This window comes from Oscillibacter sp. GMB15532 (assembly GCF_041020825.1).
Taxonomy (GTDB): domain Bacteria; phylum Bacillota; class Clostridia; order Oscillospirales; family Oscillospiraceae; genus Oscillibacter.
The window spans coordinates 57,672-114,664 of the sequence record NZ_JBEVTO010000009.1 but is presented as its reverse complement, the minus strand read 5'-3'; the positions used below and the strand labels follow the sequence as shown (position 1 = coordinate 114,664).

The 56,993-nt window shown below is 54.3% G+C and carries 53 protein-coding genes (2 of these 53 cut by a window edge); 9 read left to right on the top strand and 44 right to left on the bottom strand.

The genetic code is table 11. The features are described 5' to 3' along the window. The 20 genes from ABVS15_RS11840 to ABVS15_RS11745 form a co-directional block, all read right to left on the bottom strand. Positions 1–344, bottom strand: partial view of a SufD family Fe-S cluster assembly protein gene (locus ABVS15_RS11840; protein WP_369283885.1) — the 5' end (the start) only. Its footprint begins 733 nt before the window's first position; only the first 344 of its 1,077 coding nucleotides appear in the window; the start codon lies at positions 342–344; its stop codon lies off the left edge, out of view. Between the two features lie 16 nt (positions 345–360). Beyond that, the gene (sufB, locus tag ABVS15_RS11835; protein ID WP_369283884.1) at positions 361–1,779 is read right to left on the bottom strand and encodes a Fe-S cluster assembly protein SufB; all 1,419 of its coding nucleotides are present in this window, start codon (positions 1,777–1,779) and stop codon (positions 361–363) included. Then, entirely contained in the window at positions 1,766–2,530 is a 765-nt protein-coding gene (gene sufC, locus ABVS15_RS11830; RefSeq protein ID WP_369283883.1) for a Fe-S cluster assembly ATPase SufC, read from the bottom strand. Before sufC ends, sufB begins: the two co-directional genes overlap by 14 nt. Positions 2,531–2,946: 416 nt before the next feature. Next, a complete protein-coding gene (locus tag ABVS15_RS11825) occupies positions 2,947–3,900 on the bottom strand; it encodes a transglutaminase domain-containing protein (RefSeq protein ID WP_369283882.1) in 954 nt (317 codons plus the stop codon). Next, positions 3,887–4,600, bottom strand: a complete 714-nt coding sequence (locus ABVS15_RS11820) for a 2Fe-2S iron-sulfur cluster-binding protein (protein ID WP_369283881.1) — start codon at positions 4,598–4,600, stop codon at positions 3,887–3,889. Before ABVS15_RS11820 ends, ABVS15_RS11825 begins: the two co-directional genes overlap by 14 nt. After that, entirely contained in the window at positions 4,597–6,192 is a 1,596-nt protein-coding gene (locus ABVS15_RS11815; protein WP_369283880.1) for an FAD-binding protein, read from the bottom strand. Before ABVS15_RS11815 ends, ABVS15_RS11820 begins: the two co-directional genes overlap by 4 nt. Further along, the gene (locus tag ABVS15_RS11810) at positions 6,189–6,743 is read right to left on the bottom strand and encodes a pilus assembly protein PilX (protein ID WP_369283879.1); all 555 of its coding nucleotides are present in this window, start codon (positions 6,741–6,743) and stop codon (positions 6,189–6,191) included. Before ABVS15_RS11810 ends, ABVS15_RS11815 begins: the two co-directional genes overlap by 4 nt. Continuing rightward, positions 6,740–7,264 (bottom strand): hypothetical protein, encoded by a 525-nt coding sequence (locus tag ABVS15_RS11805; RefSeq protein WP_369283878.1) that lies wholly within the window; start codon positions 7,262–7,264, stop codon positions 6,740–6,742. The genes ABVS15_RS11810 and ABVS15_RS11805 overlap by 4 nt, the downstream gene beginning before the upstream one ends. Then, positions 7,261–7,716, bottom strand: a complete 456-nt coding sequence (locus ABVS15_RS11800; RefSeq protein WP_369283877.1) for an FMN-binding protein — start codon at positions 7,714–7,716, stop codon at positions 7,261–7,263. Before ABVS15_RS11800 ends, ABVS15_RS11805 begins: the two co-directional genes overlap by 4 nt. A gap of 12 nt (positions 7,717–7,728) precedes the next feature. Continuing rightward, positions 7,729–8,421 carry an ABC transporter ATP-binding protein gene (locus ABVS15_RS11795; RefSeq protein ID WP_369283876.1) on the bottom strand — a complete coding sequence of 231 codons (693 nt, stop codon included), beginning with the start codon at positions 8,419–8,421 and terminating at the stop codon, positions 7,729–7,731. Positions 8,422–8,424: 3 nt separating this feature from the next. Beyond that, positions 8,425–9,561, bottom strand: coding sequence for an ABC transporter permease (locus tag ABVS15_RS11790; RefSeq protein ID WP_369283875.1), 1,137 nt, complete (start codon positions 9,559–9,561; stop codon positions 8,425–8,427). A gap of 27 nt (positions 9,562–9,588) precedes the next feature. Continuing rightward, positions 9,589–10,878, bottom strand: coding sequence for an ABC transporter permease (locus tag ABVS15_RS11785; RefSeq protein ID WP_369283874.1), 1,290 nt, complete (start codon positions 10,876–10,878; stop codon positions 9,589–9,591). A 15-nt stretch (positions 10,879–10,893) separates the two neighbouring features. Next, positions 10,894–12,141 (bottom strand): Fe-S-containing protein, encoded by a 1,248-nt coding sequence (locus ABVS15_RS11780; protein ID WP_369283873.1) that lies wholly within the window; start codon positions 12,139–12,141, stop codon positions 10,894–10,896. 139 nt (positions 12,142–12,280) lie between these two features. After that, a complete protein-coding gene (locus ABVS15_RS11775) occupies positions 12,281–12,907 on the bottom strand; it encodes an iron transporter (protein WP_294856239.1) in 627 nt (208 codons plus the stop codon). Positions 12,908–12,991: 84 nt separating this feature from the next. Continuing rightward, positions 12,992–14,464, bottom strand: a complete 1,473-nt coding sequence (locus ABVS15_RS11770) for an FTR1 family protein (RefSeq protein WP_369283872.1) — start codon at positions 14,462–14,464, stop codon at positions 12,992–12,994. Between the two features lies 1 nt (position 14,465). After that, entirely contained in the window at positions 14,466–15,146 is a 681-nt protein-coding gene (locus ABVS15_RS11765) for an ABC transporter ATP-binding protein (RefSeq protein WP_369283871.1), read from the bottom strand. Further along, positions 15,143–16,351 (bottom strand): ABC transporter permease, encoded by a 1,209-nt coding sequence (locus ABVS15_RS11760; RefSeq protein WP_369283870.1) that lies wholly within the window; start codon positions 16,349–16,351, stop codon positions 15,143–15,145. The genes ABVS15_RS11765 and ABVS15_RS11760 overlap by 4 nt, the downstream gene beginning before the upstream one ends. A 1-nt stretch (position 16,352) precedes the next feature. Further along, positions 16,353–16,766, bottom strand: coding sequence for a DUF4418 family protein (locus ABVS15_RS11755; protein ID WP_369283869.1), 414 nt, complete (start codon positions 16,764–16,766; stop codon positions 16,353–16,355). A 535-nt stretch (positions 16,767–17,301) separates the two neighbouring features. Continuing rightward, entirely contained in the window at positions 17,302–17,592 is a 291-nt protein-coding gene (locus ABVS15_RS11750) for a DUF4491 family protein (RefSeq protein ID WP_369283868.1), read from the bottom strand. Between the two features lie 107 nt (positions 17,593–17,699). Beyond that, a complete protein-coding gene (locus ABVS15_RS11745; protein ID WP_369283867.1) occupies positions 17,700–18,266 on the bottom strand; it encodes an Ada metal-binding domain-containing protein in 567 nt (188 codons plus the stop codon). A 325-nt stretch (positions 18,267–18,591) separates the two neighbouring features. Between ABVS15_RS11745 and ABVS15_RS11740 the strand changes: the two genes are divergently transcribed. Continuing rightward, on the top strand, positions 18,592–18,954 hold the full coding sequence (locus ABVS15_RS11740) for an ArsR/SmtB family transcription factor (RefSeq protein ID WP_369283927.1): 363 nt from the start codon (positions 18,592–18,594) through the stop codon (positions 18,952–18,954). Positions 18,955–19,036: 82 nt separating this feature from the next. Here the strand turns inward: ABVS15_RS11740 and ABVS15_RS11735 are convergent, their stop codons facing one another. From ABVS15_RS11735 to ABVS15_RS11685, 11 genes are all read right to left on the bottom strand, one after another. Continuing rightward, positions 19,037–19,852, bottom strand: a complete 816-nt coding sequence (locus tag ABVS15_RS11735) for a hypothetical protein (protein WP_369283865.1) — start codon at positions 19,850–19,852, stop codon at positions 19,037–19,039. 176 nt (positions 19,853–20,028) lie between these two features. After that, complete coding sequence (locus ABVS15_RS11730) at positions 20,029–21,084, bottom strand: hypothetical protein (RefSeq protein ID WP_369283864.1); 1,056 nt, start codon at positions 21,082–21,084, stop codon at positions 20,029–20,031. Then, positions 21,077–21,565 carry an RNA polymerase sigma factor gene (locus ABVS15_RS11725; protein WP_369283863.1) on the bottom strand — a complete coding sequence of 163 codons (489 nt, stop codon included), beginning with the start codon at positions 21,563–21,565 and terminating at the stop codon, positions 21,077–21,079. Before ABVS15_RS11725 ends, ABVS15_RS11730 begins: the two co-directional genes overlap by 8 nt. Before the next feature lie 353 nt (positions 21,566–21,918). Next, complete coding sequence (locus ABVS15_RS11720; protein ID WP_369283862.1) at positions 21,919–22,965, bottom strand: aldose epimerase family protein; 1,047 nt, start codon at positions 22,963–22,965, stop codon at positions 21,919–21,921. A 15-nt stretch (positions 22,966–22,980) separates the two neighbouring features. Then, the gene (gene araD / locus ABVS15_RS11715; protein ID WP_369283861.1) at positions 22,981–23,676 is read right to left on the bottom strand and encodes an L-ribulose-5-phosphate 4-epimerase; all 696 of its coding nucleotides are present in this window, start codon (positions 23,674–23,676) and stop codon (positions 22,981–22,983) included. A 12-nt stretch (positions 23,677–23,688) separates the two neighbouring features. After that, complete coding sequence (gene araA / locus ABVS15_RS11710; RefSeq protein WP_369283860.1) at positions 23,689–25,155, bottom strand: L-arabinose isomerase; 1,467 nt, start codon at positions 25,153–25,155, stop codon at positions 23,689–23,691. Between the two features lie 17 nt (positions 25,156–25,172). Beyond that, positions 25,173–26,690 carry a xylulokinase gene (locus ABVS15_RS11705; protein WP_369283859.1) on the bottom strand — a complete coding sequence of 506 codons (1,518 nt, stop codon included), beginning with the start codon at positions 26,688–26,690 and terminating at the stop codon, positions 25,173–25,175. 19 nt (positions 26,691–26,709) lie between these two features. Next, complete coding sequence (locus ABVS15_RS11700; RefSeq protein ID WP_369283858.1) at positions 26,710–27,768, bottom strand: sugar ABC transporter permease YjfF; 1,059 nt, start codon at positions 27,766–27,768, stop codon at positions 26,710–26,712. Between the two features lies 1 nt (position 27,769). Continuing rightward, positions 27,770–28,891 (bottom strand): ABC transporter permease, encoded by a 1,122-nt coding sequence (locus ABVS15_RS11695; protein WP_369283857.1) that lies wholly within the window; start codon positions 28,889–28,891, stop codon positions 27,770–27,772. After that, the gene (locus ABVS15_RS11690; protein WP_369283856.1) at positions 28,888–30,405 is read right to left on the bottom strand and encodes a sugar ABC transporter ATP-binding protein; all 1,518 of its coding nucleotides are present in this window, start codon (positions 30,403–30,405) and stop codon (positions 28,888–28,890) included. The genes ABVS15_RS11695 and ABVS15_RS11690 overlap by 4 nt, the downstream gene beginning before the upstream one ends. 132 nt (positions 30,406–30,537) lie before the next feature. Next, positions 30,538–31,554, bottom strand: a complete 1,017-nt coding sequence (locus ABVS15_RS11685; RefSeq protein ID WP_369283855.1) for an ABC transporter substrate-binding protein — start codon at positions 31,552–31,554, stop codon at positions 30,538–30,540. A 534-nt stretch (positions 31,555–32,088) separates the two neighbouring features. Between ABVS15_RS11685 and ABVS15_RS11680 the strand changes: the two genes are divergently transcribed. From ABVS15_RS11680 to ABVS15_RS11665, 4 genes are all read left to right on the top strand, one after another. Further along, positions 32,089–33,159, top strand: a complete 1,071-nt coding sequence (locus ABVS15_RS11680; RefSeq protein WP_369283854.1) for a substrate-binding domain-containing protein — start codon at positions 32,089–32,091, stop codon at positions 33,157–33,159. 106 nt (positions 33,160–33,265) lie between these two features. After that, positions 33,266–34,888, top strand: coding sequence for a response regulator (locus ABVS15_RS11675; RefSeq protein ID WP_369283853.1), 1,623 nt, complete (start codon positions 33,266–33,268; stop codon positions 34,886–34,888). After that, positions 34,885–36,324, top strand: a complete 1,440-nt coding sequence (locus tag ABVS15_RS11670; RefSeq protein ID WP_369283852.1) for a sensor histidine kinase — start codon at positions 34,885–34,887, stop codon at positions 36,322–36,324. The genes ABVS15_RS11675 and ABVS15_RS11670 overlap by 4 nt, the downstream gene beginning before the upstream one ends. Continuing rightward, positions 36,321–37,310: an ABC transporter substrate-binding protein gene (locus tag ABVS15_RS11665; protein WP_369283851.1), complete on the top strand. Its 990-nt coding sequence runs from the start codon at positions 36,321–36,323 to the stop codon at positions 37,308–37,310. Before ABVS15_RS11670 ends, ABVS15_RS11665 begins: the two co-directional genes overlap by 4 nt. 133 nt (positions 37,311–37,443) lie before the next feature. Here the strand turns inward: ABVS15_RS11665 and ABVS15_RS11660 are convergent, their stop codons facing one another. From ABVS15_RS11660 to ABVS15_RS11625, 8 genes are all read right to left on the bottom strand, one after another. Next, the gene (locus ABVS15_RS11660) at positions 37,444–38,196 is read right to left on the bottom strand and encodes an SDR family oxidoreductase (protein WP_369283850.1); all 753 of its coding nucleotides are present in this window, start codon (positions 38,194–38,196) and stop codon (positions 37,444–37,446) included. Between the two features lie 14 nt (positions 38,197–38,210). After that, a complete protein-coding gene (locus ABVS15_RS11655; protein ID WP_369283849.1) occupies positions 38,211–39,494 on the bottom strand; it encodes a TRAP transporter large permease in 1,284 nt (427 codons plus the stop codon). Then, positions 39,491–39,997: a TRAP transporter small permease gene (locus ABVS15_RS11650; protein ID WP_369283848.1), complete on the bottom strand. Its 507-nt coding sequence runs from the start codon at positions 39,995–39,997 to the stop codon at positions 39,491–39,493. The genes ABVS15_RS11655 and ABVS15_RS11650 overlap by 4 nt, the downstream gene beginning before the upstream one ends. Before the next feature lie 160 nt (positions 39,998–40,157). Further along, positions 40,158–41,195, bottom strand: a complete 1,038-nt coding sequence (locus ABVS15_RS11645; protein ID WP_369283847.1) for a C4-dicarboxylate TRAP transporter substrate-binding protein — start codon at positions 41,193–41,195, stop codon at positions 40,158–40,160. 124 nt (positions 41,196–41,319) lie between these two features. After that, a complete protein-coding gene (locus tag ABVS15_RS11640; RefSeq protein WP_294856189.1) occupies positions 41,320–41,775 on the bottom strand; it encodes a MaoC/PaaZ C-terminal domain-containing protein in 456 nt (151 codons plus the stop codon). 29 nt (positions 41,776–41,804) lie between these two features. Further along, positions 41,805–42,938 carry a CaiB/BaiF CoA transferase family protein gene (locus ABVS15_RS11635; RefSeq protein WP_369283846.1) on the bottom strand — a complete coding sequence of 378 codons (1,134 nt, stop codon included), beginning with the start codon at positions 42,936–42,938 and terminating at the stop codon, positions 41,805–41,807. A 17-nt stretch (positions 42,939–42,955) separates the two neighbouring features. Beyond that, a complete protein-coding gene (locus ABVS15_RS11630; protein ID WP_369283845.1) occupies positions 42,956–44,095 on the bottom strand; it encodes a CaiB/BaiF CoA transferase family protein in 1,140 nt (379 codons plus the stop codon). Then, positions 44,092–45,246: an ABC transporter substrate-binding protein gene (locus ABVS15_RS11625; protein WP_369283844.1), complete on the bottom strand. Its 1,155-nt coding sequence runs from the start codon at positions 45,244–45,246 to the stop codon at positions 44,092–44,094. Before ABVS15_RS11625 ends, ABVS15_RS11630 begins: the two co-directional genes overlap by 4 nt. A gap of 241 nt (positions 45,247–45,487) precedes the next feature. On the opposite strand from ABVS15_RS11625, the gene ABVS15_RS11620 reads away from it, so the two are divergent. Continuing rightward, positions 45,488–46,195 carry a FadR/GntR family transcriptional regulator gene (locus ABVS15_RS11620; protein WP_369283843.1) on the top strand — a complete coding sequence of 236 codons (708 nt, stop codon included), beginning with the start codon at positions 45,488–45,490 and terminating at the stop codon, positions 46,193–46,195. A gap of 293 nt (positions 46,196–46,488) precedes the next feature. Here ABVS15_RS11620 and ABVS15_RS11615 read toward each other — a convergent pair whose 3' ends face one another. Next, entirely contained in the window at positions 46,489–47,328 is an 840-nt protein-coding gene (locus ABVS15_RS11615) for a pirin family protein (RefSeq protein ID WP_369283842.1), read from the bottom strand. A gap of 439 nt (positions 47,329–47,767) precedes the next feature. Between ABVS15_RS11615 and ABVS15_RS11610 the strand changes: the two genes are divergently transcribed. Then, positions 47,768–48,037, top strand: coding sequence for a zinc-ribbon domain containing protein (locus tag ABVS15_RS11610; RefSeq protein WP_369283841.1), 270 nt, complete (start codon positions 47,768–47,770; stop codon positions 48,035–48,037). Positions 48,038–48,411: 374 nt separating this feature from the next. Beyond that, complete coding sequence (locus ABVS15_RS11605) at positions 48,412–48,825, top strand: hypothetical protein (protein WP_369283840.1); 414 nt, start codon at positions 48,412–48,414, stop codon at positions 48,823–48,825. A 147-nt stretch (positions 48,826–48,972) separates the two neighbouring features. Here ABVS15_RS11605 and ABVS15_RS11600 read toward each other — a convergent pair whose 3' ends face one another. The 3 genes from ABVS15_RS11600 to ABVS15_RS11590 are packed head-to-tail and all read right to left on the bottom strand — an operon-like array spanning position 48,973 to position 52,552. After that, the gene (locus ABVS15_RS11600) at positions 48,973–49,830 is read right to left on the bottom strand and encodes a xanthine dehydrogenase family protein subunit M (protein ID WP_369283839.1); all 858 of its coding nucleotides are present in this window, start codon (positions 49,828–49,830) and stop codon (positions 48,973–48,975) included. Next, positions 49,818–50,300, bottom strand: a complete 483-nt coding sequence (locus ABVS15_RS11595; protein WP_369283838.1) for a (2Fe-2S)-binding protein — start codon at positions 50,298–50,300, stop codon at positions 49,818–49,820. Before ABVS15_RS11595 ends, ABVS15_RS11600 begins: the two co-directional genes overlap by 13 nt. Beyond that, on the bottom strand, positions 50,297–52,552 hold the full coding sequence (locus ABVS15_RS11590; RefSeq protein ID WP_369283837.1) for a xanthine dehydrogenase family protein molybdopterin-binding subunit: 2,256 nt from the start codon (positions 52,550–52,552) through the stop codon (positions 50,297–50,299). The genes ABVS15_RS11595 and ABVS15_RS11590 overlap by 4 nt, the downstream gene beginning before the upstream one ends. A gap of 341 nt (positions 52,553–52,893) precedes the next feature. Between ABVS15_RS11590 and ABVS15_RS11585 the strand changes: the two genes are divergently transcribed. Next, positions 52,894–55,938: an AAA family ATPase gene (locus tag ABVS15_RS11585; RefSeq protein WP_369283836.1), complete on the top strand. Its 3,045-nt coding sequence runs from the start codon at positions 52,894–52,896 to the stop codon at positions 55,936–55,938. Positions 55,939–56,092: 154 nt separating this feature from the next. On the opposite strand, the gene hutH is transcribed toward ABVS15_RS11585, so the two are convergent. Beyond that, positions 56,093–56,993, bottom strand: the 3' portion of a protein-coding gene (gene hutH / locus ABVS15_RS11580; RefSeq protein WP_369283835.1) for a histidine ammonia-lyase. 608 nt of this gene lie beyond the right edge of the window; only the last 901 of its 1,509 coding nucleotides appear in the window; the start codon falls outside the window, past its right edge — the gene reads right to left on this strand; it ends in the stop codon at positions 56,093–56,095.

Sequence of the window (56,993 nt, the reverse complement as noted above, 5' to 3'; positions counted from 1 at the left end):
GCGGAAATGCCCCAGTGGGTGACGGCGACGCTTTGTTTGGAACTCAGCGTCCGGGTCAGGGTTAAGGGCGCGACGGTTTTGCCGCCCTGCGCCCGCAGATAGCAAACGGTATCCGCGTGGTCCAAGACGAAGCGGTCCACCGCCTCGCCCATCCCGCTGGGAATGGACGCGACAGCCTCCGGCAATGCGGAAAGCAGCTCCACGCCCTCGGGTAATTCCCCTGCGTAGGGCAGGGGCGGAGCCTTGCGGACGGCCAGCTCCGGCAGCACCGCGCTGTCCTCCGCCTGATTCACACCGGTCCAGCTCCATGTGGGAACCGGCAAACGGTTGATTGCACTGTTCATGTTTCGGTTCCTCCTTTCAGCCGATGCTGCCCTTCATTTCAAGATGGATAAGGTTGTTCATCTCCACGGCGTATTCCAAAGGCAGTTCCTTGGCAATGGGCTCGGCGAAGCCGCCCACGATCAGGGCGCGGGCATCCTCCTCGGCAAGCCCCCGGCTCATCAGATAAAAGATAGCCTCTTCGCTGATGCGGCCGATTTTGGCCTCGTGTCCCACATCCACCTGATCGCAGCGAATATCCATCACCGGCACCGTGTCGGAGCGGGAACGGCTGTCCAGCATCAGGGACTCGCAGGAGACAGAGGATTTGCTCCCCTCCGCCTCCGGGGCGACGGTGACAGCGCTGCGGAAGGTGGAAATCCCCCCGTCCCGGGAAATGGACTTGGTGGTGATGTGGGAAGTGGTATTGGGCGCGGCGTGAAGCACCTTCACGCCGGTATCTAAGTTTTGACCCGCACCGGCAAAGGTAATACCGGTGAACTCCATCCGGGAACGAGCGCCTTTGAGGACGCTCATGGGGTAGAGATAAGACGTGTGAGACCCGAAAGAGCCGGACACCCACTCCACGGTACCGCCCTCCTCCACCAGCGCCCGCTTGGTGTTCAGGTTGTACATGTTTTTGGACCAGTTTTCAATGGTGGAATACCGCATCCGGGCGTTTTTGCCCACGTACAGCTCCACGCACCCGGCATGGAGGTTTGCCACGCTGTACTTGGGGGCGGAGCACCCCTCGATGAAGTGCAGATAGGCCCCCTCCTCCACGATGATGAGGGTGTGCTCAAACTGCCCCGCCCCCGGCGCATTGAGCCGGAAGTAGGACTGAAGTGGGATTTCCACCGACACGCCGGCCGGCACATAAACGAAGGAGCCGCCGGACCAGACCGCCCCGTGCAGCGCGGCAAATTTATGGTCGGTGGGCGGAACCAGCCGCATGAAGTGCTTGCGGACCAGTTCGGCATAGGGGCCGGTAAGGGCGCTTTCCATGTCGGTATAGACCACCCCCTGCGCGGCAACCTCCGCCCGGACATTGTGGTAAACCACCTCGGAGTCATACTGTGCGCCCACGCCCGCAAGGGACTTACGCTCCGCCTCGGGAATACCCAGCCGCTCAAAGGTGTTTTTAATATCCTCGGGCACGTCGGCCCACTTGCCCTGCATAGCGGTTTTGGGCCGGACATAGGTGACAATGTGCTCCATGTCCAGCTCGTCCAGAGGAGGCCCCCATGCAGGAAGCGCCATCTCGTTATATGTCCGCAGAGCCTTCAGGCGGAAAATCCGCATCCACTCGGGGTCGTGCTTTTCCGCCGAAATCTTCTCCACGATTGCGGATGTTAGGCCGGAATCCACTTCAAAGGAAGGGTCCACGCGGTCCTTAATGTCATAGACGCTGCGGTCCACTGCCTCCACCCGCGTCTTTTCCTGATCAAAGCGGCTCATGAACCCCCGCCTCCTTTTTCAGCTCGCCAAAGCCACCTGCGGTAATCTCGGAAACCAGCTCTGCCCCTCCGGTACGGGCAATCCGTCCGCCCTCCAGAATGTGAACCGCGTCGATGTCCAGCCCGTCCAGAATTTTGGCGTTATGGGTGATGATCAGCAGGGCGTTTTGCTTGGAGCGGAAGGCCCTGATTCCCTGCGTCACGGTGCGCACCGCGTCCACGTCCAGACCGGAGTCGGTTTCATCCAGCATGGCCAGCTTCGGGTGGAGCATCAGCATCTGCAAAATCTCCGCCTTCTTTTTCTCTCCGCCGGAAAAGCCCACGTTCAAGTACCGGTCAGCGTAGGACGCGTTCATGTCCAGCGCCGCCATCTGCTCCCGCAGTTCTTTGCGGAACAGCAGAACCTTTGGCGATTTTCCGTCCACCGCGCCCCGGGCAGTACGCAAAAAGTTTTCCAGCGTAACGCCGGGAATCTCCTCCGGCGCTTGGAACGAGAGAAACGCTCCCGCCCGGGCCCGGGCGTCCGCCTGTTCCTCCGTAATATCACGGCCCTCCAGAAGAATACGGCCCCGCCGGACTTCATAGCGGGGATCCCCCATCACCGCGGAAACCAGCGTGGATTTTCCCGTTCCGTTGGGACCCATCAGCACGTGAAGCTCACCCGGGCGAATCGTCAAATTGACGCCATCCAAAATGACTTTATCCTCCACGGACACACTTACATCCTGCAATTCAAGCAACGGATTGCTCATCTATTTCGACCTCCTTACCGCCTGTTGGGCGGTCAAATAGTTAGAAATGCTAACCTTTTCTTTATACTATACTAAATTACTATGAAATACAACCGGTTTGGTTTAAAAATTTATCGAAAATTCCACAAAATTATTGAAAAAAGTCAATTGCGTCTTACCTGTTCTGATGAATGGTGGGTATTTTTCCTGACTAAAACAGCTTAGACCTGTCTGGAAACCAGGCAGGTGGGAGAATTTATTTTTCCCTAGTCAATCAAAAGCACCGCCGTACGGGATAAAGCAGCGTGCACAAAATAACGGAGCAGCCGACGAACGGCGGGCTTGATTTTAAAAAATCAAGCCCGCCGCTTTCTGCATTTTGGGGCACTAAGCAGACACGCTTTTTTCAAACATCCATACAAACCGCACATTTTTCATCAACTCTTTTGAATTTTTAAGGCGTTCGCCGAAAATTGCCCGGCATCGCTCTTATAGTCAGTCTCAGCCATTGGATACTGCGCTTGGAATGTCTCTTTTTCAAACTCGCTGTCCCGGACATGATCCGGGATTGCGTTATCGCTTTTCAGGAAATAATCCTCCGTCTCTAACAGGGCATCCCAGGTAGCGTCTAAATTGTAATATATCCCGTCCAGCTCCACCAGATTCCATGCGTGCCGCTCGGCGGTTTCGCCGTCAGCCACGGTTCCCGTAACGATACGGCAATGAACGCCCGCCTCTCTCAGCAGCCGATAGACCGCCACGCTGTATCCCTGACAGGTTGCGGTGCCATTCAGAAAGGCCGCATAGGCCGTTGTATCAAGATGATAGCCTTCATTTTTCTTGTGGATGGTATCATAGGTGACGGTCCGAACCAGATAATCGTGGACGGCACGGATTTTTTCATAATCCGAGGTACTGCGTTTGAAATCCAGCTCTGAAAGAATACCTTTCACAGCCTCATCCACCTGCTGTTCCTGCTCCAAGGTTGTGTAATAGATGGGCTCAATCTGGATCGTATACCGGTATTGCGCTCCAACCTGTTCATGACTGTAAAAGAGCGTATAGCCTCCGTATTGATACCGGATATAATCCCCATCCGTCGGGCCGTCACCCAACGTCAGCGCGTTTTTCATCAGGTCACTTACCAGCACGCTGATATCCTCCATGTATTCTCCCTTACCGGAAAAGGTCAGCGTGATACGGCGGTCATGCTTTTTCAGGGAAGCTTGAACCCTGCGGAGCACCTTTTCCTCGTTTTCAAATACGACGGCAAGGTCCTCGCTGTGGACATAAGCAGGGGGTGCGGCATGCCCGGCGAAGGCCATCATTGCGGCCCCGATTGCCAAGAAACACAATACGCCTGCAATGGCAATCCGTCTACATCCTGTCATGCTTCCTCCGGAACATCTGCGCGTTGGTGCGCAGAAGCAGATGCTCTATGTCAATGCCCGCGGGGCAGATTTTGGCGCAGGAAAGGGACTTTCCGCAGCCTTCATAGGCGTGGGAAGCATATGCCGCGCAAACTCTTTGCTGTTCTTCCCCCGTCATGGAAGCCAGTAACCGGGAGGTAGGTACAAACCCCGCCGCGCCAAAAAAGTCGTCCCCCGGGCAAAAATTCGGACACACCTCCAGACAGCACCCGCATTGCAGGCAGCGGGACGCGTCATAGGCTGCGTCCGTTGCCCGATCCGTCATAACAAGCTCTTTTTCCGCCCAAATTTTCATGAGGGAAAGGTTTTCAAACAGGATACTCCGATCAACCATCAAGTCGGCAACCACGGGGAATTTCCGCAAGGGTTCGAGCGTAACGACTCCCTTCTTCGCCGCAGTCTTGAGTACAGCGTCGCAGGCAAGGCAAGGCCTTCCATTGATGACCATGGCGCAGGCTCCGCATTTCTTTTGAAGGCAGGAGCAGTCCCAGCGAATCGGCTCCACCAGCTTGCCATGGATATCGTGAAAACCGCCGCTGTTAAGTTCATTCAGCGCGGCAGCCACTGTTGTGTTTTCTCGCTCCGTTTCAAACGGAACTTTCTGCCACCAGGGCGGCGATTCCTCTGTGGCTCTGCGGAGAATATCGATTCGTATGTTCATGGTGTTGTCTCCAATGACGCCCGGTAGGCCATTTTTACCTGTCCATCAAAGTGCGCCACGGTTTGCCGCCGGTATTCTTCATTTGTCTCGGGAAAGTCCACCCGGAAATGCGCGCCGCGGCTCTCTTCCCGAAACGCCGCCGACCGAATTATGGCCAGCGCCAAGTAAATTCGGCTGTGCTCCCGCTCATTGCGCGTGCACCCCAGCAAATCTTCAAGCTGTTCCTGCGCGGATTGCAGGGTGTTTCCGTCCCGGGCTATTCCCAACGCGCTCAGAAGGATTTCACTGATTTGCAGAATCATCTTGGGGTCTGCGCAGTCATTGTCGGCCTGCGGTGCGGGCAGCGGCGCCAGCATTCCGGGCAGATGCCCTGCCAGATGCTCCGCCGCCGCCTGTCCGCCGTACAGTGCGCCCAGCATGGAGTTTCCGCCCAGCCGGTTTGCCCCGTGATACTGGCAGCAGCACTCCCCCGCCGCATAGAGATTGCCCACATTGGTGCGATGAAACTCATCCACGTCAATGCCGCCCATAAAATAGTGGATTCCCGGCTCCACGGGAATGGGCGCTTTGGCCGGGTCAAGGCCCAGATAGTGCTTCACCTCCGCGCGCAAATCAGGTAAGCGTTGTTTCCATATCTCGCCGGACAGCTCCCGCAAATCAAGAAACACCTGCCCTCCGCAGTCCGGGTCCCGTAAAACGAAATACATTTCCCGGGAAATGACATCCCGGGGCATCAGATTTCCAAGCTCCGGATACTTTTCCTCCATGAAGTACCACGGCTTCCCGTTTCTCAGGGTATAAAGCCTCCCCCCCTCGCCCCGGGCCGCCTCGCTGATTAAGCACCGCTTTCCGGAAATACCGATGGTGGTGGGGTGATACTGAATCATTTCCAGATTTCCGAACCGGACGCCCTGTGCAAAAGCCTGCGCCGCCGCGTCTCCGCTGTTTGCCGTGGTGCCGGTGGTCATCCCCGGGAAAAAGCCGTTCAGCCCGCCAAAGCAGAAAATCACAGCCCCCGTGCAGTCAATTGACTTTCCGGTGTATACATCCTCCACCCGCACGCCCGCACACGCAAGTTCTTCAACCCCGGAAAAAAGCAGCGCCGAGAACGCATGATGAGAAAGCCGGGCCACAAGGCCCCGGCTTTCATATTTTCTGCACTCGTCAATCAGGGCGGACATCAGCACCTTTCCGGTGCTGGACCTTGCATATGCCGTCCGTTTTTTCTTCTGCCCGCCAAAATTCCGAAGCTGAATTGTCCCGTCCTTCCGGTTAAAGGGAACGCCGATCCCATCAAGAAAGCGAATGATCTCCGGCGCATGCTCCGCAAGGCCCCTCACCGCCGCGGGGTCGGCCAGATAGCACCCGGCCCGCAGAGTATCCTCACAGTGCGCTTCGACAGTATCCTTCTCCCCCATGGTATCCAGCGCGCCGTTGATGCCGCCCTCGGCCAACACGGACTGCGCCCGCTCCGAGGGCTGCACGGAAATCAGCCGACACGGAATTTCCAGCCGCGCCAGATGGATGGCGGCGGAAAGCCCCGCCAGCCCCGCCCCGATAATATTTACAAAGCCCGCTTGCGTAGCGTTCACCTCCAAAGCACATTCCATCTGAGAAAATAAATGATAAACGCAACCCCGCAGAACAGCAGCACCACGGACAGCACAAGGAGCATGTCCTTTATAAAGGCGCCCACTCCTTTCGCCCCGAAAGCGATCAGCAGGGGCTTTATGTTGCTCAGGATATGCACCGCGACTGAAATAACCAAAAGCAAGCTGCCGACCAGCTGAAGTGTCCCAAAAGGCCGGAGGCGGTATGCTTCCCCGTTGATCCCCGTCAGAATCACAACATGAAAGGCAACGAAAAGAATCATGGCAAAGCCGCTGATTCTTCTGGTCCAAAACAGCTTGTTTTCCCGAAAATAGGACACGCCGGACTTTTTGCAGGCACGCAGTGTTTTCACCGTCAGACACACGCCCAGAATCACATGGACCGTAAGCAGCGCCATCATGCTCCACGACAGGACCTTCAGCCAGGCCCTGCCGCCCGGCAGCACGCCCAGCAGCTGATATCCTCCCGCAATGGCATGAATGAGAAGAAGCGCTATGACAAGCACGCTGATAATTGCATTCCATTTTCTCATGGAGTATCCAATCCTTCCGCCCCGGTCAATGCCAGCACCTGCACCTCGTCGGAGCGAGCGCTCTCTGCACGGTAGGCATCCGCATATTCTCTGGAAAGAATGATAATGTCAAACAGCCCGTTATCCGCTTTGGAGCACAGCAAAGACGCGTCCTCCGTATGCAGCTTCATCTGATTTTCCGGCAGACGGGACTGAAAGCTTCTTGCCATACTTACCGCCCCCTGATCGCCCTTTGGCACGGAGCAGGAGATATCCTCAAAGATATAGGCAACTTCTCCTCCTGAAAAAAAGGTAATCCAGTCCGCAAGCTTCTCCGCATCCGGATGCATGGCGGTATTCAGCAAAATCACATATTCGCCGGACGGCTGTTCCAGCACCACCGTGGCGCTGGTAAGCGCATCAACGCCCTCTCCGCTCAGCAAGTCCGAAAAGGTTCCGGAGCGAAGAAACGGAAGCCCCAGCAGCAGAAAAATCGACGAAAGGCAAACCGCCCCGTGCCTCAGCGCGTCGCCCGCTTTCATCCCGCCGCTTTTGCCCCGCTCAGGGCTTCGTCAACCGCCTCACGAAACAAATCATAGTTGATGGTTGCGCCGGTGATGGCGTCAACGTCCTTGGCGCTGCCGCTTTGGATGAGCTGGCTGGCATATTCCTCGCAGGCAACCACCGCTTTCTGGGCCTTATTATAATAATCCCGGTTGGCGATTTTGCCGCCCTCCATGCCATAACTTTCGTCCTTCAAGGTTCCGTCCGGCTCATACGTCTGATAGGTGCATGCCGTGATCGCGCCATCTTTGATGGTAATGCTCACCGCCCCGTAGCCATTGCCGTCGTCGGAACCGTCTTCACTGGTATACACGGAGCTTTTTCCCTCGTAGGTACCGTCCTGATAGCTTGCATTGCTGTCGCCGCAGGCGGTTAACCCACCAAGGCTGGCAATCATCATCATCGCTGCAATCCACCGTTTTAACTTCATCACACTTCCACCTCACTCTGTGAATCGAATATGACCGGTGAAGTTTTGATTCACCGTCTGCCGGGCAATCTTGCCGTTGCGCAGAACAATCTGCCGCTGCGCCACATCGCCCACCTCAGGATCGTGGGTGACCACAATCAGGGTCGTCCCTTCTTCGTGCAGCTTGCGGAACAGGTCCACCACAATTTCCTCGTTTGCGTCGTCCAGATTGCCCGTGGGCTCATCCGCCAGAATGATTTCCGGGTGATTGATCAGCGCTCTCGCCACGCAGACCCGCTGCTGCTCGCCCCCGGAAAGCTGGCTGGGCAGGTGCTTGGCGCGCTCCGCAAGACCCACCCGCTCCAACGCCTCCATGGCCTCCTGCTCATCGGGAATGCTGTGGTAATACTGGGCCAGCATCACATTTTCCAGCGCGGTGAGATAATTGACCAGATGGAACTGCTGAAAAATCAGGCCGATTTTATCCCGGCGGATATCCGTCAATTTTTTAGCTGGCTCCTTGGCAACGTCCACGCCGTCCAACAGGATGTTTCCCTTGGTTGGCTTGTCCATGCAGCCGATCATATTCATCATGGTGCTTTTGCCGGAGCCGGAGGGCCCCATTATGGAAATCCACTCGCCCCGATCTACTGTGAAGCTCACATCATCCAAGGCGTGAAGGTCGCCGTAAATCTTGAATACATTTTGAAACTCTAACAGGCTCATACATCATTCTCCTTTTAGTACCAACGCCGGGTCCACAGAGGTTGCGCTGCGGATGGGAAGCAGGCAGGCAACGCTGGTTACGGCAATGGAAACGATGATTGTAATTGGCAAAAGAAGCAGTCGGAACGAAATGTAACTGCCAAACACATTCACACTGACAAATTGGGCAAACGCAAAGCCCACAACGGACCCAAGGATTCCGCCAAGGCCGCCCAATAAAATTCCTTCGCCCATAAATTCGGCAATAATACCGGAGTCCGAAGCCCCGATTGCCTTTTTCAGGCCAATCTCGCTGCGCCGCTCGGAAACCACCGCGGTCATGGTGGTGGCCACGCAAATCATAGTCAGCGCCAATACGATGACAGTCACCAGCAGCACCAGCGCCTGCAGCTTGGACAGGACCGTGGTTTCAGAGGCTGTGACCCGTTTTACCAGATTCGCGCTGATGTCCGTGTTTCCTGCGTTGATTTCATCCACATAGGTTTGAAGCTGCGCCGACCCGGCAGAGACGCTGATTTCTGCGATATCCAAATGGGCCGGCAGCGCGGTCAACTCCTCCATATCTTCCATGGAGACGTAGACGTATTCTTCTTCGGAGCCGCCCGTGTTCAGAATCCCGGTGATTTGAAAATCAATGGTGCTGTCCAGCTTGCTTTTATCCTCTGGGGTAAAGCTGACGGTCACGCTTTCTCCAACGCTGAGTTCCAGACTTTCCGCCACGTTTTTTCCCACCAGAATCTCATGCGTTTTAGCCGGATACTGGCCCTCCACCAGCCAGTAGGGGCTGGTTTTCTGGACGGCCGCCATGTCCGTTCCCGCCGCAAGAATGGGCTGTTCGTGGATGCGCACCGTGTTATATTGATAAGGGGTGGCCCCCACCAGCTCTTTTGACGAGATGGTGGAAAGGCTCTCCTGCATATCTGCGTCCGTAAAGCTTTCCTCTGCGGGCATAAAAATCATATTTGCCCCGTAGTTGCGAAACTGTGCGCCCATCTGCTGGGGCACATCCACATAGATTGTCACAAGTCCGGACAGAATCGTCGCCCCGATGGCAATGGCCAGCAGCGCCACCAGCATCCGCGACCTGCGCCGCAGCAGGGAGGCGGTGATCATGCGAACGAGCATTTTTCTTCTTTTCATACCATGGACCCTCCACGCCAAAATGATTTATCTGCCATGCAGCACTTCCGCAGGCTGCAAGCCCAGCAGCATCCGAATGGCCGGAATACTGCCCGCCAGCGTCACAAAGGTCACCAACACGCCCACAATGGGAATCACAACGGTACGAATGGAGATGGCCGAGCCGAAAACGCTTTGCCCGATGATCTGGGCAAACCCAATTCCGGCGAAAAAGCCCACAACGCCGCCGATAATTGACGCAATCAGGATTTCCGTCAGCACAAGGGCGGTGACAGAGCGGTTATAGGCGCCAATTGCTTTCATCAGTCCAATCTCTCCTGACCGCTCCATGACGCTGGCGGTGACAAGATTGCTGATGCCAAGCGCCGACCCCACCAGACTCAGGAACATAATCAGCAGCATCAAAAGCTCCGTCTTGTCCAGAATGGCCCCCTCGGAATCCGCCACCTGACGAACAGGAGACGCAACCGAATCGGTGATGACCTCCTGAATCTGATAGCAAATGGAGCTTGCATAGGCGGTGCAGTACCAGACCTCGTACTGGGCAACCGTCAAAGACGAAGGGTCTTTGGCGGCCTTTTTTGCCAGTTCGTTGTCCGGCGTGGTCAGGGCGCTGACCTCTATGCTGCCGATGGAGCCGGACAGGTCCGCCAAGCTCTGGGCCACATGCAGGGGAACATAGGCCTGATTGTCTTCGTCCCCACCGGATTCATAAATCCCTACCACGGTAAGCTTTGCGTCACTGGCGGAGCCGCTGAAACTGATCTGATCGCCCACGCTGATCTGCTCCTGATCCGCCAGCGCCGCACCGATCATAACCACATCCGTCCCCGTGTCGGACTGCTCGTCAATCCACTGTCCCTCGCGGATATCCCACCAGGAGCGCAGGCTACTCATGCCTGCATCTAATTGCTCTCCCGTGGGTAAATCCAGGTGGTGATTAAACCAGCTGCCCACCACATGTATCTCCGTTCCGTCCGGCAGGGCAGCGGTGGTAGTGACAAAGGGCGCAAAATCCACAATGTTGAACGCCCAGAAAATCGTCTTGATATTGCCCAGCTCCGATTCCTTCAAATACGCGCTGCCGGGCGTTTCATCCTCTACATCGTACAGATTGCTCACAATGGAAGACTGCTTTGGCACCACCGTGATGTTTGCGCCATAGGCCTTCAGCTCCTGATTCACCTTGTCGCCCACATCCATCACCACGCTGATCATGGCGGTGGCCAGAGAGGACCCTAGCGCGATAGTCAGCGCAATCATCAGCATTTTCTTCCATTGGTGGAGAAGTGTACCGCGAATCATTTTAAAAAACATACGACCCTCTCCCCCTTACTTAAATTCCGATTCATATTCCAGCAGTCCCTCAAGAGGAACCACAATATTTCCATTTTCAATTCTGTAATCAATGACGATGGGATTGCATCCGCCCTTAAAGCCGATGGTATTGATGTTCATGACCACATCGCAGAGATTGCAGACAATTTGACCGTCTTTTTCATAGTATCCGGTTTCACCGCAGATTTCGCAGGCGTCCAGACCAATGCCATAGGCCGAGGAATTCGGCTTCTGGATGACGATAAAGCGGATTACCACGCCGCCATCCGACGTATAGCCGAAGCGGTGCAGATGCCCGTCATTCACCTGGTCAAACGGCACGATCACGCTGCCGTCCTCAATTTTTGCATCCTCAATGGGAGAAAGCTCTACCTCTTTGTTGGCATAAGCGCTCACCGCCGTCATGGTGAGTATCACAAGTGCAAAGCAAACAAGACTGACCGTGCTCCAGCGTCTCCGCTTTCTCCATTTGGCCAGAATTTTTCTGTGCTGGGCGCTGTTTTCATACGGCTCGGTGACAGAAAGGCTCTTCATCAGCAAGATCACCGGAACAGCCGCCGCAATCAGAATTGTGAAATAGATAAACCAATCGCTCAGGTTGGACGCGTATTTTGAGGTGACAAACAGGAAGTGATTGCTTGGAATCATCCGCTTGGCCAGAAGAATTCCGAACGCCGCCGCCACCTGCTTGAAGGTGTTGCCCAGCAGCGCCAGAGAGGTCAGCAGCAGGGCGGTTTTCCTTGATATGCAAAGCGTTCCCTGATAGATGGATACGCCCATTAAACCCGTCAGCAAGAAGCCCAGCAGCATGCCCAGCACCTTGACGATAAACGCCGTGGAAGCCACCGTCTCTTCCGTAAGAAGAATTGTATGCGGCATTTCAAGGAATGCGGGCACAAAATACAAAAGCAGCATTGCAAGCTCGACCGCCATCATCACGGAGGGCAGCAGTACTTCCAGCTTTTTAAGCCGCTTTCCCAAAATCGTGAACACCCAAAACAAAATCAGAGCAAGCAAGGATACCGCATAGATGTAAAGGTTCCAGATTCCGGTATCCACCTTACTGGTCATGGTTTTAAAAACAGCCATTACAATCGCGCTGATCAGGCCGGCGGCAAGGCTGCACCGCATCGCCGTTCCGGCTCTGTCCTGATAGGCAATTCGGATATACGCAAGAAGCATTCCGGCCATCATCATTAAAGAGGCCAGCTGCTCCGTTGATTCTACAAGATATTTTAGCATTCTATATACCTGCCCCTACATGAAAATCAATCAAAAGCCGGGAAAAAGCTTTTTGAAAGCCACTATCTGATTACGCACCGAAGCGCTGTGCCGGGAGAGTGAGACTTCCCCGGCACAGCGCAGTGTCTTTAGGACGGAATTACCACTCCTGGGGAGTATAATCCCAGCCTTCATAGGTGTAGCTCAGATTCCCGTTGGCAAAGAACTCGTCGAAGGAGCCGCCCGGGCCGGTCTCCGCATCGGTATGCAGCAGATAGCCGTTCTCCTCGGGGTTGTGCATGGTGAAGGTCACGGAATAAGTATCGGCGTTGGGCAGCTTGATGTTGGCGCCGTAATGCGGACCATCGGACGCGCTCATCTCCATGCAGGTGCCTTCTGCGGCAACCTTGCCATCGGAACCGACAACCTTGTAGTCAACGGTCAGATAGGGAACCCAGTCGCCCACGCCAAAGCCCAGGTCGTTTTGCAGGGCGGAGATGTCGGCTTCCAGATGGATGTCGAAGTCCTCAATGTTGCCGTTGCCGTTGGACATGGGGACGGGCTGGAAGTAAACGGCGGAGAGATTCAGGAAGCCGACTTCCTGATCCTCAAAAATGGGATACTCGGTGAATCCGGCGGCATCGCCGGGAGCCACCGCCGCGTCGGAGCTGATATTGGACTCCACTTCCTCGGGCGCACTTGAGGATGCGGGAGTGGTGTTGCCGCATCCGCTCAGCGCCAGAGCGGTGAACATCGCGCACAACATAAGGGCAAGAGATTTCTTCATAATGTTTCCTCCTAAATATGGATAGTATATTTTAACTCAAGAAAAGCTGAATACGGCTCTCCTGTGAATTAACGAATGAAATGCTCAGCTACGCGCCGCGCTGTCTTTTTCCGCGCGCAGCTCTTCAAGGATTCCTTTCACTTCGGCTTTCAGCGCCTCGTGGGCCGCCTTCTTTTCCTCGGCCTCCAGAATTGCGCTCTCTTCAGCCCGCTTTTTCTCGGCTTCAATATGAATGGCCCGGTTTTTCTTTGTCTGCATGACGAAAAGGATCACCGCAATTACCAGCAGAATGAGCTGGGGCACCAGCGTCTGGAGCGTCGGGTAGATTCCCAGTACATCCAACAGATCATTGGTGGGAATCCAGGCCAGCCAGTCGGGGGACACCATGGTGATCACATCGCCCTCAATCAGCTCCTTAATTCCCGCGCCAAGGAACGAGATGGCCATTAAGGACATCAGCACGCCGGTGGCCGTAAAGAAGGGCTTAATGGGAATCCTGATGCTGAGGAAGTGAATGGCCAGATAGACAAACACCAGACAAATGCTTCCGATGATAAATCCGGCCCATACGCTGCCCGTGTTGCCATTTGCCAGCATAGGCTGATAGAAGAGAACAACCTCGGCACCCTCGCGGAAAACCGCCAGAAACGCAGTAAGTACCAAAGCAAAAATGCTTCCGCCCTCCGTGGATTTCTGTGTTTTTGTCTGAATATAAGAAACCCATGCGTCCGATTCAGATTTAGAGAGCATCCAGTTACTTACGTAGAACAGGACACACACCGCCGTCAAAGCGGTTACGCCCTCAATCACTTCCTGCGAGGCGGTATTTGCCAGCTTCAGCTGATTGAGCAGCCATGCGAGGACAAAGCTTGCCACAATACCGGCAAGAGAGCCTATGTACACGGGGTTTACAAGCTTTTTGCGGCGCCTAATGTCATCTCCTGCGGATTTTGTCAGGTATGCCACGATTGCGCCCACAATCAGGATTGCTTCAAAGCCCTCTCGCAGAATGATGGAAAAGCAGGCGGCAAAGGTGGCTGCCGCGGCGGAGGTTCCGCCGGAAGTTGCGGAGCTTTCGGAAGCGTCATCGCCGCCGGTGGTGCCGTCCAGCACATTTGCGTCCTCACGCAGCATGGAGGCAAGCAGGTCCACCTGTTCGTTAAATTCATCGGTGCTCCCGTTGTTTTTGGTGACCGCCTTGCACCTTGAAAATTGCAGCTCCATTTCCGTTTTTCTGGAGCCGGAGATATAGCCCATGGCAATCCGCTCGAATCCGGTGGTTTCATAATAGCCGTAATACCCATGGTTCACGCAATCATACGCACCCTTGGCGTCTCCGGCGGCGTAAAGCTCCTTGCCGGTTTCAAACACAACCTCCATCGCGTCAACCACGTCATTCCAGGTTGAGGACGGCTGCCCCGACGCCTGATATTCTTCCCATGTGGCGTAGTAGGCCTCCTCCGCCGAAGCGGCCTGCACCATATTGGGCAGTAAACAAAGCACCAGCATTGTTGCGGCAATCAGCTTGCGAAACGCAAATTTTCTTGTCTGCATCATATCACTCTTCTTTCTTGATCTTTCCGGCGTCCATGTGATAGACCGCGTCGGCATAGTCAAAGGTATCCTTGTCATGGGTGGCAATAAACACAATTTTTCCCTGTTCCGCCACAGTTTTCAGAAGCTTTAGAACAACCTTTGTGTTCTCGTCATCCAGATCCGCCGTGGGCTCGTCCGCTAAAATCACATCCGGGTTTCTGATCAGCGACCGGGCAATGGCCATTCTTCGCATCTCGCCGCCTGACAGCTCCGAGGGGCGAACGTCTCTCAAATCCCCAATCCCTGTCTGCTCCAGCAGCGCCATGGCCCGCGCTTCCGTCTGGGGCGTGGAATCATGAAACAAGGTACAGGGCAACAGCACATTTTCCAGCACCGTAAGCGACTGTAATGCAGCCTGCCCCTGAGGAATCACCCCGAAGTGCTCATTGCGGAATTGCGACAGTGCCCCGTCTTCCATCTGATACAAATTCGTATTGTCAAGCAGGACGCATCCATCGCTGGGAGCCAACAGGCCGGACAGCATATTGAGAAGCGTGCTTTTTCCGCTTCCGGAACGGCCAAACAGCGCAACAAGCTGCCCCGACCGGAGCGTGAGCGCCACATCCTGCACGGCATAGAAAAAATTGCTTCCATTGCGTTTGCGAAAAAAACGTCTGCCAACGCTTTCTGCTTTCAGAATCATCCGTTGTCACCTCGCAGCACCACCGCCGTGTCAATCCTGCTGATCCGGTATGCGCTCAAAGAGGCCGACAACGTTCCCGCAGCCACGGACACGGCAATCGAACACACCGTTATCAGCCCCAGACCGCCGATTTCCGGGATCAAAAACGGCAAATCCAGCATCGACTCGATCAGATTGCTGAACGCTGAAACAAGCACGATTGCCAAAGCCGCTCCCGCGGCACTTCCCAGCGCACTGACAAGCACCGTTTCCTTCATCAAAATGGAGAGCAGCTTTTTTCGTGACGCGCCCACCATGCGGAGAACGGCAAATTCCTTTTTTCGTTCATTGGAAATCAGGAAAAACGCAACGGACATAATCATGATTACCAACAGCCACACCACAACAATCAGGCTTCCCGTCATGTCAGAAACACCCGAAAGCTTTCCGGCCACATCTGAAATCATGCTTTGCGTCTGCACAGCCTGCACGCCTTTGACATGAAGATTGATGTCGTTGAGCACCTCTTCCACAGAGTAGCCATCGTCCACATTGATCAGCACACAGGAGACAATCTGCTGGGGATCGACGTCTCCAAAGTTGAAGATCTTCTTCTCCTTGGCGGCGGAAATCAACGTTTTAATGGTATCCTCGTTTGCGTAAACCGCTGTATCCAGATAGGTCCCTGTATTGTCCAGTCTGGCCGCAACCTGTACGGTCGAGCCGTAAAAGGTCAGCTCGTCTCCTTTGAAAGCATTGATGCTGCTTCCCACCAGAACCTGCATGTCGCCCAGCTCGTCCTCATAGGTACGCTGGACCCAAGGCGAAATCGTGAAATCCGTTTCAGGATCAAAGCCGATTATCTGCACCTTATAAGAACAGCAGCTTGCTGTGGAGGATGCCAGAAAAAATTGCTCTGAAATCTGGCCCACACCGCTTACGGAAGAAAGGCGGTCCACAACCGATTTATTCATATAGAAGTATCCCGGGTTACCCTGCAAAATCAAGCCGGAGAGCGCGGCTTTCGTGGTCGCCTCATAGGGGACCACCATGATATCCGCACCCAGACGCGTTTCCAGCGAATTCAATCCATTTCGCAGTCCAGAGATTACCAAGGACCCAGCCAGCACGGAGAAGCTCAGAAAGGCAGATAGCAGGATGAGTGCCGCTGTTCTGACAGGCCTTCGCACGCAGTTTTGAACGGGTATGCTTTTGAAAATCGGCATATCACCGTTCCCTTTTGAAATTGAGCACCAGCGCAATCACAGTAAGCACCAGAATAAGGCCCCCGACCGTCAACACGGCAGGACGCATAACCGCCTGACATCTCATATCCGCCATCATACACAGTGGAATCAGCCCGCCGGGAAGTATCATGGCAAGAACCGTCACAGGAAGTCCGGCGATCAAAAACGCCGCCCTGCTTCTTGCATCTCTTGTCAAAAGGTGAAAAATATGTAATAAAACCAGCACTCCGGCCGCCCCTATCGTCCCTTGCTGCGCCCAATGACACACCATATGGCTGCCATCCGCTCCCGCATCGCAGGCGTGAAATACAAATTGCGTGCCCAGCGTTAAAAAAGCACTGAGGGCAAGCAGCAGAATTGATAAAAGCTTACTCGCAAAATAGTTGGATTTCATGGTCGAAATCTTCCTTCTTTCTGTCTGTTTCCTGTTTAATCATACCGTGTTTTCTGGATTCCACGATGCGATCAATCATCATTTTTTTACTGTCCGCAGATTGTTGTCTACCACTCCCAAACCGAACCTTCTGTTTACCAGACTTCTTACAATTTAAGCTCGGAGATTGGCGTAGTCCAACATTTTTATATCCATGCATACTGCTCCTCCCACATGATCTTCACAGTAATGGGCGCAAAATGTTAGCTATAGCTAACCTCAAGCCATACAAACAGGCCTGAAATAAATGCCTCAATAAGTATATCACAGTAAAATGCTAGGAATGTTCTTTTATTGACTTATTAAATCTAGATAATTGTTTTATATTGACTTTTGAATTTGCAATCGGCTTAAATTATTTTTAAAAAATAAAATACAGTCTGGATATTACAGCATTCCTTATCCGTAACTATTCCGGACTCTGTGTTGTTCCAAGTGTCTTACCGCATAAAAAACGGGCAGCAGTTTGTCCTGCCGCCCGCAAAATTTCAACTGTTTACTCCGGCTTCGTCGGTTTTTTAGGGAACCATCCCTTTTCCACCCGTTTCGCCTGCTGTTTTAGCTCTAAAATGCTCCAAAAGCAGGACGCCGCAACGATTCCAGCCATGATGGAGATATTTCCCTGCGTAAACAGAGATAAGACCATAAAGAGTATGCCGACAATTAAGAATGCCGGCCAAATTTTAGCCGAAAAATGGTATTCGCACTTAATCACGATGGGATGAAACAGACCAATCATTAAAAAAACGAACACCGCCATCAACAGGCCAGATCCATTTATGTACATATCACGCCTCCAACAATCCGGCATAAGGCTCCGCCGCTGCTGAATTTAAGGTGTAATCTACCATAAATACTTACATTTGTAAACACTCCGACAACCTTTCCAACGCATCAGTTTTCTTGAAATGCTTTAAAATATTCCCTTCTATACTGGCAGGGCGTCTTCCCCTCTACCTTTTTAAACAGATGACAAAATTGAGATGAATTGGAAAATCCACTTTGAACGGCGATGTAGGCAATGCACAGCTCCGACTTTGTTAAAAGGCCCTTTGCGCATTCGCAGCGCTTTTTATTGCAATATTCAAGCAGCGTCATCCCTGTTTCTTGTTTAAAAACCCTGCATAAATAGCAGCGATTCACAAAGAGCTTTTCAGAGATGACACATAAGTCAAATTTTTCAGCAAATGTATGATCTATCAGTTTCTTCGCCTTTAAAACAACCTCTGCCTTTGCACCCGACCACTGCATATCTTCAGGCTTACAACGCTTACATGGCCGATATCCAAATTTCGCCGCTTCCTCAAGAGTGGTAAATATCACGATTTCCTCAGGATTTATGTGGTCCCCTCTATGACAGGAAGGCCGACATACTACCCTACCTTTTTTTAATCCATAAAAAAGTTTTCCGTCGTAGCTTTTATCATGCTTATAAATTGCTTCCCACTGTTCTCGGTTCATTCTCATCTTCTTTTCATGCTGTAAGTATATCATTGCTTTCTGTTTTGAATATATATAAATAAACAAGCAAGCACTTGTCTACATGATAGCATACAAAATTTTCCCCGTCAACTCCGCAGCAGCCCATTTGCCAGCACCGAATCGTATCGTTCCACCTTAATAAATCGGTCTTTTAAAGATTTATGTTACGCCTTGCAGTTTTGCATTTTATGTGTTGGCACATGGGATATGGCATCTCCATTTGTTGACATAGGGTAACTTAAACACTATAATAAGAGTTACTATATAAATATGCGCTGACGTATTGGAGGATCGAGTAGTGGCAATTGATCAGGATAACGACGCGTTTTGCAGCTGTACCGTAATACACGAAGACATTGTGCGCAATGTGAAAAGCAGGCTGACAGAACAAACGCAGCTTATAAAAATGGCAGAATTGTTCAAGGCTATGAGCGACCCTACCCGCCTGAAAATCGTCAATGCGCTGATGCTGTCCGAAATGTGCGTATGCGACATCGCTTTCCTTCTTAAAATGACTGGCCCCGCAGTTTCTCATCATTTGAAAACACTCCGGCAATGCCAGTTAATCAAATACCGCAAGGACGGGAAGATTGTCTATTATTCCCTGGATGACGAGCATATCGCGCCGCTGTTTAAACAGGGGTATGAGCATGTTTCTGAAAAGTAGGAGCAGCTTTCCCCCGGCGATCCGGCACCGCTAAATGCAGAGCGCCCTTACAGGATATTTAAGTCCTGTAAGGGCGCTCTGGTTATTCGTTTTTCGCGATATATTCGGGCACACCCTCTAAATCCGATTCCCTGTAAATGTGATACGCGGGATAGTGGGTGTCGACAAACAGCTCAAGCCCAAGCACCGCCGCTCGGACGCAAAAAAACCGGTCCTCGCCCTTGAGAATCCGCAGGTTTTCAATTTGCTTAAACTTCACGCCCTTCAGCAGGGCAGCACGTGAGATCAGTGTACAAGCACCCAGCCCTCCAACCTTATACAGGCCCGGAATTTGAAGTTCGCTTATAAACATCAGCCTTCTGAGCGCCTTTTCGCTTTCACTGAGGTTCTCCGACTGTTGAGAAGGCACAAGATTGTACTGATCATACAGCCATACATTTGGCAGAGGTGATGATTGCGGCTTCCATTTTGTCCAGAATATCTCGCTTACGATATCCTTGCCGCAGTTAAGCAGATGCTTAATCAGCCGTTTATTGATCAAAAGGTCGGAATCAATCAGAAAAATATAGTCAAACTCATTTTCTATCGCATATTCAATAATTCTGTCCTTATATTCCCCCACCGTGTTCATAAGCTCGCTATTCCAATAATGGGAAACCTCGGTGCATTGATACTTGTTCAGCTGCTTTCCCGGAATCGTCTTTACATTGTCGTTTCGTTGCCCGAAATCTGCCAGCAGCGCCTTTGAAGCTTCATTCGTATTGTCGTCCACAAACAAATACTCAATATGCAGGCCATCCTTATCCGCCCTGTCCAGCGACTCTAAAAATTCGTGCAGAATATTTGGTTTTTGACAGATCGGCGACCCTATTAGTATTTTTGATTGAGCGATATCCATTTAAAACCTCATTCCACCGCAATGCGTCAGCGCGAGTAAATCCGAAAAAGTGCGGACGGCGGTATTTACAAAAATAAATTGCCTGTCGTAAATTATTATATGTTTGGCCACCTCTTCGGGTCACTGTGTCTTCTGATTCGGCTCGGTGAAGCAATCGACTTTCCCTAAAAATCGGGTTATTCCGCATCTTTCAACGGGAAAGTGACCTGCCACTTCCCCTCCGTTTTCATTCCGGAGGTTACAAAATCTCCATACAGTGAATATTCTGCAAGCTTCTCCCGGGGGATGTCAAAGACGTATTCATGGTAATCAATGCGCCCGGGCTGTTCATATTGGTTGGAGAAAGAAAAGCTGTAATTGCCGTCAATTTGAGTGCCGGTTTTGTCTTTTAAATAAAAAAAACCATGATGATCGTTATCCAGCGGCTCTTTTATGGCAGTTTGAATATGCAGCTTTCCGTCAATATAGGCAATCCCGGTCAGGTCGATCCCGTCAACAGAAAGCACATCCATAGGCGCTGCGGGAATCAAGGCAATGGGATTCTTCTCAAACTCCAGATAGCCTTCATTATCCCTGCCGCCGCCCCCGTTGGGCGATACCGTTTGCGTCTGTTCGGCATCAGGAATATCGGAAAGGCGGATTGGGATTTCCAGACTCTCATACCTGCTTTTATGGCTTAAAAATCCCCCCACGGAAAACGTAATTTTATCGCCTGCGATGTTTTGGCCGCCCCACTCATCAATTGTAATTAAAAACATAGCTGTTTTGGTATCTTCTTTATACCCCGCCAATTCACAATGGGCAGCGCTGTCAAAGGGCCGGTTAATGGAATAGCTGTCAAACAGGTCGGTGGTCCCATCAATGCGATCTCCAGTCAAGTCCTGCATGGTGACGTATATTTCCGCTGTCTCATCATGAATATATGCGGAAACCACCTCCATCTTGATCCCGTTGTCTTCGCTTGATGTTTGTACGGGCATAAAAAACTGGGCCGTGCCCGGAGACACCAGATACATCAGCCGATAGATGGGGGCCACTGTTGCAGCAAGCGCAGGCATTGCCAGCGTCAGGCAAATGCACAGCGCTGTCAAAGCCACGGCAGACCTTTTCAGACGCAAAGCGTTTCTGCTTTTCGGGAGATTGCTGCCATAAGCCGCATTTAAAACAGCTTGCAGCAACTGAGCGCTTGGCTGAATCTGCGCATTCATATGACTGTATCTTTCCTTAAACATCGTATTCCTCCTTCAGAAGGTTTTTGAGCAGCACCCTTGCACGGGTAAGCTGCGTCCTTACGGTGGCGCTTTTCCGCTCCAATACCCGGGCAATTTCTTCGGTAGACAGATCTTCATAGTAAAACAGATGAATCACCTCTCGATATTTGGGCGGCAATTTCTGCAATTCGTTATAAAGGTCTGTGTCTTCCTTTGTTTCAAAAACCAGATTTTCCGCCAAGGGAACTGTCTTTCTTTTCCAAGCGGAACCCCACAGCTTTTTGGAGCAGTTGACTGTCACTTTGATAAACCATGCTTTTCTGTGGTCTTCATTTTCAAAGACCGGCCGCTTTTTTATATAGCGCAGAAAGACTTCCTGAAATATTTCATCCGCATCGTATGTTGTCCCTGTCCGTGCAAAGGCAAGGCGGTACACCAGATTGCTGTAAACCCTGATGACTTCTTCGGCGCAATCCTCCCCACGCAATGATTGTGGCTTCATATTTCCCCTTCCTCCTTTCACCATAAACACCCCCGCATGATCCAAAATGCTACACGGCTGGGTAAAAATTCAGCTTGCACTCAATTTCCCGAAATGCACTTATCATAGCATATTGAACGTCAGATAAATTCCGACTGTAATTTTCGGACAGCAAAAGCCGCCATTCCACTTTCGTGGAATGGCGGCTTTTAACCCCAAAGCGGTTTGAAAATCATTTTCAGCCTTATAACGCAAGGGCTCAAAACACAAAAAGATTTTTCAAAATCAAGGAGTACACTTTGGTTTATCTCCATTTACAAACGCAAACTTTGCAATGCGGGACGGGTCCGGCAGTCTTCTCCGTCACATTCCCTTCAGCGTGCTGAGAAGCGGTACTGCGTGGTCTGGCGGTACAGTTCTCCCTTACGCAGCACAGCGCTGGGAAAACCTGAATGATGGGGTGCGTCCGGGTAGCCCTGCGTTTCCAGACAGAAGGCCCAGCGTTTTGCATAGGGGGCGCCCCTCTTCCCCGTAGGACAGCCGTCTAGATAGTTTCCGGAGTAGAATTGAATCCCCGGCTGGGTGGTCAGAACTTCCAGTGTGATGCCGGTTTCCGGCCCGTAAGCTGCGGCGGCGGGACGCAGGGAGCCGGGTGCTCCGTCCACAGCCCAGTTGTGGTCGTACCCCTTCGCAAAGGCAAGCTGCGCAAAGGAATCGTCTACCAACACCCCGATCTTCACAGGTTTACGCAAATCCATGGGGGTATGCTCCACGGGGGCAAGCACACCCGTGGGAATGGAATGCGCGTCGGTGGGGGTATAACGGGAGGCCAAAACCTGGATTTCCTGATTCAAAACCGGACCGCTGTCATGCCCATTCAGATTAAAATAGGCGTGGCTGGTCAGATTGCAGAGGGTATCCCGGTCACACTCCGCTTGATATTCAATCGTCAGGCCATTGCACTCCAAATGGTAAGTCACCTGAATGGAAAGATTTCCGGGGTAATTTTCCTGCCCGTCGGGGCTGAACAGAGACAGAACCAGCGTGTCGGCAGAGAATTCCTCCACAGTCCAGACCTGCTTGTCAAAGCCCGTCAGTCCGCCGTGGAGATGATTCTCCCCGTCGTTTGCGGCCAGCGGATAGTGCATTCCGTTCAAATCAAAGCTCGCGCCGCCGATGCGGTTGGCAAACCGGCCGATAAGCGCGCCGATATATTTGTCCTGCCTGCGATAGTCCTCCAGCGTGTCAAAGCCCAGAACCACATCTACGAGGTCCCCGCTGCGGCCCGGCACCCTCAAAGAGCGCAGTGCACCGCCGTAGGTCAGAATCTCGCAGGACAGCGCCCCGCGATTCAGGGTATACTGCTCTACCACCGTGCCGTCCGGCATTTGACCGAAAAGCCGTTTCATCGGTGCATTCATTGCCGGTCCCCCTTTTCAACCCTGCCCGTAGTAGGCATTTTTACCGTGCTTACGCAGATAGTGCTTATCCAGCAGCTCCTGCTGCATGGGGGCAAGGCCGGGAGTAAGGGCCATGGCGTGGAAGTCCATAAACGCGCACTCCTCCAGCACCACCGCGTTATGTACCGCGTTGAAAGGGTCAGTCCCCCAGACAAACGGCCCATGGCTGTGGACCAGCACAGCGGGCACCTGCGCGGGGTCGATGCCCCGGCTCTGAAAGGTTTCCACAATAACGTTGCCTGTTTCCAGCTCATATTGCCCCGCAATTTCCGCTTCGGTCATCTTCCGCGTGCAGGGAATCTCGCCATAGAAATAGTCTCCCTGCGTGGTCCCAAGGGCGGGAACGCTCCGGCCGGCCTGCGCAAAGCTGGTGGCCCAGCGGCTGTGGGTGTGGACAATACCGCCCAGCGTGGGGAAAGCCTTGTACAGCACCAGATGGGTATCCGTGTCGCTGGAGGGCTTATAGCGGCCCTCCACCCGGTTCCCCTCCAGATCCACCACTACCATGTCTTCCGCTTTCATCTCGCCATACTCCACACCGGAGGGCTTGATGACCATCAGGCCGCGGCTCCGGTCGATGCCGGAGACATTGCCCCATGTGAACGTGACCAAATGGTGCTCCGGCAGGAGGAGGTTGGCCTCCAGCACCTGCTGTTTCAGTGCTTCCAGCATACTTTCAGCTCCTTACTTCAACTTCCACGCCAGATCGCTGAGGAACAGGTCGTGCTCCAGCCGTTCCACCGTGGCGTCCTTTCCGATGTGGACAAACTCAATATCCATCATGGTGCACCAGTCCTTCATCTGCCCGGCGGTCACGTCGTAGCTGAGCACCGTGTGGTGTGCACCTCCGGCGGTAATCCAGCACTCCACGCCGGTGGTAAGAGACGGCTCCGCCTGCCACATGACCCGGGCCACGGGTAGATTGGGCATGGGCAGAATCGGCTTGACGCAGTGAATATCCTGACAAATCAGGCGCAGACGGCCCCCCATATCCACAAGGCTGACCACGATGGCGTCCCCTGCCTTGCCCTCAAAGACCAGACGTGCCGGGTCCTTTGCATTCATGCCGATGCCAAGATGGTGAGTTTCAATACGGGGCTTTTCCGCGGCGCAGCAGGGGCAGACCTCCAGCATATGCGCACCCAGACTGTATTCCTGCCCCTCAACCAGATGATAGGTATAGTCCTCCATGAACAAAGACGCGCCGTTTCCGTTCTCGCCCATGGCCTTCAAAATGGCGGTCATGGCGGCCACCTTCCAGTCGCCTTCGCCGCCGTAGCCATAGCCCTGAGACATCAGGTGCTGGGATGCAAGGCCGGGGAGCTGGTCCATTCCGTAAAGGTCCTGAAATGTGTTGGAGAAAGCCGTGCAGCCCTCCGCGTCCAGCATTTTCCGGATGGCAATTTCCTCCCGGGCCTGATAGCGCACAAGATCCGTGTCGTCGGTTGCCATGGTGTACTGCTTTTCATAGACGGTCATTAGCGCGTCGATCTCCTCCTCGGTGACAGCGTTCATCACCTCAACAAGATCGCCCACAGCCCAGGTGTTCACCTGCCAGCCAAGCTTTGCCTGCACCTCCACCTTGTCGCCCTCGGTGACGGCCACTTCCCGCATGTTGTCCCCAAAGCGCATCACTTTCAGTCCCTTGGAGACGGCAACGCCCACGGCGGACTTCATCCAGCTCCCCAAGCGCTCCCGGACCGTATCGTCCCGCCAATAGCCCGCAATCACCTTGCGGGGCATACGCAGCCGGGCGGCAATGAAGCCGTGCTCCCGGTCGCCGTGGGCGGCCTGATTCAGGTTCATAAAGTCCATGTCGATTTCTTCATTGGGAATCTCCCGGTTATACTGGGTGGCAAAATGACAGTAAGGCTTTTGCAGGTCTACAAAGCCGTTAATCCACATTTTAGAGGGACTGAATGTGTGGCACCAGGTAATGATACCGGCGCAGCCGTCGTCATAATTGGCCTCTTTGACTACGTCGGCAATTTCACGGTTGGTCTTGGCGGTCAGCTTATAAATCAGAGGGTACGGCAGCACCCGGCTCAGCTCCGCCGCCATCTCGGCGGCGCGGGCATCCACAGTCTCCAAAACCTCGGGGCCGTACAGAAACTGGCTGCCCACCACAAACCAAAATTCATATTGTTTCATCGTATTATGTTCTCCTTTTACAAATGGCTCACCGCGGTGCGCTCTACTGCAAGGCCCACGCGAAAACGTTCAAGATAGGTGCGAAAGCCGATGATGTCCTCCTCGTCAGGCGTCTGGACGGAGCCGGGGATTCCCTCGAAGACATCCCGGGCCAAAAATTCCACCAGCGTTCGTCCCTGCCCGTTATGGAGATAGGCCGCCAACAGCGCCATCCCGTAAGGCCCGCCCTCCCCAGCGGTTTCCATACAGGTGACGGGGGCGTTGCAGGCGGCGGCCAGATATCTCTGCCCGACTACCGGGGTCTTAAAAAGCCCTCCATGTCCCGTCAACGTGTCGATCATCACGCCCTCAGACGCCAGAATGTCCATACCAATTTTCAAGGTTGCCATGGTGGCGTAAAGCTGGGAGCGGAGAAAGTTAGCTAAAGTGAAAGAGCTGTCCGGACGACGGACCACCATGGGCCGCCCTGCGTCCAGATGGGTGACGCCCTCTCCTGCCAGATAATTGTAGGTCAGCACACCGCCGCAGTCCGGGTCCCCCTCCAGGCTCTTCTGATAGAGCTTTGTAAAAAGCTCCCCGGTGGAAAACGACGCGCCGAAAAGCTCCGCAGCCTCCCCCAGCACGCTCACCCACGCGTTCATATCACCCGTGCAGTTGTTGCAGTGGACCATCGCCACCGGCGCACCGGTGGGGGTGGTGACCATATCGATTTCCGGATAAACCTTGGAAAGCGGCTTTTCCAGAACCACCATAGAGAAAATAGACGTACCCGCGGAGACATTGCCGGTACGGGGGGCCACCGCGTTGGTGGCTACCATTCCGGTTCCTGCGTCCCCCTCTGGGGGAGCAAACGGAATCCCCCGAGGAAGCAATCCGTCCAGCAGGCGGACGCCCTCCTCGGTCAGCTCACCAGCCATCGCTCCTGCGGGCAGCACGCGGGGCAGCAAATCCCGGATGCTCCATGGCTGCTTGGCTGTCAATTCTCCAAATTTTTGAAGCATTTCTTCGTTGTAGGTACGAACGGCGCTGTCAATGGGAAACATCCCGCTGGCCTCGCCGATGCCCACAGCGTTGACACCGGTGAGCATAAAGTGGACATACCCCGCCAGTGTCGTGATGTGGGCGATACGCTCCACATGGGGTTCCCGATTAAGCACCGCCTGATACAGGTGGGCAATGCTCCAGCGCTGGGGAATATTGAAGTTAAAAAGCGCCGTCAGCTCCTCCGCCGCCTGCGCGGTCATGGTATTCTGCCAGGTACGGAAGGGCGTCAGCAAATTCCAGTTTTCATCAAAAGCCAGATAGCCGTGCATCATGGCGGAAATGCCCATGGCCTGCACCTGTCGCCGATCCTGAATGCCGCCCAGCGCCGCCTTCAGTCCCGTCCAGACCTCCTCCAGCGGGTACGTCCAGACTCCGTTTTCATAGCGGCTTTTCCATGTGTAATCCCCGGAAAAAACGGGGACGCAGGCCGTGTTCACGGACACCGCCTTGATGCGGGTGGAACCCAGCTCGATGCCAAGAAATGTGTTCATACGCACAAGCTCCTTCCGCTTACTGCTTGCTTTTGTTTTTGCGCAGGAGAACCACGCTCTGGATGACCAGGAACAGGCAGATCATGGCCGCCACGGTGATGTTGGTCCACCACGCTTCATCCAGTCCCAGCGAGGAGACAATATTCTTGATGGTGCTCAGAGACAGCACACCGAAAAACGTACCTGCAATGTTGCCCACGCCCCCGGTCAGCATGGTGCCGCCGATGATGGAGGAGGCAATGGCGTTCATCTCCGCGCCGCTGGCGTGGGAGGGTGAGCCGGAACCAACGTGGAGGAAGTACACAAAGCCGCCGATCCCCGCCAGCAGACCGCACAGCAGGTAGGCCATGAACTTGGTACGCTTAACGTTGATGCCCAGCATATTGGCGCTCTGGGTGTTGCCGCCCACGGCGTAAAAATTGCGGCCCAGTCTGGTCCAGCGCAGCAGGCAGAACAGCAGGATTGCCGTAACCACCGCCACCACCACGCCGATCTCCACATAAGCTGGCACGTAAGCGCCCAGCTTGTTGACGGAACCCATCCCCGGCACATAGAGCCGGGTGGCCTTCAGCGCCCGAAACGCTTCATTTTCCACATTAAACTGGGTAGCATTGACGATGGTGGTCATTCCCTTGGCAAAGAACATACCCGCCAGCGTGACAATAAAGGGCTGAATCTCCAGATAAGCAATCAAAAACCCCTGAACGATTCCGAACGCCAGCCCGATGCCCAGCGCCAGCAGAAGCGACGTGAGCACGCTGCCGCCCTGATAGTCCAGATGGACGGCGCTGCTCATGCACACCAGCGCCGTCAGCGTACCCACAGAGATATCAATTCCCCCGGTAATCATGACGATACTCATGCCGCAGGAGAGAATGATGAGGCTGGCATTTTCATTGAGAATGTTGAAAAAGGTCTGGGGCTTCAAGAAGCCGGAGCCAAGAAAGAGAATCGCGCAGATGTACATGGCAATGAATACGGAAATGGTGATCAGCAGAAGCAGGTTCGTGTCGGAAATACCTCCGCGGCTTTTCAGCCGGGGCGTTTTCCCCGCCGTCACAATATTTGCGGTCGGCATATCAACCCACCTCCTTTGCCGGCTTTGCAGGCGAGAATCTCCTGGCGAGAATTCCCAGCCTCTCCCGGACCACGGGGGCGCTTAAAACCACCAGCAGGATGACCACCACGGCCTTATACGCCGGCAGCGCGCTGGACACCACATTGAACTTGAACAGCGTGGTGGTAAGGAACTGAATGACGTACGCGCCCAGAATGGACGCGGTCATGTTGAATTTACCCCCGCTGAGGGCGCTGCCGCCCAAAGCCACCGCCAAAATCGCGTCCATCTCGATATCCTTGGCCACCACGGAATAGTTGATGGTGGAAAAGCGGCTGACCTTGATGAAGCCCGCCACCGCCACGCAAAGTCCCATAATCACATAGGTAATGAACTTGATGAAAGCGGGGTCAATTCCGTTGAGCCGGGAGGAATGGGCGTTGATGCCCACCGACTGGGTATACAGTCCCAGATTTGTAAATTTCAATACCGCCGCAATGACAATCATACAGACGACGGCGATAAAGACCGGCGTGGGGATCGGAATGCCGGGAATAAAGTTGCCGAAATACCCGAAGGTCGCGTCGCTGATAATGGGCAGCTCGTTGTTGTTGATCCATGCGGCGATGGAGCGGCCCGCCGTAAACAAAATCAGCGTTGCCACCATGGGCTGAATCTTAAAATAAGCCACCAGCACACCGTTGAACGCGCCGAAGAGCATGGATACAAGGCAGCACACGAGAAAAGCCACAATAATGGGGGCGTGGAGGACCTCCGGCCGGGAGTCCGTCCCGCACAGCACCCGCAGCACCACGCTGCCGCCGATGGCGATGGCGGCACCCACGCTGATGTCCTGTCCGCCGGAGGCGGCCGTCACCAGCGTCATGCCGATAGCGAGAATTACAAGCTCTGAGGCATTGTCTAAAATCGTGATAAGATATCCGGACAGAACCGGGTTCCCCGCGCTGTTATGGTCCAGCGAAATGGTGAAAAAGGAAGGGTCGGCAATCAAATTGAATACCACCAGAATCAGTAGCGCCGCAATGGGAATAAAGATTTGATGCCGGGTCAGGCGGGAGAGCAGCGAGCCGGTTTTCACGCGCTGCGGCGGGGCCTGAATGGGTGTTTTTGTAGATGTTGTCATGGATTCTCACCTCCGGCGATGGTCGTCATGATCTTGTTCTGTGTCAGGTCATCCCCGGTCAGCTCGCCCACCACCTTGCGGTCACGCATCACAATCAGGCGGGAGCAGGTGCGCAGCATCTCGTCGATTTCCGAGGAGATGAAGGTGACGCTCTTGCCCTGCGCCGCCAGCTTCAGCACCAGCTTTTGAATCTCCAGCTTGGTGCCGATATCAATGCCCCGGGTGGGCTCGTCAAGAATCAAGAACACTGGATTGGTCAGTAGCCAGCGGGCCAAAATGACCTTTTGCTGATTCCCGCCGGAAAGGGATTTGACCGGCGTATCGGCGGAAGCCGTCTTAATGTCCAGCAGCTTGATGTACTCGTCGGCAAAGGCCTCCGCCTGCGCCCGGGTAAAGGGGCGGAAGAACCCCTTCATCACCTGAAGAGCCAGAATAATATTGTCCCGGACGGAAAGGTCGCCCACGATACCGTCCCGTTTGCGGTCCTCCGGCAGATAGCCGATGCCGTGCTTCATGGCATCCAGAGGCTTTGAAATCCGCACTTTCTTCCCGTTCATGGAAAGCGTGCCGCCAATCGCACGGTCCGCGCCGAACAGCGCCCGGACACACTCGCTGCGGCCGGAGCCCAAAAGGCCGGTAAAGCCGTTGACCTCACCCTTTTGAATGGAAAAATCAAAGGGCTTAATTCCGGCGGTACTGACAAGTTGGGAAGCCTCCATCACACTGACGCCGCCCGCGTCGTACCCGACCCGCGCGTCCGCCTTGCCAACGCCGTCCAAGTCATCCAGCTCCTTGCCCAGCATTTTGGAAACCAGCAGGACCCTGGGCAGGTCCTCTATGACATATTCTCCGACCAGCTGTCCGTCCCGCAGGACGGTGATCCGGTCGCAGACCTCGTATACCTGATCCAAAAAGTGGGTGACGAAGACAATTCCCACGCCCTTGGATTTCAGATTTATCATCAGATTAAATAGCTTGGCGACCTCCTGCTCGTCCAGAGAGGAGGTGGGTTCGTCCAGAATCAGCACCTTGCACTCCATATCCACCGCACGGGCGATGGCCACCATCTGCTGTACGGCAATGGAGCAGCTGGCAAGCTGCTGCGTGGGACTTGCCGGGATGCCCAGTGTGTCAAGGAGCTCCCCCGCGTCCCGGTTGATCTTTTTCCAGTTCGTCAGCGAGCTCTTTGTCCGCCCGATGTACATGTTCTCCGCCACGGTCAGGTTCGGGCAGAGGGTAATTTCCTGATAGACCGTGCTGATGCCCATTTCCTGCGCGTCCTGCGGGGATTTGATGGCGGCAGGGCCATCGTATCCCCGAATGTAAATGGTTCCCTCATCTTTCGGGTATACGCCCGTGAGAACCTTAATCAATGTGGATTTTCCTGCACCGTTTTCGCCCATCAGCGCATGGATTTCTCCTTCTCGCAGGGTAAAGTCCACATTTTGCAGGGCGCGTACGCCCGGAAAATTCTTGCAGATACCGCGCAGTTCCAATACGGCGCCCTCTTGCATAGCTTCTTCGCCTCCAGTCAAGGATGAGATACTTGAAAATAAAAGGGGCGCGCGGCGCGGATACAAGGATCAAGCATCCAAATATGCCGTACCGCGCGCCCTAGGTTATTTGAGATTCCGCGTTGCCAAAGCTTAGATACCGTAGGTATCCACGTCGGCTTGGGTGATGGTGGAGGCATCAAAGCCCTTCTCGTCCATGATGACAACCTTCTCGGCGGGGGCGTTGCCCTTCTCCAGCTCATGGATGATGTCGTTGATGTAGGAGGCCTGGAACGGGTTGCACTGTCCGTCATAGTTCCAGTTGCCTGCCAGCAGCTCTTCAAGGGCCCACTTGTTGCAGTCGAAGCCCATGATGATGACGTCGCCGTTCACGCCGTGGGAGATGTTGGCCTTATCCAGCGCGGCCACGGCGCCCTTGGCCATGTCGTCGTTCTCAGCATAGATGACATTAAAGGACTTGCCGGAGTCGATGACGGACTGGACGATCTGCTGCGCGGTTTCAGCGTTCCACTCGGCGGTCTGCTGGGTGATCATATTCCAGTTGTCGTTGGCGGCCACCATCTCGTCCAATGCGCCGGTGCGCCCGATCTGCGCGGCGGAGCCCATCACGCCCTGGATATGGATGACGTTATATGTATCCAGCTTCTGGCCTGCCAGCCAATCCACGGCAGTCTGGCCTTCCTTGGCCATGTCGGAGACAATGGAGGCCACATACAGGCTCTCGTCCGCGTCAATGGTACGGTCGAACAGAATGACCTGAATACCAGCGGTCTGTGCATCCTGCAGGACGGAATCCCAACCGGAGGTGCCTGCCGCAGAGATCAGCAGATAATCCACCTCGTCCTGAATGAACTTCTGGGCAGCAGCGATCTGCTCGTCATTTTTCAGGCTGTACGCAAAGGAGGCCTCATAGCCGTTGGCCTCGGTAAAGGTGGCCTTCATATCCTTATCATTGGCGGTACGATAGCCGGATTCGTTGGGGTCGTTGTTGATAATGCCAACTTTGATCAGGTCGCTGCCGCCCTCGGGGGCGGAGGCTGCGCTTCCGGCAGAACCGGCGCTCCCGGCGGGGGCGCCGCCGTTACCGCCACAGGCGGCCAGCGCGAGAACCATGCACAGAGACAATGCAAGACTAAGCAACTTTTTCATGTTTCATCCTCACTTTCATTCATCGCATTTCGTGTGATACGAGAACCGTCATCCGGAAGTACTTCCTTCTTCCGTCAGGTTTTCTTGTCTGCATTAAACCTGATTCTAGGCATAAAGTCAATATGTGCTTGTGCGATTTCACTATATTTGTATGCATAAACAAAACAAATTTTACAAAAATTTAAAACCAACGTACAATTTTTGAAAAATCATTGCTTTTCATCTAATTTTTGTTTAATATTTTACGGTGATAGCGGGTATTTGTTTGTTTTTCTATGATTTCGCCGAAGACCTTTTAGGCAGGGACAAGCATATATACTTGCCCATTTCTGGCCTGAAGGCGGGAACTTCCTTTTGAAAAGTGGACTATTTTATGGTCTGCATGTCCAATTTCTTGTACAAAGATGGGGTAAGTTTCAGAATTTGTTTTGGGCATATTGCAAAAATAGTTGAAAAATCAACTTTATTTTTTAGCTACATTGTGGTAACTCTGGTATAATCAACCTATCGATCACAGTGACAGAGGTGGATACAATGGCATCAAAGTACAGTGTTTTAGCCGGCATTCTGCGGGAGGAGCTTCTCCGCGGGGGCATCTCCGGGGGGTACAAATTTCCAACGGAGGCGGAGCTGGCCCGGCGATACCGGATGAGCCGCCAGACCGTGCGGCACGCGATTCAGCTTCTGGCGGAGGAAGGACTGGTGGCAACGCGTCAGGGCAGCGGCATCTATGCCACCGGAAAGCCGGTGGATATTGCCTCCCGTCAGGTTGCGGTGATTACGTCCTTTCTGGACGACTACATTTTCCCGACGGTGCTCCATGACGCGCAGACTGTCTTTGCGCAGGAGGGCTATTCCACGCTGGTGTTCTCCACAGAGAATGAAGTCATGCGTGAACGGGAAATCCTAAGCAAGCTGCTTTTGGAGCCGGTACGGGGGATTTTGGTGGAGGGCGCGAAAACTGCCCTGCCCAGCCCCAACATTGACTTGTACCAAAAACTGCGTCAGGCGGACATTCCCATCGTTTTTCTTCATGGCGCCTATGCCGAATTGGCAGGGGTTCCCTGTGTCTCCGACGACAATTACGGCGGCGGCTATCAGCTTGCCCGCTATCTCATCGGAAAGGGACATAAAAACATTGCGGGAATTTTTAAAAGCGACGACATTCAGGGCCCCCAACGCTACCATGGCGTAGTGTGCGCCCTGCGGGACGCGGGCCTTCCCATTCGTGACGACAGCTTCCGCTGGTATGATACCCATGACCGGACCGTGTTGGTGAATCACCGCGATCCACAGCTGCTCCGCCACCTTTTGGAGCCGCAGGGCTCTGCCTCCACGGCAGTCATCTGCTATAACGACGAGATTGCCTACCTGCTGGTGCAGGCGCTGCTTTCCATGAAAATCAGGGTTCCGGAGGACATGGCCGTCGTCAGCTTTGACAACAGCTATTATAGTCAAATCGGCTCCACACCCATCACCTCCCTGTGCCACAGAAACAATAAAATGGGGCATGTCGCCGCCGAGCAGTTGATTCACATGTTTCAGGGCCTGGGCGGCTCCTCCCATGCGCTGGGCTGGGAGCTGATGGAGCGCGCCAGCAGTTAATGAAGCGCCGCGGAATTTTATATTCTGAAACCGCCATGGAAGTTTTTGGCGGGATATGCTATGCTGTTAAAAAAGGCGGCGGGGACCGTCTGGGGGAGGGACCGTTTTGCTGCGGGTATTTTTAGTGGAGGACGAGAGCATCATCCGGGAGACTCTACGGGACACGGTGCCTTGGGGACAGTACGGATACACGTTCGCCGGTGAAGCCGGTGACGGTGAGCTTGCCCTGCCCATGATCCGCCAGACAAAACCAGACGTGCTGATTACCGATATCCGGATGCCCTTTATGGACGGACTGGCCCTGAGCAAGCTGGTGCTCAGCGAGCTGCCAAAAACAAAGGTCATCATTATCTCCGGCTATGACGACTTTGAGTATGCCCATCAGGCCATCGACATCGGTGTGGAGCAGTTTTTACTCAAGCCGGTCACCAAAAGCAAGCTTTTGGAGGTGCTGGAGCATATCCGCGAAAAGATTGAGAGTGAGCGTGTTCAGGGCGGCTATCTGACCCAGTTCCACGTGGAGGCGCAGGAATACGAGCAGTATGCCCGCCGCCGTTTTTTTGAGCAGGTGGTGGCCGGACAGCTTTCCATCCAGCAGATTTACGAACAGGCCGACCGGCTGGATCTGGACCTGCGTGCCCAGTGCTATACCATTGCGTTTTTCTCGATCCTTCCTGAAAAGCCGGGGGAAGCGGAGCATTACTCGGAACCGGGGGCGCAGATTCGGGATTCGCTGCTGGAGCACTTTTTGAAATATCCGGAATATATCCTCCTGCGCTGGAACCTGACCACCTACGCCGTGCTGCTCAAGGGAGAAACCGCCCGAATGCCAGACTATATCCGGCGGTGCATCGACACCGTGCAGAGCCGGTATGCATCCGGCCCTTCCGAAATGAGCTGGTACGTGGCGGTGGGCACGCCCACCCAGCGGCTGAGCATGCTGCCCGCCTGCTTTGAAGAGGTGTCCCGTCTGTGGGCGTACCGGCACATTGTGCCGGAGCGGCACGTTCTGACGAAGGACACGGTGGACTTTTTCGTGGGCACCGGCGGTGACGGCAATTTGATGCGGCTGGACGCAGCCAAGGTCAATCCCTCCATTTTGCTGGGCGTGATGCGCAGCGCCGGTGTGGAGGAAATCCCTAATTTTGTAGGCGAGTATCTGGGCGGCATCGCGGAGGCGCTGGAATCAAAGCCCTTTTGCCAGTATCTCATGCTCAGCGCCCGCTTTACCGCGGCGGAGTACGCGCAGACGCTGGGCTGTGCTCAGGAGACATTTTTAGAAAGCCTCGGCTGTCTGGAGCAGGTGGGCCGGAACGTCACCGCGGAAGAACTGAAAGAATACCTGAGCGAGATTTTAATTGCCGCGGCGGACCTGCGGGACAAAACCTCCAACCGCCAGTACCACGGCCTTTTGCAGCAGGCAGTTGGCTATTTGGACCAGCACTATATGGAAAACGAGCTCTCACTGAACCGGGTGGCCCAGCAGGTCAATATCAGTCCCAACTACCTTTCCGCCCTATTCAGTCAGGAGATGGGCTGCACCCTGACCGAATACCTGACGGAAAAACGGATGGAAAAGGCGCGGGATCTGCTGCGCTCCACCACAAAGCGCTCCGGAGAAATCGCCTTCGAGGTGGGGTATAAGGACCCCCACTATTTTAGCTTCCTCTTCAAAAAATCGCAGGGCTGCACACCCCGGGACTATCGCGCCGGGAGGAGCAAGCCATGAAGCTGTATGGCAATCCTGACAAGCCGGTTTCCGTCCAGGGCAATATGCGCCGGCTTCTGGTGTCCTTTGCTATGCCCGCCATCGTGATTCTGGTGGCGATTTTAGGACTTCTGGCCGCCTATAACCGACACTACGAGGGGCTTTTGCACAACGTGACCACCGCCTCGGAATTCAATCAGGATTTCAAGGAAACCATCGACCTCAAGATGTACTACTATGTCATTGAAAGCCAATATTCCGAGGGTCTGCCCATCGGAGAGGTGGAGGACGCCCAGCTTCTGGCCCGGAGCCTGCTGCGCACCACCACGCAGAAGGATAGCCGCCTTGCCATTTCCAGCGTGCTGGACCTGTGCGAAAATCTGGAGGAGAAGATCTATCAGATTGAGACAATCCGAAGCTATGACGAGCGGCAGGCCCAGCTTGAAAACAATATCTATGTGCTCACCGCTCTGATTCAGGAGTATATGTATACCTACCTCTATCACGAGGCGGTCTACCTGAACACCCTGCAAACACAGTTCTCCCACCAGATTCTGGCGGAGGTTGTGCTTGTGACGGTCCTCATCATCGGTCTGGTGCTGCTTTCCACACGGCGGAGCTTCCGGCTGGGGCAATCCATTACGGGCCCGATTGTAAATCTCTGCGACCGGGTGGAGGCGATCAGCACTGGAGACTTAAACGCCCACACGCCGGTACAGTCCGAAATGTACGAGATTCAGACCCTGAGCGTGGGCGTGGAGCAAATGGTAAGCCGTCTTAACGCCCAGATTCAGGAAAACACGCAAAAGCAGGCCACGCTGCGGCGCACAGAGCTGGCGCTGCTTCAATCCCAGATTAACCCTCACTTTTTGTACAATACCATGGATACCATCATCTGGCTGATTGAAGCGGATAAGACGCAGGAGGCCGTGGAGATGGTTTCCAATCTCTCGGACTTTTTCCGCCATTCCCTGAGCAAGGGCCGGGACGTCATCTCTCTGCTGGAGGAAGGCCGCCATGTTTGCAGCTACCTCCAAATCCAGCAGGTGCGGTATAAGGATATTCTGCATTACACCGTTAACATTGCCCCGGAACTGGGGGCCTTCCTGATTCCAAAGCTGACGTTGCAGCCGCTGGTGGAAAACGCCCTCTATCACGGAATCAAAATGAAGCGGGGGCTGGGCCACCTCTATGTGGTGGGCCGCGGGGAGGACGGCGACGTGGTGCTTCAGGTGACGGATGACGGCGTGGGAATTCCGCCCCAGCGGCTGGAGGAGCTGCGTCAGGCCATGGCCCGGGGCGAACGGGTTGGATTTGGCCTCTCCACGGTGCACGAACGCCTCCGGCTGTTTTTCGGCCCGGGCTATGGGCTGGCGCTTACCAGCCGTGAAGGAATCGGCACCACCGTGACAATTCGGATTCCAAAACGCTCTTTGCAGGAGGAACGCACGCCATGAAGATGCGATGGATCCTACCCGCGCTGATTTCGGCGGTGGTATTGTCCGGCTGCGCCGGACAGACGCCCCCTCCGCCGCCTGAGGAAGCTTTGATCGTCGTGGGCATCTCTCAGGTGGGGGCCGAATCCGACTGGCGGGTGGCCAATTCTGAATCCATGAAGGCCGTTTTCACCGAAAGCAGCGGCTATCGCCTGCTGTTTGAGGATGCCAAGCAAAAGCAGGAAAATCAGATCACCGCCATTCGGAAATTCATTCAGCAGAAGGTGGACTATATCGTGCTGCTGCCCCTGCGGGAAACCGGCTGGGATTCCGTGCTTCAGGAGGCGAAGGATGCCGGAATCCCTGTAATTATTGCGGACCGCATGGTGGATGTGGCGGATGAATCGCTTTTTGTCGCCCATGTGGGGTCCAATTTCCGCATGGAGGGGGAAAAAGCGGTGGCCTGGCTGGAGGACTACGCCCGCTTCACAGGAAAGGAAACTCTGAATATCATTCACATTCAGGGCACAATGGGCTCCACCGCCCAAATTGGCCGCACGGCGGCGCTGGAGCAGGCCTTGAAAAACCACGCTGACTGGACGCTGCAAATCCGGCTGGACGGGGATTTCACGCAGGCCAAGACCTATGAAGAAGTGAAACAATACCTGTCCGAACAAGAAGTCCCTCCAGAGATTGATGTGGTCTACTGTGAAAATGACAATGAGGCCTTTGGCGCGATTCAGGCACTGGAGGAGGCCGGATATACCTGCGGCGAAGGCGGCATCGCCGTCATCTCTTTCGACGCCACCCGTAACTGTCTTACCCAGTGCCTGAACGGGAAAATTTCTCTGGCGATGGAGTGCAACCCCTTGCTTGGCCCGCTGACAGCAGGCGTTATCAGGATTCTGGAATCGGGGGGCACCCCTGAAAAGGAACACTATATCGAAGAACGTTCCTTTACTAAAGAAACGCTGACGGAGGAAATGATTGCCGCCCGGCTATACTGAATTGAGCGGTTTCATTGAAAGTCAATGTAAGCCGTCATGGGAGATTGAGAAAAGCGGAAGGGACAGAGATACAATCTCTGTCCCTTCCGCTTTTTGTGCAGCTGTCATCAGCACTCACTTTTGCAGGCCGCCTTTAGCTGCATAGAAATCCGCCGTCTACCTGAATGACGTTCCCCGAAAGATAATCTGAAGCGGCAGAGGCCAGAAAAACCGTTACGCCCTTCATATCCTCCGCCCTGCCCCAGCGTCCTGCGGGAATGCGCCCGGTAATTCGCGTACCGGCCTCGCTGATCATGAGATCATGGCTCAGTTCCGTCTCCATATATCCCGGCGCGATGGCATTTACATTGATTCCATGTGGCATCCATTCGTTGGACAGTGCCTTCGTTAACTGAACAACCCCGCCCTTGCTGGCAGAATAGGCCGCCACATTCTGCCCCCCGATAAAAGAGGTCATGGAAGCAATATTGATGATTTTTCCGGACCCCTGCTCCAGCATCACCCGCCCCGCCAACTGCGACAAATAGAACATAGCGGACAGATTGATTGCAAGCAGGTGCTCCCACTGCTCCGGGGGAAACTCCTCGGCAGGGCAGCGGAATTGGGTCCCGGCGCCATTGACCAGAATATCCAGAGAACCGCCCAGCAGCGCAACCGCCCTGTGAAAAGCGGCCTTCCTAGAGGCTTGGTCAGTCAGGTCGCCATCCACGACGAAATAACCCGGCTCTTTCAAACCTGCGCGCAGAGCTTCCAGATTTTTGGGGGATCCCCCCAGCAGGACAACGCTTGCCCCGGCCTCCCGCAGGGCACGGGCCTGTGCAAAGCACAGCCCCGTCGTTCGGGAAGCCCCGGTGACAATCGCCTTCTTCCTCGTTAAGTCAAACATCACCACACCGTTCCTTACCCCAGCAGGCGGGGCAGCAGCAGGGTGATGGGGGGGATGTAGGTAATTGCCAGCAGCCCGATAATCATGGCAAGAATCAGCATCCACGACTCCTTCAAAAATCGATCTATGCCTACCTTAATAATAGAGCAGGTCAAAAACATTAGCGTTCCGAACGGGGGTGTGATGCCGCCCAGCGTGACATTGACGCACATGACGATTCCGAAGAGAATCGGGTCCACGCCCAGCGCAACCATGGTGGGCACCAGCAGCGGTGTGAGAATAATCAGGGATGCGGTCCCTTCCAAAAACATTCCCACCACCAGCAAAAACAGGTTTACGAGCAGCAGCATCACATATTTGTTGGTTGTTATGGTCAGCAGGACCTCGGAAAGCTTGGTGGGAATTTGCTCCCAACTCATGTAGTTTCCGAAGGAGGCCGCCGCGCTGATAATCAGCATCACGCCCGCAGTGCTGACGACACACTCCTTGATAATCTGGGGAAACATGCTGATTTTCAGCTCTTTATAGACAAAAGTACCCACAAAAATGCAGTAGAACACGCAGATTGCGCCCGCCTCGGTGGCCGTAAACACGCCCATCCGCAGGCCCATAATGATTCCCAGAGGGATCAGCAGCGCCCAAAACGCCTCCCGCAGCGTGCGCAGGGCATCTGCCAGCTTCACCTTTGTGGTTCTGGTTCCCAGATAGCCCTTCTTTTTAGAGACAAGGTGCACCGTGACCATCAGGCAGATCATCAGGAAGATACCGGGGCCGTAGCCCGCCAGAAACATCTTCGCAACGGACACATTTGCAAGGCTGGCGTAGAGAATCAGGCAGATGCCGGGGGGGATGATGGGCGTCAGGATTGAGGATGCGGCTGTGACGCCGGCGGAAAAGCCCTTGCTGTACCCTCGTTTGGTCATTTCCGGCACCAGCATCTTGGACTGCATGGCCGCATCAGCGTTTGCCGACCCGGAGACGCCGCCCATCAGCGCGCTGAGCACCACGTTGGACTGCGCCAGGCCGCCCACCATGCGCCCGGTGAGCATGTCGGCCACATTCATCAGGCGCGTGGCAATGCCTGAGTAGTTCATAATGACACCTACGGATACAAAAAACGGGACTGCCAGCAGGGTAAAGGATTCGCCCTGTGCCACCATCTTTTGAAAAATCATAAAGGGAGCCAGCGTTGTGTTGCAAAACGCAAAATAATACAGCACGGACACCATCAGCGAATAAGCGATGGGAATGTTCAAGCAAAAGAGGACCAGCAAAATAATCAGCGGTATAAAGTTCATTCGACGTTTTCCCCCTCATTCTCTGCGGGGACGGTTTTAAATGCCTTGAGGTCCTCCGCCACACGCTTTGCCGTATAGTAAGTCATAAACGCAAAACTGATTGCAATGGGGATGTCGTAAACTGTGTAGGGGAGTTGAAGACTCAGCGACACCTTGTTGGCCGCACTCATGGCAAATTTCCAGCCAAGCACACACATCACAACGCAGATTGCAACCTGTGCGATATCAATTATCAGCGTAGCCGTCTTATTAATTTTGGAAGGAAACAGATTAATCAAGATATCCACGCTGATCAGGCCGCCCCGCTCCTTGCAGCAGACCGCCGCCCCCATAAAAATTGTCCAGATAAAGCCGATTGCCGCAACTTCCTCGCTCCACACAAGGGAGCGGCCCGTGGTAAATCGCAGAATTACGTTGAGAAAAACAACTGAGATCATGATGACAAACGCGGCTCCGGAAACTGTCTCCAGAATATGATCGCCGATCCACCTAAATAATTTCATAGCACCCAACTCCTTTCTTTGCCTGCCGACAGGCCACTTACGAAGCGGCCTGTCGGCAGACATTCCCACCCTGTCTGAATTTATGTAGTGAGAGATTATCCGTGTTTTCCTGATTCTCCGCAGGCGGCGCGCCCTACGCCGCCCGGTTCTTTCTGTCTTCTTACTTCAGGATGGCGGAGACTGTGTCGTACAGGCCGTCGGACCAGCCGCTGATATTCCCATAGACGGACTTTGTGGCGTCCACAAACGCGTCGTGGTCCGCTTCATAGAACGTAACGCCCTCGTCCTCCAGCATGGTCTGGAATCCCGCCTCGTCCACCGTCACTCTGTCAATGCTGACCTGTGCCGCATTGGTAATTTCCTCCTGAAGAATGGCCTGATACTCCGCGGGCATGGAATTGAAGTAATCGGCAGACATATTCACGCTCCAGATGGCCATGATGTGCTTGTCCAGCGTGATATTTTTGCAGACCTCATAGATTTTGGAACTATAAAGTGTGGAAAGCGGGGCCTCGGCACCGTTGCAAACACCCTGCTGCAATGCGCTGTACACCTCGTTCCAAGGCATCTGGGTCACAGTGGCACCCATGGCCTCCAGCATCCCCACACGGGTGGGAGAGGAGGCGGAGCGAATCTTCATCCCCTTCAGATCCGCAGGCGTGGTAACACCCTTGTCGCCTGAATAGGTCAGGTTTCTGGAGCCGAAGTACCAGCTCATTCCAAGATTCTTGATTCCCTGGCTCTCCAGTTTGCCGCGCATATCCTGCATCCAGTCGGACTCGTCTACCAGCTTAAACTCGCTGGGATCGGAGAAGAGGAAGGGGCCGTCCAAAACGCCAAGGTCAGGCGCGTATGCCGCCAGAAAGTCGGGAGTTCCAAAGGCGATCACATTCGCACCCTGCGCACAAAGCTCCAGCGCATCCGTGTCGGTGGCCAGCTGCCCGTCCGGGAAGTTTTCAAAAACCACGCCGCCGTTGGTCCGTTCCGTAACCGTTTTGGCCATAGCCTGTGCGCACTGGGCCACGGTTTCGTTTCCAGAAATGGTATAGGACATCTTCAGTGTGTAAACCTTTCCGTCTCCATCGGCGGACGCAGCGCCGGAAGACGCATTGGGAGAAGAGGCCGCGCCGTTGTTCCCGCATGCGGCGAGAGAGAAAGTCATTGCCAGAGAAAGCAGTAATGTCAAAAATCTTTTCATAATCCATTCCCTTTCGTTGTTTGTTTTTTGTCGGGTAAAGCTTTCGCCGGTTATAGGTTCCTTGTTCCGGGGGACGGGGTGGGATGGGAGGGAACGACTGAAGCGTAAATCTGCGGCAGTAAACTCACTTGGAAAGGGGCGTGCGCCGCTCGTTCAATGTCAGATGGTCGCAGATCAAAACCACCTCTCCGTGCTGGTTGATTACGTCCATATGCTCAACGACGATCCCCATGTCCGGGCGCTTGGGATGGTCGCGCTTCTCTGTGATAGTCACCACCACATGGATGGTGTCGCCGATAAACACGGGCTTTACAAAGCGCAGGCGGTCATATCCATAGGAAAAGCCCACGGTGTTGATGGTGGCGGCCTTCATGCCCACCGCCATGCTGAAGGTCAGCGCTCCGTGGGCAATCCGCTGGCCAAACTCGCTTTTTTTCGCAAATTCCACGTCCATGTGGTGGGGGAACACGTCTCCAAGGTCCGCGTGAAGCACGATGTCCGTCTCTGTCATCGTTCTGCTGTAAGTAGTGTGCGTGTCTCCGACGTTAAAATCCTCAAAATAAATCGCCATAGTGTCCATAAATGTCTCTCCTTTTTCTGATGAACTTATTAATTTGCCATGCCGTATTTTTGGTTCTGCGCACCAATGGCGGGCGCGGGCTTTTCATTCAGCAGACTTTCGCCGTCTATGCGGATAGGGCAGCGGGTGGTGGCAAAAGAATTGCCATCCTCCCGTTCCACTGTCTGAAGCATTTCAAGGCTCTGAAAGCCCTCTGTTTCCAGCAGCTCTTCCCAGTTATAAACCCGGGCGCACCAGATGTCGGCAGGCTCCAGAATTTGCAGCCAGCGATCCACCGTCCCGGTTTTCAGGTGGTCCCGCAAAAAGCCTTTGATCTCGTCCATTTTGTCAAACCAGTCCGCTTTTTGGGTATACCGGGTCAGCGGTTCGCAGCCAAGCAGCCTCCCCAGCTCCGGCACCGGGGTCATCGCCAGCGCCAGGTATCCGTCCCGGGCCGCGTAGATTCCATAGGGCGCTCCGTGGCAGGGATTTACGCCGTTCACCTCGCTGCGGGGCGAAAGCTTTCGTCCGTTGTTCAGGTAGGCTCCGAAGTTTTCAAATTCAATGTCCAGCATCGCCTCGGCAAGGCTTGTTTCAATTTTGCAGCCCTCCCCTGTGCGCCCCCGGCGATAAAGGCCCGCCAGAATGCCCTGTGCCATGTACATTCCGCTGAATTCATCCGCCACAGAAACGCCGAAGGGAATCGGGTCCGAGCCGCTGCCGCTCAGATAACAGGCCCCCGTGGCGCACTGCACCAGCAGGTCCTGCCCCGGGCGGTCCTTCCACGGATTGTCCCGTCCATAGCCCGTGATTTCTCCATACACAATAGAGGGGTTGATTTTTTTCACCGATTCATAGTCAAGGCCCAGCCGGTCCGTCACATCAGCCCGAAAATTGATGAGCATTGCGTCCGCCGACTGTATCAAAGGAATCAGCTTCTCCCGCTGCTCCTGATTTTTCAGGTCCAGACTTACGCTCTCCTTATTTCTGTTTACAAAATAGTAGCTCGCATTATTGCCGTTAAATTTCAATGCGGGGCCATAGTTGGTTCTGTATGAGTCCCCGGTACCCGGACGCTCCACCTTGATGACGGTGGCGCCCATATCAGCCAGTCGAAGGCTTGCAAACGGCCCCGCCAGAAACTGGCTGAAATCCAAAATCGTAAATCCTTCCAGTGGTTTCATGCTTCTCACTCCCCTCCTCACAGACCAAACTCGTGCCTAAGCTTCTCGGTATCCGCCCCCAGCCGGGGCGCGAAGGTCCCCGCTCCCGCACGTTTTCCGTTCACGCGAATGGGGCATTTGGTGGTCCAGATGGGGTCCTCCAGCTCCGGGCGGCGAATGTCGATCAGCGTATCCAGCGCCGTGAAAAATTCCGAGCGCACCATCTGATCCCAGTCGTAAATCTCCCCGCACCAGAAGTCTCCTTTTTGCAGCACATCCAGCCAGTGCGCCGTGGTATCCGTTGCAAGACGCCGGGCGATGATGTCCTTCAGCTCGTCCCGTTTTTCCATGGGATCGTCGTCTCCCATCAGCTCCGGCTCATCCAGCAGCGCGCCAAGGTCCTTCACGGAGCCCATGGAAACAGCGATAAAGCTGTCCTTTGTTTCGTAAATTCCGTAAGGCGCGCCAAGGTCCACGTTGGCATTTCCCAGCTTGCTGCGCTGGGGAAGCTGCCCGTCCCTGTTCAGGTAGTTGGAGAAATTTTCAAACTGGAGGTCCATCATGGACTCCAGGAGGGAAACCTCCACCTTACCGCCCACTCCGGTTTTCCCGCGCCGCACCAGGCAGGCCAGCAGGCCCTGCGCCAGATGGGTGCCCGTAATGGAGTCTGCCAGGGAAAGGCCCAGCGCGATGGGCGGATCGTCCCGGTCCCCCGTTAAGTACGCCGCGCCGGATATCACCTGGGCCAGCAGGTCCTGTCCGGGCTTTTTCACCCAGGGGCCCTCCGTCCCGTATCCGGTCACCGTGCCGTAGACGATTCCGGGATTCGTCTTCTTCACCGTTTCGTAATCCAGACCCATTCGCTCCATAATGCCTGGCCTGAAATTGGAGATCATCACATCCGCCCGGTCAATCAGACGGCGGACGGACATTAAATCCTCGGGATTTTTCAAATCCGCCGCGTAGCTCTCCTTGCCTCGGTTGATAATCTGGAAATTGACCGAATCCCCGTCGGACATCAGATTGTTCAGCGTGAGCTGGCGCCCGCTGTCGCCCACCCCGGGCCGCTCCACCTTAATGACCCGCGCACCCAGATCTCCCAGCCGCATGGCCGCAGACGGGCCGGATAAAAACTGGCAAAAATCAAGTACAATAACTCCCTCTAACAGCTTCATCATGTTCCTCTCCGGGACTTTAAATACAGCGCATTCAGCTTCTCCAGCGCACCCTTGACATCGGTCCCCGTTTTCATATATTCCTGCACAATGAATCCGCCTTGATCCTGCAAATCCATGTACCCGTTGTATCTCGGCCGAATGGAGCAATGCTCCAGCGTGTCCGCGGTATCTTTAAAGAATCCGTTGGACCGCTCGTTCACCCATCGGTCTTCCCATGCGGTTTTATAGCCGGGCTGTCCGCCCGCGTCAAAAAAGAGCGTCCTTTGAATTTTTTCCGAAGCCACGTATTGGCAGAAGTCCGCAATTTCCTTCCGGTTTTTCGCATTGGCGGAAACCGCCAGACCCGTTCCTCCCAAGGTGGTTTTCAGCATCGTGCCGTGATAGGACACTACGTTTGCCGCCTTTAGCACCCGTTCGCCGTAGCCCGGACGAAAATAATTCACATAGCCAAAAATGAAGGGACTGTATAGGTAGGGGCTGTCTGCCCTGCTCAACTCCTCGTATACCTGAATCGGATTCATTTCAAAAAGAGCCGGGTCGCACAGCGCTGCCAGCTCCCGCTGGCGCTCCAGCGCTTCTGCCCCTACGGCATAGGGAACCAACTCCTCCTCACCGTACAAATTTTCGTCTCCGCCGGCAATCGTCGCGCACAGGGAGAAGAAATCCAGAATCGTATATACCGGCCCGCCCGCAAAGATGACGCCCCGTCCTTTGGCAAGGGAGAGCACATCCTCCCAAGTCTCCGGCAGTCCGGCCCCCGCTTTTTCCAGAAGGTCCTGCCGATAAACCGCCACCGGAGCCGCTCCGTCGATCGGCAGTGCAATTTGCTGCTCCTGCATGGTATAGCTGCGATAGGACGGGCCAATGCTGTTCCTCTTTTGATCCTCCAAAAAGTCCGCAGGAAGCAGCTCATTCAGCGGAATCAGTATCTGGGACGCCACTGCCCGCCCTGTCCACGGATGATCCAGCACCAGCATATCGTACCGCTGGGCCAGCTCCTCGATTGACTGGCTTTCAAAGTTTGCCAGCGACCGTTTTTCCCATGTAATCCGAATCTCCGGATGAAGCTCCTCATAGCGCTGTGAAACTGCAACCATCGGGGGGTAGCCCCGGCTGTGGGACCACGTTATCCCCGTCAAATGAATAGGCACTGTTGTTTCCTCCATACCAAAAATAGTTGGTCTTTGTTATTCTGGTAGTACCGCGTTCCAAAAGTAATGTATCATTTGATTGATTGCATGTCAATATACCAAAGAATATTTGTGCGTATTTACAAAGCTAGTCTTATTTTTTGAACAAATTATCAATTTTCTTTTTTTGGAACCATTTGACAAACATATGCAGTATGGTATACTGATTGGGAAATCAGGTCAGAAATATAGAGGTAATCGTATGAGCGTGCAGTTTGAATCCTTGAATAAGGTTACTTTAACCGAACAGGTCATGCAGCAGCTTGCGGCCAAAATTATCAGCGGAGAGCTGAAGCCCGGCGAGAAGCTTCCGCCGGAGAGAGAGCTCTCTCAAATGCTGGAGGTTTCTCGGAGCCGCATCCGGGAAGCGCTGCGGGCACTGTCTCTCATCGGCTTTGTGACCATCAAGCCGGGCGGCGGCACCTTTGTGGGTAATCAGATTGACGAAATGCCGGAGGAGACGATTGTCTGGCTCTTCCGACAGAAGGTCAGCAACTACCATGAGGTTTACGAGGCCCGCCGTCTGATTGAAACTGCCGTGTATCTTGCATGTTTTGAGCGGAAAACGGATGAAATCGTCATCAGCATCCGCAAGCGGGTGACTTTACTGGCACAGGCTTATGCGGACGACTGCACGCCGGAGAAATTCAACGCACTTCTGGAAGGGCTGGACATTTATGTGGCCCAAAACTGCGGAAACGACGTATTTTACAAGCTGATGCAGACCATTATCCTGCTTCGCCGGGAGGCCGCATTGAAAATTCTGGAATCCCCCTATGAGCGGAAGAGTTCCGTTGAAAAGCGGAGTCTGGTCGCTCTGGAATTCGAGCGAGGCGACTATAAATCAGTAAGCAAAGCAATTAACGCCTTTTTTGACAACTCCGTGAAGGACTTTACGTTCAGCTCATAATCCCCGTTCCTCCGTCTGCCCAGTCGGATTGGTTTGACCGCCCGGGTGTCGGACGAGAGCCGAGGCGTTTTCCAAGAGGAAATCCGGGTATAAGAAAATGACCTTTCGATTCCATGCAGCCCCCAAGGGACGCTTTGGAACAGAAAGGTCATTTTATGTGTTTAGTTAGAAGGAGCAGCCGCCCAGCCGGTCCGGACAGCGGTCAACCATCACCGCGCAGGACCATGGCACGCAAGGTTTCAGCATCGCCGGAGCGTATGCGCCTGTTTTACCCGGCAGATCCTCTTCTTCTCTCAGTATGCGATCTCTTTTTGCAGGAAGGTCCCCCGATCCAGATCGTCAAACGCCTTCTGCAATTCGGCCTTCGTGTTCATGACAATCGGGCCGCCCCAGACCACAGGCTCATCCAGCCGCACAGAACTGATAAAAAGGACCTGCGCGTTTTCAGCGCCCGCCTTGATCTCCACATGGCTCCCCGCCGTAAGCTTCACCGCGGTTTTTTCCTGGATCAGCTCTCCGCCGACGGTTGCGTCGCCCAGCAGCGTGAAAACCATGACGGAACGCGCATCTTCCATATTGATCGTGACGGAAGCCCCGGCATTCAGATGGATGTCGTAATAGTCCAGCGGCAGATATTTGCTGGCATAGCCCTTTTTGCCTTCAAATTCACCGGCAAGCAGCCGCAGCTTTCCGTTTTCCAGCGCAATTTCTTCAATTTCTGCATTTTTGACACTGTGGTATGCCGGGGGAACCATCTTGTCCTCTGCCGGGAGATTCAGCCAGAGCTGCACACCCAGCAGTCTTTCGGATGCGGGCAGCCTTTCCTCGTGCAGAATTCCCGAGCCTGCCGTCATCCACTGGACCTCTCCATCTGCAATGGTATCCGAATTTCCCAGACTGTCCCTGTGGGTCATCTGCCCGCGATACACATAGCTGATGGTTTCGATGCCTCTGTGGGGGTGCATGGGGAAACCGGCGGTATACTCCTCCGGGTTTATACTGTCAAAGGAGTCAAGCATCAAAATCGGATCGTATTCCTGAACAGTCCCATGTCCCAAGACGCGAACAAGACTCACCCCGGCTCCGTCCTTGGTTCGGACTCCCCGCACCTTCTGCTGAACTTTTCTTTCCATATACTTTTCCTCCTGCGTAAATAAATCAGGTTCTCTGCCTTTGTGGCGTTTTTATGTGGCGACGGTAACTACATTGCCCCATTCAGCGCGTTTGATGGCATTTCGTCCATATCTTAATAATACCATACATTTTTTCACAAAAAAAGCCTTAAACCGCGTTCATTGAAAATCTCCGTCATGTTGGCCCCCTATCCATTCTGTGGAGATCATACTATGCTCGTCCCTCTGACCCTGATAAATCACGGATTCCGAAATTTTGCGTGCCGTACCCCATTGAAAACCACGCAGCAGCTTTTTCTGCCCGCCGGACGGGGCATCCATTCACTTACCATCCACTTTTTCTTCGATATACCCAAAACATTGTATTGACTTATTGCCCACATAGGCGTATGCTAAAGATGTCGCCGAACAGGGCGAACTAATTTAAAAGAGGTATCTCATGTTTCAAGACAAAACCATCGTTTGCAAGGATTGCGGCCAGGAATTTACTTTTACCGCCAGAGAGCAGGAGTTCTTTGCGGAGAAGGGTTTCACCAATGAACCCCAGCGTTGCAAGTCCTGCCGTGACGCCCGCAAGGGGAACGTCCGTGGAGGCGGCGCTCGCCAGATGTTCGACGCCGTTTGCTCCGAGTGCGGAAAGCCCTGCAAAGTCCCCTTTGAGCCCCGGGGAGATCGCCCCATCTATTGCAGCGATTGTTTCCGTAGATAACCCTTGCACCCAGGCGCCTCTTCGGAGGCGCCTTTTTTATGCCCATCCGGGCCCATTCACCCATTGGGCATTTTATAAAATTATTTTCCAAGGCGAACTTTTACAATTATTTGCGGAATATTTTACCAGAATGTGGTAGTATGTTTCAAGATATTATACGGCGAAATGCACTGAACCTCATGACCTCATGAGCGGAGACTCCAGTTCATATGCGTCCCCGAATTTGAAAAATGCATACCGGAAGTTTATGTCCGGTCCTGCCCGGGACAGGACTGCAGGTGCAACCTGAACATTTTGAATCACGTTGCACACAGAAATGCTCAGTTCGGGCAGGAGTAACCCAATCTTGCAAAATACGTAGGAGGGGTTTGTTTATGGGATCGTTTTATAGCGGGCTGTACACGATCTTGCAAGCGTACATTGTTGCTGTTCTGGTCGGGTACTTTGTCGGCGGGCTTATCTTTGGGCTGGCCTGTCGGGCAATTGTAAAAAGCAAAGGCTATCCAAAGGATTCGTGTACCCGAAACGCAATCGGAGGCTTTTTCCTTTGGTGGATATGGCTCATCGTTTGCGCCTGTAAGCCTGATGCAAGGCCCATACGATATTCGGGTGCCGATGTTATCAGGCTTGATGGCACGTCAGACACGCGATTCTGGGGCTTTCTGTTGTCCGGCGGCGTAATCCTCCTCATTGGCTGCGCATTGCTTTTTAAAACGTGGTGGGGCCTTGCCGTGGCGGCAACCGGCCTTGCCTGGTGGATCGCAATGTATGCAACCACAGGCAAATAGAGCGTAAACACCGCTGCGGCTATTGAGCCGCAGCGGTGTTATTTGTTCGGAATAAAATGATTGGACTTACAGAAAGCCAGTCATGTCTCCTCCGAGGGCTCAGTCTCGACGTATCCTTCCGCCGCGCGGCGACTGCCGACCTGGCCTTTAAATGCGTTCTCTCAGCAGGGTGAAAAGGTCCGCGGTCAGTCCGCGGGCAGCTTCGGTCTTATACTGACGGTTGGCAGGACGGCAATGATCATGAATCGTTCGGGCAACCACCTTTGTAACGTCCGCCAGCAGCTCGCCATCCTCTAAATGCCGCCCTTCCATCAGGACCTCCGCCTCCGGAATCCGCAGCGGCGTGGAAGCCACGGCACCCAGCGTGAGCCGGGCCTGCGCAATTGCGCCGTCTTTTCCCAGACGCACACAGGCGGCCATCCCCTCGCGGGAAATAGAAACCCTTTCCCGGGAACCGATTTTTTTAAAAGCGCTGATAAAGCCATCCCACGGTCCGCAGTTCATCACCACGGATATCACGGCTTGCCCCGGCTTCAGGGCAGTCTTCTGCGGTCCCACTATAAATTCGCTGACCGGGACAAGGCAGATGCTGCCATCCGCGCAAAGCAGCTCTACCTCCGCATCATACAGCCAACTCACCGGAAGCATGTCTCCTGCGGGTGACGCGTTGCAGAGATTTCCCGCCATGGTGGCCTTATTCCTGATCTGTGGGGACCCCACGTCGGAGGCCGCGTCGGCAATCGCGCGGAAGGCGGGATCCCCCTCCAGCGCCCTTGAAATTTCCTGCATAGTCGCCATGGCGCCCACCCGCAGCTCCCGCTCTCCCCGGCGTACCTTGTGAAGCGCGGGAATCATGCCGGGATACAGCAGGATATCAGGATCAAACTTGCCCCGCCGGGCCTGAATGACATAGTCCGTCCCCCCTGCAATGACCTTGCTTTTTTCCGTAAATCCGGAAAGGGCGTCCGCCATCTCCTCCAGCGTTCGGGGCATTAAACAGCGCATGTTCGCTTCGCCTCCAGTTCCTCTGCCGCCCGCTGCACCGCCTTGACAATCTGCACATAGCCGGAGCAGCGACAGATATTTCCGGACAGCGCCAGCCGGATCTCCTCTTCCTTGGGATGGGAATTTCTCATCAGCAGCGCCTTTGCCGACATAATCATCCCGGTGGTGCAAAAGCCGCACTGAATGGCGATTTCCTCCACAAAGCAGGTCTGTAAAATATCCAGCTCACCCAGCTCGGCCAGGCCCTCAATGGTCGTGACCCGGCAGCCCTCCAGCTGCGCGGCAATCGTCAGACACGCGTGGACCGCCTGATCGTCCAGCAACACCGTGCACGCGCCACACTCGCCCTCCGCGCAGCCCTCCTTAACCCCGGTCAGATGCAAATCCTCACGCAGGATATCCAGCAAACGACGATCGGGTGACGTTTCAAGCACAATGGGTCTTTTATTAACAAAAAAGTGGAGCGTCATGAATCTCTCTCCTCCGCCAGATATTTTAAAATGCAGTCCGGGTCATAGGGCAACGTTCCCAATGCGCTCTCCAGCGCGTCATTGACCGCGCCACATACGGCGGGAGCCGCGGGGACATAGCTGATTTCACCAATGGATTTGGCCCCGAAAGGCCCCTCTTCCGAGCGCCCGTCTGACAAAAGCAGCACCCGGATATCGGGCAGGTCGGTGGCGAGGAACAAATGATACTTGGACAAGCTTTCGGTGCAGCGCCCGTCCTTGCCAATAGTCATCTTTTCGCGCAGAGCCGCCCCACAGCCCATCTGTGCCGCCCCCTGAATTTGCGCCGCGCACATGGCGGGATTGATGGGCTGTCCGATATCCTGAACGGCCAGATAATCCAGCACCTTCGTAAAGCCGGTCCATGTGTCCACCTCCACGTGCGCAAAATGCACGCCGGTAACACCGGGATTGGATGTGTTGTTAAACTGCGCCTGTGCGCAGACGTTGCGCTTCAGCTTCAGCATACTGGCCTGGGCCAACTGCTCAAGAGTAATGTTTACGCACTCATCGTCCCGGCAGCGAACTGCCCCGTTTTCCAAGCGCAGCGACCCCCTTGTCAGGGAAAACAGCTCCGCGGTGCGGTCAAGAATCTCATCCCGCAGCGCCGTCGCCGCGTCATAAGCCGTACGGCCCAGCACAAACGTGGTGCGGCTGGCAAAGCATCCGTAATCCACCGGGGTGACTGCGGTGTCTCCCTCAGCCAGATAGACGCTTGTATCCGGGATATCCAGCACCTCCGCAATAATCATACGCATGGCCGTCACCGTGCCGCAGCCGTGATCGTGGAGCGTCAAAGTGGCCTGAACCGTGCCGTCCTCATTGAGGCCGAGCCTTCCCTCTCCGTAATCGTTGAAACGGGGATAATAGGTGTTGCCGTGTCCGCCGCAGCCCACGCCCACGCCCCGACGATAACGGGGACTTGATTCGTTGAAAGCCCGGTCCGCCTGAACAAGCTCGTCCCAGCGAAAGGAAGTGCGGCCCTGCTCAAGCGCGTCCCGAACTCGGATGTTCTCCAGCGGAACGCCACTTTTCCGGTCAGCTTCCCCCGACAAAAGCACATTTTTGAGCCGCAGTTCAATCCGCTCAATCCCCAGCTGCCGGGCCGCCTCATCAAAGTTCCGCTCCATCATAATCGCTTCTTCCGCAGCGGACCAGCTGCGGAACGCGCCTGAAACCGGCGTGTTAGAGCTGATCACGCGGCCGCAAAACCGGAAATATGGAATTCGGTAGCAGCGAAAGGGCTTTCCCGACAGGGCCCGGATATAGTCCGCAGCATTTCCGATATATGCGCCCGCGTCCAAAAGCACATCCATGCTGAGGGAAATCAGCGTGCCGTCGGGCTTGAACTTGCTGCGGACCTCGCCCCGCATCGCGCCCCGGACAACGGAGCAGACCATGGCCTCCTCCCGACTGTATACCAGTTTGACCGGGCGGCCCAGCGTCTTAGCGATCAGCGCGGCGGCAGGCTCCAGAAACCATTCCTGCTTTGCGCCGAAGGAGCCGCCCATGGTGGTCTTGACGACACGCACCCGGTGGTAAGGCATCTCCAGGAAGTCCGCCAGCACCAAGCGAATCCCATGCACAGCCTGATTCGGGCTGTAAACCGTCAGCTGCTGCTGGTAGGGGTCGCAGTCTACCACGCAGGCGTGCGGCTCCATGGTGGCATGGTGCAGCCGGGGCATTTCGCTGACGGTCGTCACTTCGATCAGCCCGTCATCATCCGGCTGCGTTCCGATCTCGGTAAAAAACTCATCGCGGACGGGACGCTCTCCAGCAAGGCAATTCCGTCCGGAAAGCGTATCGTCAAACCCGATGGAAAAGGGCAACTCCTCATAGGTCACCTCCACCAGGCGCGCCGCCTTATCCGCCGTCTCCTGATCACAGGCGGCCACTGCGGCAACCCTGTCCCCTACAAACCGAACATAATCGGTAAACACCCGCTCTTCACCCGGCAGGTTCTGCGCAAAATTGGAACGATAGCGGTTATAGGTCCGCGCCGTTGTGTTGAAGCAGTGGAACACCCCGTAGACCCCCGGCACCCCAAGGGCCCTCTCCGTCCGGACCTCTTTGACGCAGCCATGGGGAATCGTGCTGTGAACCAGCGCAATATAAGCCATATTGGGCAGCGTCACATCCCCGGCGTACTTCACAAACCCCGCGGCTTTCCCCCGGGCGTCATGAATTGGTTTATCCTTACCGATCAATTTCAAGGCGATCCTCCTTATACGGGTGCTTCCGATGCGCGTCAAACCGTTTGACAACTATGTGTTGCCAGTATAGCACCGCTACGTTGAATCAGCGTTGAGTCGACCTGTTCAAACGTGCCCGGCGCATTTTTATTGTGCAGTTTTTATCACGCAGACGACATATTTCCAGCAGGATATACGATTTAATCAAAAAAGCGTTGAAATCTGTTGCATGCTTTTGATGCATGTGTTAAATTGTAGATTAAGATTTTATAAAGAATACAACCGCTCGCATCCTCCGGCGTCCCCATCTGTTTTGTGTATTGTGTACATTCACATTTTCCGCGCAAAGGGAGGGTAAACTGATGCCGACACTGACGGCAAAGCTGTTTGGAACTCCGTCCGTCTGTATAGACGGGCGGGAGATTACGTTGCCCTATAAAAAGGCGGATGCCCTGCTGTATTACCTGCTTGTGAAGCGCAAGGTATCCCGCAGTGAGCTGATTGGCCTGCTCTGGGCCGACACGGACATCTCCACCGCACAGAAAAATCTGCGCCACGCGATCTATTCGATCCGTAAAGCCCTGAATTGCGACCCCTTTGTATGGGGACAGCGGACCTTGCTTGCGTTCAATTCCCAGACCACTGTCTCCTGCGACGTTTTGGATTTTACGGAGCGGGGTGATCTGCTGGCATACCGCGGGGAGCTGCTGAAAGATTTCAGCATCCTGCGGGCCAACGCCTTTGACGAGTGGCTCAGCGACGAGCGGAATCTTCTTCAGTCTCAGTATTTGCAGCGTTTGCTGACTGCGGAAAAGGAGGCTTATTTCAGCGGTGATCTGGCGCAGGCGGAAAAATACGGTCAGGATTACGTAAGCGCTGATCCGCTGGAGGAAACAGCCGTCCTGACGCTGATGCAGGTCTACTCCGCCCAAAAGAAGTTTCGCAAAGCCATCGGCCTTTACCATGCGCTGTGTAAAAGTCTTTCGGAGGCGCTCAGCATTTCGCCGCTGAAGGAAACGACGGCGCTTTATTACAAGATCGTGGACGAATGGAATGCATCTACCTATAAGATTGACGACCAGAGCGACCAGCAGTTGTTTGGAAAAGACTCCGTGCTGCGTCGGCTGCTGATGCTTTGCAACGGCTCCCGGTCGGAGCGCAGGAAGCCGGGACTGCTGATTCAGGGAACGGCCGGCGCGGGCAAAACTTATCTGCTGGACTATGTACTGCGCCAATATGACTTTTCGGACTGGCTGGTGTGCCGTGTTTCCTGTTACCAGTCGGAAATGCGCACGGCGCTGGCCCCCTGGAATTCGGTGATGCTGGAATTGATGTCGGAAATCAAGCCGTGGAGCATCCAAATCCCGGAGATCTACATGAAGACGGCGACCTCTCTGTTTCCCTGCCTGTGTCTCGAATACTGGCAGGCTTACGCAACCACGGTGGGAGACTATCCGGCGGAGACGGATTATCACGTGGCGCAGGAGTGTACGCTGCTGATCTTCTCCATTATTGCAAAAAAGCTTCCGCTCCTGCTGGTATTTGAAGATATCCACTGGATGGACGCCAACAGCGCAGAGATGCTGCTGCTTTTTCTTCGGCGGCTTTGCAATCAGGACGCGACCGTCATCTGCACCAGCCGCGACGCCTGCCCTCCTCATATCCAGCGGATGCTGGAAACCGCGCAGATGGACAAGCTGATGGAAAGCTGCACCATGTACAACTTCAACTGGGAGGATACCAAAAATTTCGTCAACCACTATATCCCGGAGCGATCTACACCGGAACTGGTGGACGAAATCTATCAGATTACGGAGGGAAACGGCCTGCTGTTGGTGCAGCTGGTTAATTCCATGCAGGAGACGGCTGACTCGGGCTATATCCCCGGCGACCCCAGCAGTATCATCATCTCCCGCCTCGCCAACCTGACCGTGGACGAGTCCAAGGTGCTGGACGCCATCTCCGTTTTTCCCGACTGGGCCTCTTTCGATATTCTGACCTCAATTCTGACAAAGGACCCACTGGAGCTGATGTATCTTTGCAACCAGCTAAAGCAAAAGGCACTTCTGACCGAATTTACCAGAAATAATATGCTGGGCTATGCCTTTTCCCATGAGAAGATCAAGGGGATTCTGGCCCAGCAGCAGTCGGAGTCCTCTCGCCGCATTTTACACCTGCGTGTGGCCCAGTATCTGGAAACGCAAATCAACAACGACCAGCATGAGCCCTATGAACAGCTGATCCATCACTATACGGTAGGGGGAAACCGGTATAAGGCGTTTAAATACAAGGTCCTGTCCCTCGGCGCATTTGCGGGAATGTGCTATGAGCTGCTGCCGATCCTGACGTCGGACACAGAGTTTCCGGCCTTTGACGAAGAAGGCATCATGGGGTATTTTCAGGTTTTGGAGACTGAGCTTGCCAGCCTGCGGGCAATCGGGTTCACCACGGACACAAAGGAGCTGGACTGGCTGGAACGGAACCTGCTTTACACGGAAGGCCGCTACTGCATCCACAACGGAACCTACGACAGAGGCCTTGAGGTGCTGGAGCGCCTGCTGGAGCGCAGCGAGGCCGCCGAAGACCGGGAAATGTCCATCAAAGCACATATGCAATTTATTTACTATTCCATACAGACCTACAATTTTGACTTGATGAAGTCCCATTTGGAATTCGGTATGCGGTATCAGGAAATCATGGAGAACACCCCGTCGTGGGGCAGCTATCTGCGGCTGTCGGGTCTGTTGGAGCTGATGCGTGGAAATTACGGGGAATGCCGCAGGTGGATGGAGCAATCCATTGCGGCGTTTAAAACCCTGGATTCCACCCCGGCCGGAAAATACGACATCAATATCGCCGGCGCCTACAACTATATCGGCGAGAGCTACCGTCTGGAGCAGAATTATAAGGAGGCCTTCCGGTATTTTGATCAGGCTGTGATCTTTAACCGCGGACGCGGCTACTACCCCGGCGCCGCCATCTTCTATACGGATTACGGCGTCGCAGCATATCAAAGTGGCAAAAAGGCAGAATCCCGCCTGTTTTTTGAATATGCGGAGGAACTTTACCAGTCATTTCACGAATACAGCCAGTTTCCCATTGCCCTGTCCTATCTGGCTCTTTTTGATGCGGAAGAAGGCAGGTATGCCGAGGCTGCGGCCAGACTGAAAAAAGCGTTCGACCTCTGTAAAACCCTTGGTTCCCCTTGGTGGATGGGAATTACAATTTACAACAGCTGGAAGATTCGCAGTCTGCTGGAGGACGCGGGGCTGTCTATCCCCGAATTAGAGTCGTTTTGGCCGAAATCCAAGCAGGAGCACTGCGTATGGAGCCTCAAATACCTGCACCAGCTTGAGCCACGTATCGAAACGGCCGAAATGGAACGCACACTGCAAACCCTCTCCTGAGATGGACGGAACCTACAAAAAAATGCCGGGATGCGGATTCTCCGCATCCCGGCATCCGTTTTTTAGCGGACCGAAGATAGTTTATCAATTTGCTTTTCTCTCCGCCTCAGCAGCACACATGCCAAATGGTAAAATACAATTTTTCAAAGCGCCCTTAAATATTTTCCGTGCGTTGCAGAAGCGTTTCCGAGCAGATCAGCTCATAAGACAGACGGATATCTTCAAAAATGCTCCGATTGTCCACAAGCTCGGGAACTGTTTCCCGAATGGTATCATAAGCAATCTGTGTGTATTTCCCAAGGCGAATATCGCCCCGCAGATCCACAGCCTGTGCGGCGTAAAGCGCCTCCATCCCCACAAGGTATTTAAGGTTGTCCACGATTTGCAGTCCCTTGGAAACAGATAGGGGCAGATTGCTGGCGTGGTCCTCAATGCCGCCCTGCATGGGGTAAAAATCCACGGAGGAGGGATTGATCAGGCTGCGGTTTTCCGCGTCGATGGAGGAGTAGGTATTCTGAATTTCGTCATAGCCATGGGCACTGCCGTCACGGGGAGCCAGAAAGCGCGTCAGGTGGGTGAACTCCGGACAGCTCATTTTAATCATACGGTAATTGATCGTGCGGGACAGATGGCCCAGCGCGATGGAGAGCATCTCCACCCCCACGGCCAGAGACGTGGTCTCAAAGTTGGAGTTTACATACAGGCCGGACTGCGCGGGCACAATGCACGGATTATCAGAGGGGGAATTGATTTGGATATGCAGAATTTTTTTCACAAAATTCAGCGCGTCCACTACTGTTCCGGTGATGGTGAAGCCGCCCCTGAAAGAAAGCGGATCCTGAAGCGCCCGGTCGGGATGCGCCTCATGCAGATAGCTTCCCTCCAAATATTTGCGGCAGCGGGCCGCACACTCGATCTGCCCGGGCAGTCCCCGCAGCGCGTTGACATCCTCCCGCAGGGACTCGATATTCCCATTGAGGCCCTCGTAGTCCAGACAAAAGATCAGGTCCGACATTTTCACGAGATTTTCCACCTCGTGGACCATGACGGCGGCC

What these genes read in the sequence shown, in the direction of transcription:
- sufB (WP_369283884.1), bottom strand. Translation starts at nt 1,779, where the DNA reads ATGAGCCGCTTTGATCAGGAAAAGACGCGGGTGGAGGCAGTGGACCGC.
- sufC (WP_369283883.1), bottom strand. Translation starts at nt 2,530, where the DNA reads ATGAGCAATCCGTTGCTTGAATTGCAGGATGTAAGTGTGTCCGTGGAG.
- ABVS15_RS11825 (WP_369283882.1), bottom strand. Translation starts at nt 3,900, where the DNA reads ATGACAGGATGTAGACGGATTGCCATTGCAGGCGTATTGTGTTTCTTG.
- ABVS15_RS11820 (WP_369283881.1), bottom strand. Translation starts at nt 4,600, where the DNA reads ATGAACATACGAATCGATATTCTCCGCAGAGCCACAGAGGAATCGCCG.
- ABVS15_RS11810 (WP_369283879.1), bottom strand. Translation starts at nt 6,743, where the DNA reads ATGAGAAAATGGAATGCAATTATCAGCGTGCTTGTCATAGCGCTTCTT.
- ABVS15_RS11805 (WP_369283878.1), bottom strand. Translation starts at nt 7,264, where the DNA reads ATGAAAGCGGGCGACGCGCTGAGGCACGGGGCGGTTTGCCTTTCGTCG.
- ABVS15_RS11800 (WP_369283877.1), bottom strand. Translation starts at nt 7,716, where the DNA reads ATGAAGTTAAAACGGTGGATTGCAGCGATGATGATGATTGCCAGCCTT.
- ABVS15_RS11795 (WP_369283876.1), bottom strand. Translation starts at nt 8,421, where the DNA reads ATGAGCCTGTTAGAGTTTCAAAATGTATTCAAGATTTACGGCGACCTT.
- ABVS15_RS11790 (WP_369283875.1), bottom strand. Translation starts at nt 9,561, where the DNA reads ATGAAAAGAAGAAAAATGCTCGTTCGCATGATCACCGCCTCCCTGCTG.
- ABVS15_RS11785 (WP_369283874.1), bottom strand. Translation starts at nt 10,878, where the DNA reads ATGTTTTTTAAAATGATTCGCGGTACACTTCTCCACCAATGGAAGAAA.
- ABVS15_RS11780 (WP_369283873.1), bottom strand. Translation starts at nt 12,141, where the DNA reads ATGCTAAAATATCTTGTAGAATCAACGGAGCAGCTGGCCTCTTTAATG.
- ABVS15_RS11775 (WP_294856239.1), bottom strand. Translation starts at nt 12,907, where the DNA reads ATGAAGAAATCTCTTGCCCTTATGTTGTGCGCGATGTTCACCGCTCTG.
- ABVS15_RS11770 (WP_369283872.1), bottom strand. Translation starts at nt 14,464, where the DNA reads ATGATGCAGACAAGAAAATTTGCGTTTCGCAAGCTGATTGCCGCAACA.
- ABVS15_RS11765 (WP_369283871.1), bottom strand. Translation starts at nt 15,146, where the DNA reads ATGATTCTGAAAGCAGAAAGCGTTGGCAGACGTTTTTTTCGCAAACGC.
- ABVS15_RS11760 (WP_369283870.1), bottom strand. Translation starts at nt 16,351, where the DNA reads ATGCCGATTTTCAAAAGCATACCCGTTCAAAACTGCGTGCGAAGGCCT.
- ABVS15_RS11755 (WP_369283869.1), bottom strand. Translation starts at nt 16,766, where the DNA reads ATGAAATCCAACTATTTTGCGAGTAAGCTTTTATCAATTCTGCTGCTT.
- ABVS15_RS11750 (WP_369283868.1), bottom strand. Translation starts at nt 17,592, where the DNA reads ATGTACATAAATGGATCTGGCCTGTTGATGGCGGTGTTCGTTTTTTTA.
- ABVS15_RS11745 (WP_369283867.1), bottom strand. Translation starts at nt 18,266, where the DNA reads ATGAACCGAGAACAGTGGGAAGCAATTTATAAGCATGATAAAAGCTAC.
- ABVS15_RS11735 (WP_369283865.1), bottom strand. Translation starts at nt 19,852, where the DNA reads ATGGATATCGCTCAATCAAAAATACTAATAGGGTCGCCGATCTGTCAA.
- ABVS15_RS11730 (WP_369283864.1), bottom strand. Translation starts at nt 21,084, where the DNA reads ATGTTTAAGGAAAGATACAGTCATATGAATGCGCAGATTCAGCCAAGC.
- ABVS15_RS11725 (WP_369283863.1), bottom strand. Translation starts at nt 21,565, where the DNA reads ATGAAGCCACAATCATTGCGTGGGGAGGATTGCGCCGAAGAAGTCATC.
- ABVS15_RS11720 (WP_369283862.1), bottom strand. Translation starts at nt 22,965, where the DNA reads ATGAATGCACCGATGAAACGGCTTTTCGGTCAAATGCCGGACGGCACG.
- araD (WP_369283861.1), bottom strand. Translation starts at nt 23,676, where the DNA reads ATGCTGGAAGCACTGAAACAGCAGGTGCTGGAGGCCAACCTCCTCCTG.
- araA (WP_369283860.1), bottom strand. Translation starts at nt 25,155, where the DNA reads ATGAAACAATATGAATTTTGGTTTGTGGTGGGCAGCCAGTTTCTGTAC.
- ABVS15_RS11705 (WP_369283859.1), bottom strand. Translation starts at nt 26,690, where the DNA reads ATGAACACATTTCTTGGCATCGAGCTGGGTTCCACCCGCATCAAGGCG.
- ABVS15_RS11700 (WP_369283858.1), bottom strand. Translation starts at nt 27,768, where the DNA reads ATGCCGACCGCAAATATTGTGACGGCGGGGAAAACGCCCCGGCTGAAA.
- ABVS15_RS11695 (WP_369283857.1), bottom strand. Translation starts at nt 28,891, where the DNA reads ATGACAACATCTACAAAAACACCCATTCAGGCCCCGCCGCAGCGCGTG.
- ABVS15_RS11690 (WP_369283856.1), bottom strand. Translation starts at nt 30,405, where the DNA reads ATGCAAGAGGGCGCCGTATTGGAACTGCGCGGTATCTGCAAGAATTTT.
- ABVS15_RS11685 (WP_369283855.1), bottom strand. Translation starts at nt 31,554, where the DNA reads ATGAAAAAGTTGCTTAGTCTTGCATTGTCTCTGTGCATGGTTCTCGCG.
- ABVS15_RS11680 (WP_369283854.1), top strand. Translation starts at nt 32,089, where the DNA reads ATGGCATCAAAGTACAGTGTTTTAGCCGGCATTCTGCGGGAGGAGCTT.
- ABVS15_RS11670 (WP_369283852.1), top strand. Translation starts at nt 34,885, where the DNA reads ATGAAGCTGTATGGCAATCCTGACAAGCCGGTTTCCGTCCAGGGCAAT.
- ABVS15_RS11665 (WP_369283851.1), top strand. Translation starts at nt 36,321, where the DNA reads ATGAAGATGCGATGGATCCTACCCGCGCTGATTTCGGCGGTGGTATTG.
- ABVS15_RS11660 (WP_369283850.1), bottom strand. Translation starts at nt 38,196, where the DNA reads ATGTTTGACTTAACGAGGAAGAAGGCGATTGTCACCGGGGCTTCCCGA.
- ABVS15_RS11655 (WP_369283849.1), bottom strand. Translation starts at nt 39,494, where the DNA reads ATGAACTTTATACCGCTGATTATTTTGCTGGTCCTCTTTTGCTTGAAC.
- ABVS15_RS11650 (WP_369283848.1), bottom strand. Translation starts at nt 39,997, where the DNA reads ATGAAATTATTTAGGTGGATCGGCGATCATATTCTGGAGACAGTTTCC.
- ABVS15_RS11645 (WP_369283847.1), bottom strand. Translation starts at nt 41,195, where the DNA reads ATGAAAAGATTTTTGACATTACTGCTTTCTCTGGCAATGACTTTCTCT.
- ABVS15_RS11640 (WP_294856189.1), bottom strand. Translation starts at nt 41,775, where the DNA reads ATGGACACTATGGCGATTTATTTTGAGGATTTTAACGTCGGAGACACG.
- ABVS15_RS11635 (WP_369283846.1), bottom strand. Translation starts at nt 42,938, where the DNA reads ATGAAACCACTGGAAGGATTTACGATTTTGGATTTCAGCCAGTTTCTG.
- ABVS15_RS11630 (WP_369283845.1), bottom strand. Translation starts at nt 44,095, where the DNA reads ATGATGAAGCTGTTAGAGGGAGTTATTGTACTTGATTTTTGCCAGTTT.
- ABVS15_RS11620 (WP_369283843.1), top strand. Translation starts at nt 45,488, where the DNA reads ATGAGCGTGCAGTTTGAATCCTTGAATAAGGTTACTTTAACCGAACAG.
- ABVS15_RS11615 (WP_369283842.1), bottom strand. Translation starts at nt 47,328, where the DNA reads ATGGAAAGAAAAGTTCAGCAGAAGGTGCGGGGAGTCCGAACCAAGGAC.
- ABVS15_RS11610 (WP_369283841.1), top strand. Translation starts at nt 47,768, where the DNA reads ATGTTTCAAGACAAAACCATCGTTTGCAAGGATTGCGGCCAGGAATTT.
- ABVS15_RS11605 (WP_369283840.1), top strand. Translation starts at nt 48,412, where the DNA reads ATGGGATCGTTTTATAGCGGGCTGTACACGATCTTGCAAGCGTACATT.
- ABVS15_RS11600 (WP_369283839.1), bottom strand. Translation starts at nt 49,830, where the DNA reads ATGCGCTGTTTAATGCCCCGAACGCTGGAGGAGATGGCGGACGCCCTT.
- ABVS15_RS11595 (WP_369283838.1), bottom strand. Translation starts at nt 50,300, where the DNA reads ATGACGCTCCACTTTTTTGTTAATAAAAGACCCATTGTGCTTGAAACG.
- ABVS15_RS11585 (WP_369283836.1), top strand. Translation starts at nt 52,894, where the DNA reads ATGCCGACACTGACGGCAAAGCTGTTTGGAACTCCGTCCGTCTGTATA.